The sequence below is a fragment of the Pseudomonas sp. BBP2017 genome (genome assembly GCF_003024385.1).
Taxonomy (GTDB): Bacteria; Pseudomonadota; Gammaproteobacteria; order Pseudomonadales; family Pseudomonadaceae; genus Aquipseudomonas.
In genome coordinates this window covers 572,310-614,083 of sequence record NZ_PVZN01000001.1, presented here as the reverse complement: position 1 = coordinate 614,083, position 41,774 = coordinate 572,310, and the positions used below count along the sequence as shown (strand labels likewise).

36 protein-coding genes and 4 tRNA genes (1 of these 40 only partly in view) are annotated in these 41,774 nt (G+C 61.2%); 32 read left to right on the top strand and 8 right to left on the bottom strand.

The annotated features are described in order from the left end of the window. Positions 1-335 (top strand): integrase core domain-containing protein (locus C6382_RS02765; protein WP_146146885.1); only part of this gene is annotated, 335 nt, incomplete at its 5' end. Between the two features lie 103 nt (positions 336-438). Here C6382_RS02765 and C6382_RS02760 read toward each other — a convergent pair. Together C6382_RS02760 and C6382_RS02755 are read right to left on the bottom strand one after the other, a co-directional pair. Then, positions 439-3,732 (bottom strand): PAS domain S-box protein, encoded by a 3,294-nt coding sequence (locus C6382_RS02760; RefSeq protein WP_107022995.1) that lies wholly within the window; start codon positions 3,730-3,732, stop codon positions 439-441. 53 nt (positions 3,733-3,785) lie between these two features. Then, positions 3,786-4,676, bottom strand: a complete 891-nt coding sequence (locus C6382_RS02755) for a LysR family transcriptional regulator (protein WP_107022994.1) — start codon at positions 4,674-4,676, stop codon at positions 3,786-3,788. A 132-nt stretch (positions 4,677-4,808) separates the two neighbouring features. On the opposite strand from C6382_RS02755, the gene leuC reads away from it, so the two are divergent. From leuC to C6382_RS02650, 21 genes are all read left to right on the top strand, one after another. Next, the gene (gene leuC, locus C6382_RS02750; protein WP_107022993.1) at positions 4,809-6,242 is read left to right on the top strand and encodes a 3-isopropylmalate dehydratase large subunit; all 1,434 of its coding nucleotides are present in this window, start codon (positions 4,809-4,811) and stop codon (positions 6,240-6,242) included. Then, positions 6,239-6,883 carry a 3-isopropylmalate dehydratase small subunit gene (gene leuD / locus C6382_RS02745; RefSeq protein WP_107022992.1) on the top strand — a complete coding sequence of 215 codons (645 nt, stop codon included), beginning with the start codon at positions 6,239-6,241 and terminating at the stop codon, positions 6,881-6,883. The genes leuC and leuD overlap by 4 nt, the downstream gene beginning before the upstream one ends. 82 nt (positions 6,884-6,965) lie before the next feature. Beyond that, positions 6,966-7,730, top strand: coding sequence for a class I SAM-dependent methyltransferase (locus C6382_RS02740; protein ID WP_107022991.1), 765 nt, complete (start codon positions 6,966-6,968; stop codon positions 7,728-7,730). Between the two features lie 56 nt (positions 7,731-7,786). Continuing rightward, positions 7,787-8,869 (top strand): 3-isopropylmalate dehydrogenase, encoded by a 1,083-nt coding sequence (gene leuB, locus C6382_RS02735; RefSeq protein WP_107022990.1) that lies wholly within the window; start codon positions 7,787-7,789, stop codon positions 8,867-8,869. Between the two features lie 68 nt (positions 8,870-8,937). Next, positions 8,938-10,050, top strand: a complete 1,113-nt coding sequence (asd, locus tag C6382_RS02730) for an aspartate-semialdehyde dehydrogenase (protein WP_010223256.1) — start codon at positions 8,938-8,940, stop codon at positions 10,048-10,050. 134 nt (positions 10,051-10,184) lie between these two features. After that, on the top strand, positions 10,185-11,195 hold the full coding sequence (locus C6382_RS02725; protein ID WP_107022989.1) for an aspartate-semialdehyde dehydrogenase: 1,011 nt from the start codon (positions 10,185-10,187) through the stop codon (positions 11,193-11,195). Positions 11,196-11,267: 72 nt separating this feature from the next. Further along, a complete protein-coding gene (locus tag C6382_RS02720) occupies positions 11,268-13,976 on the top strand; it encodes a FimV/HubP family polar landmark protein (protein WP_107022988.1) in 2,709 nt (902 codons plus the stop codon). 90 nt (positions 13,977-14,066) lie between these two features. Further along, positions 14,067-14,942, top strand: a complete 876-nt coding sequence (truA, locus tag C6382_RS02715) for a tRNA pseudouridine(38-40) synthase TruA (RefSeq protein WP_107022987.1) — start codon at positions 14,067-14,069, stop codon at positions 14,940-14,942. Positions 14,943-14,980: 38 nt separating this feature from the next. Further along, entirely contained in the window at positions 14,981-15,601 is a 621-nt protein-coding gene (locus tag C6382_RS02710; protein WP_107022986.1) for a phosphoribosylanthranilate isomerase, read from the top strand. A 281-nt stretch (positions 15,602-15,882) separates the two neighbouring features. Beyond that, the gene (gene accD / locus C6382_RS02705; RefSeq protein WP_107022985.1) at positions 15,883-16,803 is read left to right on the top strand and encodes an acetyl-CoA carboxylase, carboxyltransferase subunit beta; all 921 of its coding nucleotides are present in this window, start codon (positions 15,883-15,885) and stop codon (positions 16,801-16,803) included. Further along, entirely contained in the window at positions 16,800-18,107 is a 1,308-nt protein-coding gene (folC, locus tag C6382_RS02700) for a bifunctional tetrahydrofolate synthase/dihydrofolate synthase (RefSeq protein WP_107022984.1), read from the top strand. The genes accD and folC overlap by 4 nt, the downstream gene beginning before the upstream one ends. Then, on the top strand, positions 18,091-18,768 hold the full coding sequence (locus tag C6382_RS02695) for an SPOR domain-containing protein (RefSeq protein WP_107022983.1): 678 nt from the start codon (positions 18,091-18,093) through the stop codon (positions 18,766-18,768). Before folC ends, C6382_RS02695 begins: the two co-directional genes overlap by 17 nt. A 99-nt stretch (positions 18,769-18,867) precedes the next feature. Then, positions 18,868-19,422: a CvpA family protein gene (locus C6382_RS02690; protein ID WP_107022982.1), complete on the top strand. Its 555-nt coding sequence runs from the start codon at positions 18,868-18,870 to the stop codon at positions 19,420-19,422. Positions 19,423-19,463: 41 nt separating this feature from the next. Then, entirely contained in the window at positions 19,464-20,969 is a 1,506-nt protein-coding gene (purF, locus tag C6382_RS02685) for an amidophosphoribosyltransferase (protein WP_107022981.1), read from the top strand. 15 nt (positions 20,970-20,984) lie between these two features. Further along, entirely contained in the window at positions 20,985-22,196 is a 1,212-nt protein-coding gene (locus C6382_RS02680; protein WP_107022980.1) for an O-succinylhomoserine sulfhydrylase, read from the top strand. 11 nt (positions 22,197-22,207) lie between these two features. Further along, positions 22,208-22,966 (top strand): SDR family oxidoreductase, encoded by a 759-nt coding sequence (locus C6382_RS02675; protein ID WP_178082735.1) that lies wholly within the window; start codon positions 22,208-22,210, stop codon positions 22,964-22,966. A 94-nt stretch (positions 22,967-23,060) separates the two neighbouring features. Then, positions 23,061-23,136, top strand: a tRNA-Val gene (locus tag C6382_RS02670). A gap of 76 nt (positions 23,137-23,212) precedes the next feature. Then, a tRNA-Asp gene (locus C6382_RS02665) sits at positions 23,213-23,289 on the top strand. Between the two features lie 99 nt (positions 23,290-23,388). Continuing rightward, positions 23,389-23,465 (top strand) — tRNA-Asp (locus tag C6382_RS02660). A 112-nt stretch (positions 23,466-23,577) separates the two neighbouring features. Continuing rightward, positions 23,578-23,654, top strand: a tRNA-Asp gene (locus C6382_RS02655). Between the two features lie 157 nt (positions 23,655-23,811). Beyond that, positions 23,812-24,690 (top strand): DUF2242 domain-containing protein, encoded by an 879-nt coding sequence (locus C6382_RS02650; protein WP_107022978.1) that lies wholly within the window; start codon positions 23,812-23,814, stop codon positions 24,688-24,690. Positions 24,691-24,904: 214 nt separating this feature from the next. On the opposite strand, the gene C6382_RS02645 is transcribed toward C6382_RS02650, so the two are convergent. From C6382_RS02645 to C6382_RS02630, 4 genes are all read right to left on the bottom strand, one after another. Beyond that, positions 24,905-25,945: an AraC family transcriptional regulator gene (locus tag C6382_RS02645; protein ID WP_107022977.1), complete on the bottom strand. Its 1,041-nt coding sequence runs from the start codon at positions 25,943-25,945 to the stop codon at positions 24,905-24,907. A gap of 7 nt (positions 25,946-25,952) precedes the next feature. Next, entirely contained in the window at positions 25,953-27,074 is a 1,122-nt protein-coding gene (locus tag C6382_RS02640) for a nitrilase-related carbon-nitrogen hydrolase (RefSeq protein WP_107022976.1), read from the bottom strand. A 323-nt stretch (positions 27,075-27,397) separates the two neighbouring features. Beyond that, positions 27,398-28,432 carry an SDR family oxidoreductase gene (locus tag C6382_RS02635; RefSeq protein WP_107022975.1) on the bottom strand — a complete coding sequence of 345 codons (1,035 nt, stop codon included), beginning with the start codon at positions 28,430-28,432 and terminating at the stop codon, positions 27,398-27,400. 3 nt (positions 28,433-28,435) lie between these two features. Next, on the bottom strand, positions 28,436-28,855 hold the full coding sequence (locus C6382_RS02630) for an ester cyclase (RefSeq protein ID WP_107023025.1): 420 nt from the start codon (positions 28,853-28,855) through the stop codon (positions 28,436-28,438). Positions 28,856-28,972: 117 nt separating this feature from the next. On the opposite strand from C6382_RS02630, the gene C6382_RS02625 reads away from it, so the two are divergent. The 3 genes from C6382_RS02625 (at position 28,973) to C6382_RS02615 (ending at position 33,058) form a co-directional block, all read left to right on the top strand. Then, positions 28,973-29,902, top strand: coding sequence for a LysR family transcriptional regulator (locus C6382_RS02625; RefSeq protein WP_107022974.1), 930 nt, complete (start codon positions 28,973-28,975; stop codon positions 29,900-29,902). Between the two features lie 150 nt (positions 29,903-30,052). Continuing rightward, the gene (locus C6382_RS02620) at positions 30,053-32,089 is read left to right on the top strand and encodes an NADPH-dependent 2,4-dienoyl-CoA reductase (protein WP_107022973.1); all 2,037 of its coding nucleotides are present in this window, start codon (positions 30,053-30,055) and stop codon (positions 32,087-32,089) included. Positions 32,090-32,161: 72 nt separating this feature from the next. Beyond that, positions 32,162-33,058, top strand: a complete 897-nt coding sequence (locus tag C6382_RS02615; RefSeq protein ID WP_107022972.1) for a 1-aminocyclopropane-1-carboxylate deaminase/D-cysteine desulfhydrase — start codon at positions 32,162-32,164, stop codon at positions 33,056-33,058. On the opposite strand, the gene C6382_RS02610 is transcribed toward C6382_RS02615, so the two are convergent. Together C6382_RS02610 and C6382_RS02605 are read right to left on the bottom strand one after the other, a co-directional pair. Further along, positions 33,055-33,603, bottom strand: a complete 549-nt coding sequence (locus C6382_RS02610; protein ID WP_107023024.1) for a cytochrome b — start codon at positions 33,601-33,603, stop codon at positions 33,055-33,057. The two genes, C6382_RS02615 and C6382_RS02610, sit on opposite strands and share 4 nt — an antisense overlap. A 154-nt stretch (positions 33,604-33,757) precedes the next feature. Next, complete coding sequence (locus C6382_RS02605; protein ID WP_107022971.1) at positions 33,758-34,705, bottom strand: DUF1853 family protein; 948 nt, start codon at positions 34,703-34,705, stop codon at positions 33,758-33,760. Between the two features lie 135 nt (positions 34,706-34,840). Between C6382_RS02605 and C6382_RS02600 the strand changes: the two genes are divergently transcribed. The 7 genes from C6382_RS02600 to C6382_RS02570 all read left to right on the top strand — a co-directional run. Continuing rightward, the gene (locus C6382_RS02600; RefSeq protein WP_107022970.1) at positions 34,841-35,731 is read left to right on the top strand and encodes an NAD(+) kinase; all 891 of its coding nucleotides are present in this window, start codon (positions 34,841-34,843) and stop codon (positions 35,729-35,731) included. Continuing rightward, positions 35,728-36,702, top strand: a complete 975-nt coding sequence (locus C6382_RS02595) for a metallophosphoesterase (RefSeq protein WP_178082732.1) — start codon at positions 35,728-35,730, stop codon at positions 36,700-36,702. The genes C6382_RS02600 and C6382_RS02595 overlap by 4 nt, the downstream gene beginning before the upstream one ends. Beyond that, positions 36,699-37,571: a rhomboid family intramembrane serine protease gene (locus tag C6382_RS02590; RefSeq protein ID WP_107022968.1), complete on the top strand. Its 873-nt coding sequence runs from the start codon at positions 36,699-36,701 to the stop codon at positions 37,569-37,571. The genes C6382_RS02595 and C6382_RS02590 overlap by 4 nt, the downstream gene beginning before the upstream one ends. Before the next feature lie 13 nt (positions 37,572-37,584). Further along, positions 37,585-37,845, top strand: a complete 261-nt coding sequence (locus C6382_RS02585) for a YeaC family protein (protein WP_107022967.1) — start codon at positions 37,585-37,587, stop codon at positions 37,843-37,845. Continuing rightward, entirely contained in the window at positions 37,842-38,672 is an 831-nt protein-coding gene (locus C6382_RS02580; protein WP_107022966.1) for a DUF2797 domain-containing protein, read from the top strand. Before C6382_RS02585 ends, C6382_RS02580 begins: the two co-directional genes overlap by 4 nt. 13 nt (positions 38,673-38,685) lie before the next feature. Then, positions 38,686-41,343, top strand: coding sequence for an aminopeptidase N (gene pepN, locus C6382_RS02575; RefSeq protein ID WP_107022965.1), 2,658 nt, complete (start codon positions 38,686-38,688; stop codon positions 41,341-41,343). Between the two features lie 234 nt (positions 41,344-41,577). After that, positions 41,578-41,774 carry the 5' portion of a YCF48-related protein gene (locus tag C6382_RS02570; protein WP_107022964.1) on the top strand. 850 nt of this gene lie beyond the right edge of the window, so only the first 197 of its 1,047 coding nucleotides appear in the window; its start codon is at positions 41,578-41,580; the stop codon falls past the right edge of the window.

Here is a 41,774-nt window from a genome sequence, read left to right as displayed (position 1 = left end):
CACAAGCCTTCAAGCAGGCATTACGAAAGCGATGTCGTCGCCAGCCACTAGTCCATCATTCGGATAGAGGCATCCAATACTGCTCGGCGCTGTACCAGTCCCTTCATCACCGGCACGGAGTTCAGTGCTCAATGACTGATGGATATGACTGCTACCAGAACGCACTAGCCGAGCGAATCAACGGAATCCTCAAGATGGAGCTGCTGTTGAGCAGCCCTGGAGACCTGGAGCAGGCGAGGCAGATGGTTGACGAGGCAGTGCAAATCTACAATACGGAGCGGCCACACATGGCCCTGAAAAACAAAACGCCCGATGCGGTGCATCGGGCGTTCTGAGGCCTAACGGCCTACCTGAAAAGGTGTAAACCTATTTCAGGACTAGACAGCGTTCTGGATATGTCCACAAACCGAGGGGCCTCATCGCGGGGCAAGCGCACTCCTACAACGCCGGCGTTTCCAGCAACAACTGCCGAAACTCCCCCAACGGCAACGGCCGGCTGTGCAAATACCCCTGATACAAATAACACCCCAGCCGCTCGAGAAACTCCAGCTGCTCAGACAGCTCCACCCCTTCGGCAATCACCGCCAGATCCAGGCTCCGGGCCATGGCCACAATGGCCCGGACAATCTCCGCATCGTTGGGATCCTCTGGCGCATCACGCACGAACGACTGGTCGATCTTCAGCGCATCCACCGGCAGCCGCTTGAGGTAGGTCAGCGATGAATAGCCGGTACCGAAATCATCCATGGCAAAGCTCACCCCATAACGCTTGAGCTCACGCATTTTGCTGATGGTGTCTTCCAGATTCTGGATGACAATGCCTTCAGTGATCTCCAGCTTGAGCATCTTGTACGGCAGGCCGAAGTCATCAAGGCTGCGCAATACCCGCTCGACAAAGTCGTTCTGGCGGAACTGTCGCGGGCTGATGTTTACACACAGGCTGAACGCATCGGCGTCGATCAAATGGTCACGCAACATGCCGGCACAGGCGTCGCAGGCTTCGTCGAGTATCCAGCTGCCGACTTCGAGGATCAGGCCACTTTCTTCCAGCACCTGGATGAACTGCGCAGGCGGCTGCTGGCCCAGTTGCGGGTGGTGCCAGCGCAACAGCACTTCGGCGCCGATAATGCGATTGTCACGGGCATCGACCTGGGGCTGGAAGTGCAGGGCCAGTTCGCCACGGGCCAGGGCCAGGCGCAGGTCGCTTTCCATACGCAAGCGTTCGCTGGCGGCTTTTTGCATGGTGGTGTGGAACAGTTGAGTGGTATTGCGTCCGGAGTCTTTGGCGCGATACAGGGCAATGTCGGCGCGTTTGAGCAGGTCGGCGGGGGTCGAGCCATGATCGGGAATCAGTGCCACGCCGATGCTGGGCGTGACCTGCAGGCGCTGGCCGTCCAGGGACATCGGTTCGGCCAGTAATTCGCGCAGGGTATCGGCCAGTTCGCGGACTTTTTCCGTGACTTCGTCGCGGCTGCCTTCCAGGCCACTGATCAATACCACGAACTCGTCCCCCCCCAGGCGCGCCACGGTGTCCTCCAGGCGCACGCTGGCTTCAAGGCGTGCGGTGATGATTTTCAACACTGTGTCGCCGACCGGATGGCCGAGGGAATCATTGATGTGTTTGAAGTGGTCAAGGTCGAGAAATAGCAGGGCGCCGCGCAAATTGTGGCGCTTGAGCAAAGCGATCTGCTGGCTCAAACGGTCCATCAACAGGGCGCGATTGGGCAAGTTGGTCAGCGGGTCGTGATAGGCCAGGTGGCGGATCTGCGCCTGGGCGTTCTTCAGCTGACTGACATCACGGGCGGTGAGCAGCAGGCATTGCGATTCGTTGAGGACAATCGGTTCGATTGACACCTCGACAGTGAGGATTTCCCCGCGTTTGTTGCGCCCTAGCATTTCCCGGTGGTGTACCCGACCCTTTTCCTGGAGTTCCGAGACCAGGATCGCACGCTGCTTGTCGTCGGCCCAGATGCCGATTTCGTTCGCGGTGCGGCCGATCACTTCGCTGGCGCTGTAGCCGGTCAACCGGCAGAAACCATCGTTGACCTCCAGGTAGCGACCGCTGTCGAGTTCGGTAATGGTGATGGCGTCGGGACTGGAGTGGAACGCTTTGGCGAACTTCTCCTCGCTGGATTTGAGCGCGGCTTCGGCCCGCTGTTGTTGGGTGATGTCGCGCAGGGTGGTGACGCTGCAAGGCTGGTCGTCGACGGTGATCAGGCGGCTGGAGATCACACAGGTCAGGGGCTGGCCGTCTTTGTGGTTGATCACCACGGCGACATTGTTCAGGGCTTCATCACGAATCACCTGTTCGATGCGCCGGGCGCGTTCGGCAGATTCGGCCCACAAGCCGATTTCCTCGGCAGTACGACCGATGACGTGCTGTGCGTCCCAGCCGAAGGTCTGGGTGAATGCCGGGTTGATCTCGATGAACTGGCCGCTGTCCTGGCGCGTGACGCAGATAGGGTCGGGGCTGGCCTGGAACAGGCTGGCGAACTTTTCTTCCGAGCTGGTCAGGCGTTGCTCGCGTTCAACCTGGTCGGTGATGTCAAGCAGGGTGCCGACCATGCGCAGCGGCTTGCCCTGGTCGTCGCGGTACAGCCGGGCACGGCTTTCAATGTAGCGTGAGGTGCCGTTTTCCAGCTGGATCTGGTAGGTGATCTGGTAGTTGCCGGCCGGACCTTCGCGCAAGCTGCGATAGGTCTTGTGCATGTTTTTGCGTTCGTGCTCCGGTACACCCTCGAAAAATGTCTCGAACGACTCATGGAAAGGCACCGGCTCCAGGCCGTGCAGTTCGGCGGCGCGTGCCGATCCATAGAGCATGCCGCTGGGGATATGCCAGTCCCAGGTGCCCATCTGGGCGGAATCCAGAGCCAGGTCCAGGCGTTCCTGACTGTCTTTGAGGGCCTGCTCTGCGCGTTTGCGTTCGCTGGTGTCGACGAAGGTGCTGAGCAGGTAGACAGTGCCTTCGAGCTCAATGTTCTGGGTGCTGAGGATGCCGTCATGGACCTTGCCGTTGCTGGCGCAAAACTGCACTTCCAGGGTGACCGGGCCGCTGTTGCCACGCGTGGCTTCAAGTACCAGGTTGCGTTGTTGCGGATTGGCCCACAGGCCAAGCTCGATGGTGGTTTTGTTGATCACCTGGTGGCCGGGCCAGCCGAGCGTCTGTTCGAAGTGCTGATTGACCTCATGGATCAGACCATCGGAGCGGCGGGTCAGCAGCACCACATTGGGACTCAGATGAAACAGCGTGGCAAAGCGCTTTTCCGAATTGATCAGCGCGGTTTCCCGCTCCCGCTGGCGGGTGATTTCGCGGATTACCCCGATCATCTGCGGGCGGCCGTGCTTGTCTTTGGCCAGGCTGCCATTGATTTCCAGCCAATGCAGGCTGCCGTCGGGCCAGCGGATACGGTGGCGCAAGGCCTGTTCCACCGGTTCGCCGTTGATCACCGCATTAAAGGCCTGCAAGGTGCGGGCGCGGTCTTCGGCTGGCAGCAGATCTAGGTAATCCAGGTCGTTGGGTAGCGGTTGCTCGGGGTCAAAGCCGAACAGCGCCTGGGTACCCCTGGACCAGCTGATCTGGCCGGTCTCGACATTCCAGAACCAGGCGCCCAGGCGCGCGCCATTCAACGCCGCCAGCAGTTGCGGTGCGTTTTCCCAGGTCTGCTCCAATGCCTGGGGGTCTGCCGCATGGATGCGCGGCAGACGCGGAAAGCGATTTGCTGATTTGGGCATCGATACCAGACCTTTGGCAGGTGACGCGTCCTTGAGAGTTGTTCTGGCCGGGGTTACCTCAATAGCTCGTGGCCACCTGCTTGGCTGTCGAGCAGTGCCATGAAGGCTTTGGCCGCATTCGATAGCGTCCGTTCGGTGTGCAGAATGTAGCCTAGCTGGCGCGACAGCTGTATGCCCGGCAAAGTGATAGGCGCAACTTGCTCATCGAGCATAGTGCGCGGCAGCACACTCCAGGCCAGGCCAATGGAGACCATCATCTTGATGGTTTCCAGGTAGTTGGTGCTCATGGCGATGTTCGGCGTCAGCCCTTGGGCTTCGAACAGGTGCTGGACAATATGGTGTGTAAATGTGTTGCCGCCGGGAAAAACCGCGGGGTGATGGGCAATGTCGGCCAGGTTGACGGTGTTGTTTCGGGCCAGCGGGTGTTCGGGGGCGGCGACGAAATCCAGTGGATCGTCCCAGACGGGCACAGCGCGGACCAAATGGTGCGGCTCCGGGGCCAGGGTAATCACGGCAATTTCGGCGCGGCCATGGAGGATTTCGTCGTAGGCAGCTTCCGAATCCAGAAACTGAATATCTAATGCCACTGCCGGGTACTGGCGGGTAAAGGCCCGTAAAACCGGAGGCAAGCGGTGCAAGCCGATATGGTGGCTGGTGGCAAGGGTCAGGCGACCGGTCACTTCACCGGTGAGATTGCTCAGGGCGCGACGGGTATCATCCAGTACGTTGACGATCTGATAGGCGCGCGGCAACAGGGCACGGCCCGCCTCGGTGAGATTGATGTCGCGACCCAGGCGATCGAACAGGCGTACATCCAGTTGCTGTTCAAGTCCGGCAATGCGTTTGCTGATGGCGGGCTGAGTGAGATGCAAGCGCTCGCCTGCCCCGGAAAAACTGCCGGTTTCAGCCACGGCGATAAAGGCATTAAGGTTGGCGAAGTCCACTGCTTATCTATTCCTTTGGGTTATCCAAAGCATAAAAATTATGAATTTGAGTTATTCAATCTACCGTCATAGCATCGTCCGTACAAGCCAAGTGGTTATTGGCATAGAAAGACGCTGATGAGGAACAGTCTGATGGCCGGCAAAACGCTCTACGACAAGCTCTGGGATTCGCATTTGGTCAAGCAGCGCGACGATGGTTCGGCGCTGATCTATATCGACCGTCACATCATTCACGAAGTGACGTCACCGCAAGCCTTCGAAGGCCTGCGCCTGGCCAACCGCAAACCCTGGCGCATCGATGCCAACATCGCCACGCCTGACCACAACGTGCCGACCACCCCGGAACGCAAGGGCGGTATCGACGCCATTGTCGACCAGGTGTCGCGTTTGCAGGTGCAGACCCTCGATGAAAACTGCGATGAGTATGGCATCACCGAATTCAAGATGAATGATGTGCGTCAGGGCATCGTTCACGTCATTGGCCCGGAGCAGGGCGCGACTTTGCCGGGCATGACCGTGGTCTGCGGCGATTCGCACACCTCCACCCACGGTGCCTTTGGCGCCCTGGCCCATGGCATCGGTACTTCGGAGGTCGAGCATGTGCTCGCCACCCAGTGCCTGGTGGCCAAAAAAATGAAAAACATGCTGGTGCGCGTGGAAGGTCAGTTGCCGTTCGGCGTCACGGCCAAGGACATCGTCCTGGCGGTGATTGGCAAGATTGGCACCGCGGGTGGCAACGGTCACGCAATGGAGTTCGCCGGTAGCGCGATTCGCGAGCTGTCCGTCGAAGGCCGCATGACCATCTGCAACATGTCCATCGAAGCCGGTGCTCGCGTGGGCCTGGTGGCGACCGATGAGAAGACCATCGAGTACGTCAAGGGTCGCCCGTATGCGCCGAAGGGCGAGCAGTGGCAGCAAGCGGTAGAGGCCTGGCAAGACCTGGTATCCGACGCCGATGCAGTGTTCGACACGGTGATCGAGCTGGACGCTGCGCAAATCAAGCCGCAGGTCAGCTGGGGCACTTCGCCGGAAATGGTCCTGGCGGTTGATCAGCGCGTGCCTGACCCGGCTGCCGAAGCCGATCTGGTCAAGCGCGGTTCCATTGAGCGTGCCTTGAAGTACATGGGCTTGAGCGCCAATCAGGCGATCACCGATATCCAGCTCGATCGGGTCTTCATCGGTTCGTGCACCAACTCGCGGATCGAAGACTTGCGCGCTGCTGCCGAGATCGCCAAGGGGCGCAAGGTGGCTTCGACCATCAAGCAGGCCATCGTCGTGCCAGGCTCGGGCCTGGTTAAAGCCCAGGCCGAGAAAGAGGGGCTGGACAAGATTTTCCTCGAAGCCGGTTTTGAATGGCGTGAGCCGGGCTGCTCGATGTGCCTGGCGATGAATCCGGACCGCCTGGAGAGTGGTGAGCATTGCGCTTCGACGTCCAACCGCAACTTCGAAGGCCGTCAGGGGGCTGGCGGTCGTACCCATCTGGTGAGCCCGGCCATGGCCGCCGCCGCCGCTGTAACCGGTCGTTTTGTCGACGTACGTGAGTTGATCCAAGGGAGCGCAGCATGAAAGCCTTTACCCAGCACACTGGCCTGGTCGCACCTTTGGATCGTGCCAACGTCGACACCGATCAGATCATTCCCAAGCAGTTCCTCAAGTCGATCAAACGCACCGGTTTTGGCCCCAATCTGTTCGATGAATGGCGTTACCTGGATGTCGGCCAGCCGTACCAGGACAACAGCAAGCGGCCGAAGAACCCGGACTTCGTCTTGAACCACGACCGTTATCAGGGCGCCAGCGTGTTGCTCGCCCGCGAGAACTTCGGTTGCGGTTCGAGCCGTGAGCATGCGCCATGGGCTCTTGAAGAGTACGGTTTCCGCAGCATCATCGCCCCGAGCTACGCCGACATCTTCTTCAACAACAGCTTCAAGAACGGTTTGCTGCCGATCATTCTCAGCGATGAAGAAGTCGATGAACTGTTCAAGCAGGTCGAAACCGATCCAGGCTATCAGTTGACCATCGACTTGCAGGCGCAGACAGTGACCCGTCCTGATGGCAAAGTGTTGAGTTTCGAGATCGATGCGTTTCGCAAACACTGCCTGCTCAACGGTCTGGACGATATCGGTCTGACCTTGCAGGACAGCGACGCGATCGCCACGTTCGAAGCCAAGCATCGGGCTAGTCAGCCTTGGTTGTTTCGTGATGTTTGATTGAAAACATCGCGGGGCAAGCCCGCTCCCACCGACACTGTGGGAGCAGGCTTGCCCCGCGATAAAACCCCAGGAGATCCAGATGACCAGCACCACCCATAAGGATGTCGTTCAGCGCCAGTTCGGCGAGCAAGCCAACGCCTACCTGAGCAGTGCCGTGCACGCCCAGGGCAGCGAATTCGCTTTGCTGCAGGCCGAACTGGCCGGGCAGGGGCGCGCGCGGGTGTTGGACCTGGGCTGCGGTGCCGGGCATGTGAGTTTTCATGTGGCGCCGTTGGTGCGCGAAGTGGTGGCCTACGACCTGTCGCAGCAGATGCTCGACGTGGTAGCGGCTACCGCCGCCGAACGGCACTTCGACAATATCGTCACCGAACGCGGTGCCGCCGAGCACTTGCCGTTCGCCGACGCGAGCTTCGATTATGTCTTCAGCCGCTACTCGGCACACCACTGGAGCGACCTCGGCCTGGCCCTGCGTGAAGTGCGCCGGGTGCTCAAACCGGGTGGCGTAGCGGCATTCATCGACGTTATGTCGCCGGGCAGCGCATTGCTCGATACCTACCTGCAAAGCGTCGAAGTGCTGCGCGATACCAGTCATGTGCGTGACTATTCGGCAGCGCAGTGGTTGCAGCAGGTCAGTGAAGCCGGCTTGTTCACCCGCAGCCACACGCGTCAGCGTCTGCGCCTTGAATACAGTTCCTGGGTCGAGCGCATGCGTACGCCAGAGGTGATGCGTGGTGCCATACGCCATTTGCAGCAGGCGATGGGCGAAGAAGTACGGCAGTATTACCAGATTGAAGCCGATGGCTCGTTCAGCACCGATGTTCTGGTGCTCTGGGCCGAACGCTGATTATTTTTTCCGGCAGGCCGCTGCGGCGTGTCGCTTGATTCGAACAAGAGGAACCCATGAGCAAGCAGATTCTGATTCTCCCAGGCGATGGCATTGGTCCGGAAATCATGGCCGAGGCGGTCAAGGTGCTGGAGCTGGCCAACGACAAGTTCCAGCTCGGATTCAGCCTGTCCCATGATGTGATCGGTGGCGCAGCCATCGACAAGCACGGTGTACCGCTGGCTGATGAGACTCTGGAGCGTGCACGCAAGGCCGACGCCGTATTGCTGGGTGCCGTGGGAGGCCCCAAGTGGGACAAACTCGAGCGTGACATCCGCCCTGAGCGCGGCCTGCTGAAGATCCGTTCGCAACTGGGCCTGTTCGCCAACCTGCGTCCGGCCATCCTCTATCCGCAACTGGCCGATGCTTCCTCGCTCAAGCCTGAAATCGTTTCCGGTCTGGACATCCTCATCGTTCGCGAGCTGACCGGTGGCATCTACTTCGGCGCCCCACGTGGTACCCGCGAGCTGGAAGGTGGCGAGCGTCAGTCCTACGACACCCTGCCGTACAGCGAGAGCGAAATCCGCCGTATCGCCCGTGTCGGTTTCGACATGGCCCGGGTTCGCGGCAAGAAGCTCTGCTCGGTGGACAAGGCCAACGTCCTGGCCTCCAGCCAGCTGTGGCGCGAGATTGTCGAAGAAGTGGCCAAGGACTACCCGGATGTGGAACTCAGCCACATGTACGTCGACAACGCCGCCATGCAACTGGTCCGTGCGCCCAAGCAGTTCGATGTGATGGTCACCGATAACATGTTTGGTGACATCTTGTCGGATGAAGCTTCCATGCTCACCGGCTCCATTGGCATGCTGCCTTCAGCGTCCCTGGATGCCAACAACAAGGGCATGTACGAACCGTGCCACGGCTCGGCGCCAGACATCGCCGGGCAGGGCATTGCCAACCCGCTGGCAACCATTTTGTCGGTGTCGATGATGTTGCGTTACAGCTTCAATCAGCAGGCGGCAGCCGAAGCTATTGAAAACGCCGTCAGCCTGGTGCTGGATCAGGGGCTGCGCACGGGGGACATCTGGTCGGCCGGTTGCAGCAAGGTAGGTACGCAGGAAATGGGCGACGCAGTAGTCGCAGCGCTGCGGAATCTGTAATCTCTCGGGCCCGCTGCTGTTTTTCCTTGTGAAGCAGCGGCCCACTTTTTAGCAAAGGTGTAGTTGCGATGAAACGTGTAGGTCTGATCGGTTGGCGCGGTATGGTCGGTTCCGTGCTCATGCAGCGGATGCTGGAAGAGCAGGATTTCGATCTCATCGAGCCGGTGTTCTTCACCACTTCCAACGTAGGTGGCCAGGGTCCGGCAGTGGGCAAGGATATTGCTCCGCTCAAGGACGCGTACAGCATTGAAGAACTCAAGACCCTCGATGTGATCCTGACCTGTCAGGGTGGCGACTACACCAACGAAGTTTTCCCCAAGCTGCGTGAAGCCGGCTGGCAGGGCTACTGGATCGATGCCGCCTCCAGCCTGCGTATGCAGGATGATGCGGTCATCGTTCTGGATCCGGTCAACCGCAAGGTGATCGACCAGCAGCTCGATGCGGGCACCAAGAATTACATCGGTGGCAACTGCACTGTCAGCCTGATGCTGATGGGCCTGGGCGGCCTGTTCGAGGCTGGCCTGGTCGAGTGGATGAGCGCCATGACCTATCAGGCGGCTTCCGGTGCCGGCGCGCAGAATATGCGCGAGCTGATCCGCCAGATGGGCGCGACCCACGCCGCCGTGGCTGACGACCTGGCCAACCCGGCCAGCGCCATCCTCGACATTGACCGCAAGGTGGCCGAGGCCATGCGCAGCGAAGCCTACCCGACCGAAAACTTCGGTGTACCGCTGGCTGGCAGCCTGATCCCGTGGATCGACAAGGAACTGCCTAACGGCCAGAGCCGTGAAGAGTGGAAGGCCCAGGCCGAGACCAACAAGATCCTCGGTCGCTTCAAGAGCCCGATCCCGGTTGACGGCATCTGCGTGCGCATCGGTGCGATGCGTTGCCACAGCCAGGCGCTGACCATCAAGCTGAACAAAGATGTGCCGATCGCTGATATCGAAGGCATGATCAGCCAGCACAATCCATGGGTGAAGCTGGTACCGAACCAGCGCGAAATCAGCATGCAGGAACTGAGCCCGACCAATGTCACCGGTACCTTGAACATTCCGGTGGGGCGTCTGCGCAAGCTGAACATGGGTTCGCAATACCTGGGCGCTTTCACCGTTGGCGACCAGCTGCTGTGGGGCGCGGCCGAACCGCTGCGGCGCATGCTGCGGATTCTGCTGGAGCGTTGACCTGACGCCGACAGGACCCGAAGCCCGTACTGGAGACAGTATGGGCTTTTTTTTTCTTTGCCTGGTAGGCGCGGGCTTGCCCCGCGATTGTGGTGTAAAGTGCCGCTCCCGCCGTTCCAGCAGAGGATTTCCCCATGAGCCAGCCTATTGATATTGCCGTGATCGGTGCCACCGGTACTGTCGGTGAAACCCTCGTGCAGATTCTCGAAGAGCAGGATTTTCCAGTGGGTACCCTGCACCTGCTGGCCAGCAATGAGTCAGCTGGCAGCGGTGTGATGTTCCGCAGCAAGAGTCTGCGTGTTCGTGAGGTCGACAGCTTCGATTTCAGCAAGGTCAAACTGGCTTTTTTCGCTGCCGGCCCAGCCGTCACCCGCAGTTTTGCCCCGCGGGCCCAGGCGGCCGGTTGCGCGGTGATCGATCTGTCTGGCGGCTTGCCTGTCGAGCAGGCGCCAGCCGTGGTCCCTGAGGCCAACGCCATACGGCTCGAAAACCTGCCCAAGCCACTGCAAGTGAGCAGTCCAAGTGCCGGCGCAGTGGCATTGGCCGTCGCCCTGGCCCCGCTCAAAGGCCTGCTCGACATCGAGCGGATCAATGTCACTGCCTGCCTGGCGGTCTCGGCCCAAGGCCGCGAGGCGGTCAATGAGCTGGCGCGCCAGACTGCCGAGCTGCTCAATGCACGGCCTCTGGAGCCGCGCTTCTTTGACCGGCAAATGGCCTTCAACCTGCTGGCTCAGGTAGGCGCCAGCGATGCCGAGGGGCATGGTGTGCTTGAGCGTCGCTTGCTCAGCGAGCTGCGCGAAGTGCTGGACTTGCCGGCGCTGAAGATTTCCGTCAGCTGTATTCAAGTCCCGGTGTTTTTCGGCGATAGCTACAGTGTATCGGTGCAAAGTCGTGAACCGATCGACCTGGCGGCAGTCAATGCTGCGCTGGAGTCTGCGGACAGTATCGAGCTGGTCGAGGACGGGGATTATCCAACCCCGGTCGGTGACGCAGTCGGTCAGGACGTGGTCTATGTTGGACGGGTGCGCGGTGGAATCGACGAAACCGAGCAGCTCAACCTCTGGCTGACCACCGACAACGTGCGCAAAGGCGCGGCCTTGAACGCCGTGCAGTTGGCGCAATTGTTGATAAAACATGTTGTGTAAAAGATACTTGCAGCTAATTTTTACCGAGATTTTGCTCGGTCGCCGGGGACGGTTCTTTCAAAGGAAGAGGTCATGCTTCGAATTCGCAAACTGGTCTTAGCAATAGCCGCGGCGTCGGCGCTGTCGTCCGGTATGGCGCATGCCCTCGGCTTGGGCGAACTGACCCTCAAGTCGGCGCAGAACCAGCCGCTGGATGCCGAAATCGAACTGCTCGATGTACGCGATCTGACCGCCGCTGAGATGGCTCCGAGCCTGGCGCCACCCGAAGAGTTCGCCAAGGCCGGGATCGAGCGCCCGTCCTACCTCAACGACTTGACCTTCACGCCGGTGATCAATCCCAACGGCAAGAGCGTGTTGCGGGTGACCTCCAGCCAGGCGCTGCCGGCACCGATGGTCAAGTTCCTGGTCCAGGTGATGTGGCCGAGCGGGCGCCTGTTGCGCGACTACAGCGTGCTGGTCAACCAGGCAGCGTTGCCGGGGGCGAAGCCTGAGTCGGCGATCAGTCCGGCGCTCAGCGCGCCGGCCAACTACACCACGGTGCGGCGTGACACGCTGTGGGAAATTGCCTCGAAAGCGCGTCAGGGCGGCTCGGTGCAGCAGGCCATGCTGGCCATTCAGGCGTTGAACCCCGATGCCTTTATCAACGGCAATATCAACCTGCTGAAAACCGGCCAGGTCCTACGCATGCCCGATCAGCAGCAGGTCATGAGTATTCCTCAGGGCCAGGCTGTGGCTGAGGTTGCCGAGCAGTACGCCGCCTGGCGTGAAGGTCGGCGCCTGGGTCCGCGTGCCCGGCAGCTGGACGCCACTCGCCGCACCGGCATCGAGGCGGCTCCGGCGCGGATTGCCAATCAAGACAACCTGCGCCTGGTAGCGCCTGGCAGCAAAACGGCTGCCGGAGATAGCAAGGCCGTCAGCGATAAACTCGCCGTTGCTGAGGAGCGCCTCGATACCACGCGGCGTGACAACGCCGAATTGAAGAGTCGCATGAGCGATCTGCAGAGCCAACTGGACAAGATGGAGCGCCTGATCGCCCTGAAAAGCGATCAATTGGCCAGGCTCGAAGCCCAGGGGGCTGCCGGTCAGGAGTCTGCGCCTGAAGTGGCTCAGCAGCCGGCCATTTCCGCCGAATTGCAGCCAGCGCCAAGCGAGCCGGTCGTTACTCCGGCACCTGCAGCGGTCGATACCGCACCGCTCGACAGCTCGGCACCTGCAGCCGAAGAGGCAAATGCTGGCAGTTCCAGCAAGATGCTCGACGACCTGCTCGGCAATCCTGTGTTGCTGGCGCTGATCGGTGCTTCCGCGTTGTTGGTGCTGCTCCTGTTGCTGTTGCTGCTGGCGCGCAAGCGCAAAGCCGATCAGGAAGCGGAAAAACACCTGCGCATGGCCCGGGCGCTGGCTGAAGAGGGTGAGCGCGGTCCAGATCTGGATCTGCCGCCAAGCAGCTTCGAAGGCCTGGAAGTGCCAGCACCAAGCGTGACGCTGGCGCCGGCCGTGGTGGCCGCCTCGGCTGCGGCGGCCAGTGCTGCTGAAGCGCCTGCCGTGGAAGCCAGGAAGGTTGAGGTCAAACCGCTTGAGCAAGCGCCTGCCCAGCCGCAACCAATGGCTGCGCCGTTGGTTGCTCCGGCCGCCGATGCAGCGCCAGCGCCAAGTGGTGATGCGCTGCTCGACGAAGTGGAAGCGAGCATTGCCCGTGGTCGCCTGAACCATGCTGCTGATCTGCTGGAGCCTGCAGTCGCTGCGGCGCCAGGGCGTAGTGACCTGCGCTTGAAGTTGATGGAAGTCTATGCGCGTCAGGGTGACCGTGACGCCTTTGTCGGTCATGAACGCCAGTTGATCGCTACTGGTCAGAACCATGCCGATGTCGAAGCCCTCAAGAGCCGTTTCCCGGCGATGGTGGCATTGGCTGCAGCCGGCGGCCTTGGTGCGGCTGCCCTGGCCGCCGAGCTGGACGCCCAGTACGTCCAGGCGTTGTTGCAGGACGAGCCGCAGGCACAGCCTGAAGTGCAGCTAGAGCCAGAACCAGAACCTGCTCCGGTCGCCGAATTGGAGCCTGAGCTGGAGTCGGCGCTGGAACCGCTGGCCGAGGATGATCTGGACAGCGCCTTCGACCTGAGTCTGGACGATGACCTGCAGGGTCTGGAGCTGAACGAGCCGCTGCAGCTTGGCGAGTCTGCGCCAGAAATTGAGGTGGCGGACTTTGCGCCCGAGTCTGTGCTCGAAGCGTCGGTTGCCGAGCCGGAACTTGAAGTGCCGGCCGAGCAGGCCCCTGTCACGCTCGACGACTTGTCTGATTTCGATCTCGATGTTACGGGCGATCACGCTGCCGTGCCGGCACTTGATGAACCCGTCGATATCGCTGCCGAACTGGCTGCCTTCGACGAGACAATGCCGGAATTCGACCCATTGAGCGAGCTGGAGCTGCCGGAGGATTTCGACCTGTCGCTGTCGCTGGATGACGAGTCCGATGCCGCCAAGAGCTTTGCTTCCGAACTCGATGACGTCAACGCCGAGCTCGACAAGTTGTCGCAAAGCCTGGAACAACCGTCGATCGAGCCGCACTTCACCGCGCAAGACGCCTTGAACGACGATCTCGGTGATGACCTGGAGTTCGACTACCTGGGCGGCGCCGATGAGGCTGCAACCAAGCTCGACCTGGCGCGCGCCTACATCGACATGGGCGACCATGACGGTGCCCGCGACATTCTCGACGAAGTGTGCAAAGAGGGTAGCGATGCCCAGAAGCAGGAAGCCGAAGAGATGCTTTCGCGTCTGGTCTGAGTCCTGCCCTTGTACGTCCGACGGCAGCCCTGGTGGCTGCCGTTGTCGTTATAATTCCCGCCATCTGCTTAATCGACAGGCTGTATCTTCTTGGAAATCATTGATAACACGGTTGCCGAATCGGCGGCCGAAGGCTTCTTCCGCATCGCCCTGGGCGTCGAATACAAAGGCTCGCGCTACCGCGGATGGCAGCGTCAGGCCGATGGCGTGCCGAGCGTCCAGCAGACCCTTGAAGAGGCTTTGTCCAAAGTGGCCGATTCGCCGGTGTCGCTGCTCTGCGCCGGGCGTACCGATGCCGGTGTGCATGCCTGCGGTCAGGTGGTGCATTTCGATACCCAGGTGGTGCGCAGCATGAAAGCCTGGACCATGGGCGCCAACATCAACCTGCCGCACGACATCAGCGTGGCCTGGGCCAAGGAAATGCCGGCGCATTTTCATGCCCGCTTCAAAGCCATCGCCCGGCGTTACCGCTATGTGATCTACAACGATCAGATCCGCCCGGCGCACATGGGTCAGGAAGTCACCTGGAACCACCGGCCGCTGGATGTCGAGCGCATGGCCCTGGCCGCCGAGTATCTGCTGGGCACCCATGATTTCAGTGCCTTTCGCGCGGGCCAGTGCCAGGCCAAGTCACCGATCAAGAACATCCATCACCTGCGCGTGACCCGCCACGGCAAGATGATTGTCCTGGATATCCGCGCCAGCGCCTTCCTGCACCATATGGTGCGTAACATTGCCGGTGTATTGATGACCATCGGTGCCGGCGAGCGTCCGGTGGAATGGGCCCGGGAAGTGCTGGAGAGTCGTGAGCGGCGCACGGGTGGCGTCACCGCGCATCCGTTCGGCTTGTATCTGGTGCAGGTGGAGTACCACGACGAGTTCGCCTTGCCCGAGCGTTACATCGGTCCACACTTTCTCACCGGTTACGAGTCACTGACGGCTGACGACCCACACGCCATTTGCTAACATCCGGGACTTTCAAGATCAGCCGAGGTTCACAGCTCATGAGCGCCGTTCGCAGCAAAATCTGTGGGATTACCCGCATTGAGGACGCGTTGGCTGCGGCTGAGGCGGGCGCTGATGCCATTGGTCTGGTGTTCTATGCCAAGAGCCCGCGGGCGGTCGATGTGCAGCAGGCGCGGGCGATCATCGCCGCGTTGCCGCCGTTCGTGACCACCGTGGGGCTGTTCGTCAATGCCAGCCGTTGCGAGCTGGGCGAGATCCTCGACGCGGTACCGCTGGATCTGCTGCAGTTCCACGGGGATGAAACCCCGGCGGACTGTGCTGGTCATAACAGACCATGGATCAAGGCCTTGCGAGTGCGCCCGGGGGATGACCTAGAGGCGGCGTGCAGGCTGTACAGCGAGGCCAGCGGAATTCTTCTCGATACCTATGTTGCCGGCGTGCCGGGAGGCACGGGTGAGGCATTCGACTGGTCGCTGGTGCCGGAGAAACTGAGCAAGCCGATCATCCTGGCCGGTGGTCTGTCGCCGGACAACGTTGCCAGTGCCATCGCCCAGGTGCGGCCTTATGCCGTGGATGTCAGCGGTGGTGTCGAGCAAGCCAAGGGTATCAAGGATGCCGCGCGGATCGAGGCCTTTATCAAGGCGGTCAAGCAGGCGTGATGACGTCTGTTGTTGTGGATGTGACGGCTGGCCGCGCGCCATCGTCCATAGCTTTCGCAGCCCATTGCTGCCGGATCGCGCCGCAGGGCCGGTCGAAATTAGCGGGCGACGCCACGGGCGTCGCCCATACAGGTTGACGATGGAAGGGTATCGGGGCGCCTCGCTGTACGCGGGGCGTCGGAGCCCGGCCATCATCGCGTCATACATGAATTGAGCTCAAGGGCATACGCGCGAACCTGGCAGCCAAAGCCTGCCGGTCGTCGTTACTGGAGAAAGAAAGCATGAGCAACTGGTTAGTAGACAAACTGATCCCTTCGATCATGCGTTCCGAGGTGAAGAAGAGTTCGGTGCCTGAAGGGCTGTGGCACAAGTGCCCGTCTTGCGAAGCCGTGCTGTATCGTCCGGAGCTGGAAAAGACCCTGGATGTCTGCCCCAAGTGCAACCATCACATGCGCATTGGTGCACGTGCGCGCATTGACATCTTCCTGGATGCCGAAGGCCGCGTCGAACTGGGTGCCGATCTGGAGCCGGTCGACCGCCTGAAGTTTCGTGATGGCAAGAAGTACAAGGACCGTCTGACTGCCGCACAGAAGCAGACCGGCGAAAAAGATGCGCTGATTTCCATGAGCGGTACTCTGCTGGGTATGCCGATCGTGGTCAGCGCCTTCGAATTCTCGTTCATGGGTGGCTCGATGGGTGCCATCGTCGGCGAGCGCTTCGTTCGTGCTGCCAATTACGCCCTGGAAAACCGCTGCCCGATGGTCTGCTTCTCGGCCTCCGGTGGTGCCCGCATGCAGGAAGCGCTGATCTCGCTGATGCAGATGGCCAAGACCTCGGCAGTGCTGGCGCGTTTGCGCGAAGAAGGCATTCCGTTTATCTCGGTGCTGACCGACCCGGTCTACGGCGGTGTCTCCGCGAGCCTGGCAATGCTCGGCGACGTAATCGTCGGTGAGCCAAAAGCGCTGATCGGCTTTGCAGGTCCGCGGGTGATCGAGCAAACCGTGCGTGAGAAGCTGCCAGAAGGCTTCCAGCGCAGCGAGTTCCTCCTGGAGCACGGTGCAATCGACATGATCATCCCGCGTCAGGAGCTGCGTCATCGCCTGGGCAACCTGCTGGCGCAGATGATGGGCCTGCCGACGCCGAAGTTCGTCGAGCCGGTACTTGAGCCGATCGTCGTACCGCCTGCGCCTGCCACCGTATGACCCAACGTACCCTTGGCGACTGGCTCGCCTATCTCGAGCGGTTGCATCCCTCGGCCATCGACATGGGCCTGGCGCGTTCGCAACAGGTTGCGGCCAGGCTCGGGCTGGGCAAGCCGGCGCCACGGGTGATTACCGTGACCGGCACCAATGGCAAGGGCTCGACCTGCGCCTTTGTGGCCGCCTTGTTGCGTGCCCAGGGGCTCAAGGTCGGGGTCTACAGTTCGCCGCACCTGCTGCGTTACAACGAGCGCGTGCAGATCGACGGCAAGGAAGCCGCCGATCAGCAGCTGTGCGAGGCGTTTGCCGCCGTTGAAGCCGCTCGCGGTGAAATTTCCCTGACCTACTTCGAGGCCGGTACCCTGGCGGCGTTCTGGCTGTTCAAGCAGTCGGCGCTGGATGCCGTGGTGCTTGAGGTCGGCCTGGGCGGGCGTCTGGATACGGTCAATATCGTAGATGCCGATATGGCGCTGGTCACCAGCGTCGGCGTTGACCATGCCGATTACCTGGGCGATACCCGTGAATCGGTGGCCTTTGAAAAAGCCGGCATCTTCCGTCAGGGCAAACCTGCGCTGTGCGGCGACCTGAATCCACCGCAACCGCTGCTGGACAAGGCTCGCGAGCTGAACTGTCCGTTCTTTCTGCGTGGGCGTGACTTCGATCTCGCCAGCACTGATCAGTATTGGCAGTGGCGCGGTGTGGACAGTCGCGGCCAGGTAGTCGAGCTGCACGATCTGCCGTTGCTCGACCTGCCGATGGAAAACGCTGCCCTCGCGGTGCAAGCCTATCTGTTGCTGGACCTGCCGTGGGACGCCGGGCAGATCGCCGCGGCCTTGCATTCGACGCGGATGGTCGGTCGTCTGGATCGTCGCAGGTTTCGCTGGCAGGGCAAGGCATTGACTATCCTCATGGATGTCGGCCACAACCCGCACGCTGCCGAGTACCTGGCTCAGCGTCTGGCTGCACGGCCGGTATCGGGCCAGCGCCTGGCGGTGTTCGGCCTGTTGGCCGACAAAGACCTGGCCGGGGTGGTACAACCCTTGTTGGGAGCGGTTCAGGGGTGGGCAGTGGCGCCCCTGGATACTGCGCGCAGTCGTCCGGCGAGCGAGCTTGAAGCGACGCTGGCGAACCTCGGCGCTGATGTGAAGTCTTATTCCAGCGTGGCTGCAGCCCTTGACGGGCAGTGCGCGCTGGCAACGGCGGATGATGAAATCCTGCTGTTCGGATCGTTTTTCTGTGTCGGCGAAGCCTTGCAGTGGCTGGATCGGCAGGCCACGGAGGATGGGGCAAATGGCATTGCTGGATAAAGTGGTCAAGCAGCGGATGGTGGGCGCCCTGGTGCTGGTGGCACTGGCGGTGATCTTCCTGCCGATGTTGTTTTCCCGGGAAGACGAGATGCGTCAGGTGCGCGTCGAAGCGCCTGAGGCTCCGGCAGCGCCGAGCATGCCGGCCGTGCAGGTCGAGCCTGTGCCAGTGCCTGAGCCTCAGGTATTGCCAGAAGAAAACCCGGTGGTCGTCGATGAGTCTAGCGTGCCAGCCCAGGCACCCAGTACTCCGATCACTCCAGCGCCCGCTGCGGTGCCAGTACCTGTCCCGGCTCCAGTTCCGGCGCCAACCGTTGCGGCCAAACCTGTAACGCCGCCGCCAGCGGTCAAGCCGGAAGTCAAACCTGCTCCTGCCGTCGCCAGCGCTACCAAGCCCGTAGCAGGCAAGATCGACGCCAATGGTCTGCCGGTCAGCTGGTCGGTGCAATTGGCCAGCCTGTCCAATCGGGCCGGTGCCGAGAACCTGCAGAAAACCCTGCGCAGCCAGGGTTACAACGCCTATATCCGTTCGGCCGGCGGCATGAATCGGGTATATGTCGGGCCGTTGATCGAGCGCGCCGAGGCTGAGCGTCTGCGTGATGTGATCAGTCGCCAGCAGAAGCTCAATGGCATCGTCGTACGCTTCCAGCCTGAGCGCAGTTGATTGATCGTCGCCCGGTCAGTGCCGGGCGACAAATCACTGCTTACCGACAGCCCGCTGCTCTGGTAAAATGCGCCGCCTTATCCGTTTGCAGGCAACACTGTGGCATTTACCTGGGTCGACTGGGCGATTTTCGCGATCATCGCCATTTCTTCGCTGATCAGTCTCAAGCGCGGCTTTGTCAAAGAAGCCTTGTCGCTGCTTACCTGGATCATTGCCGGCGCTGTGGCCTGGATGTTCGGTGGCTCGCTGTCGCAGTACCTGGAGTCTTACATCCAGACGCCTTCGGCCCGGGTCATCGCCGGATGTGCCATTCTTTTCGTCGCCACCCTGCTGGTGGGGGCCATGATCAATTTTCTCATTGGCGAGCTGATTCGCGTCACCGGGCTTTCCGGGACCGACCGCTTCCTGGGCATGGCCTTCGGTGCCGCCCGTGGAGCCTTGCTGGTGGTGGTGGCTGTCGGGCTGTTGAGCCTGGGGCCGGTACAACAGGATCAGTGGTGGCAGGAATCTCGCCTGATACCACAATTTCTATTGGTGGCTGACTGGTCGAAAAACCTTATTCTGGGGTTCACCAGTCAGTGGCTAGCCAGCGGGATCAGCGCACCGGCTGATCTCCCGTTCAAGGAACAGCTTCTGGGGCCCAAAACGCCTTGAGAGCTGTTCAGTCCAGTTTCATTAAGTAGGGGTTGCGTCGCATGTGTGGCATCGTCGGTATCGTCGGTAAGTCGAACGTCAATCAGGCGCTGTATGACGCGCTAACCGTCCTCCAGCACCGCGGCCAGGACGCTGCCGGTATTGTGACCAGCCATGATGGCCGGTTATTCCTGCGCAAGGACAACGGTCTGGTTCGTGATGTGTTCCAGCAGCGCCATATGCAGCGCCTGGTCGGACACATGGGTATCGGCCATGTGCGTTACCCGACTGCGGGCAGTTCGACTTCGGCCGAGGCTCAGCCGTTCTACGTCAACTCGCCGTACGGCATCACCCTGGCGCACAACGGCAACCTGACCAACGTTGAGCAGTTGGCCAAAGAGATCTACGAGTCCGATCTGCGCCACGTCAACACCAGTTCCGACTCCGAAGTCCTGCTCAACGTCTTCGCCCACGAATTGGCGGTGCGCGGCAAGCTGCAGCCAACCGAAGAAGACGTATTTGCGGCGGTCACTGACGTGCACAACCGCTGTGTAGGCGGTTATGCGGTGGTGGCGATGATCACCGGCTACGGCATCGTTGGCTTCCGTGACCCTAATGGCATTCGCCCGATCGTCTTCGGTCAGCGCCACACCGACGAAGGTGTGGAGTACATGATCGCCTCCGAAAGTGTGTCGCTGGACGTCCTCGGCTTCACCCTGATCCGCGATCTGGCGCCGGGCGAAGCGGTGTACATCACCGAAGAAGGCAAGCTGCACACCCGTCAGTGCGCGACCAACCCGCAGCTGTCGCCGTGCATCTTCGAACACGTCTATCTGGCACGTCCTGACTCGATCATCGACGGTGTTTCGGTCTACAAGGCGCGTCTGCGCATGGGCGAGAAGCTGGCCGAGAAAATCCAGCGCGAGCGTCCGAATCATGACATCGACGTGGTTATCCCGATTCCTGACACCAGCCGTACCGCCGCGCTGGAACTGGCCAACCACTTGGGCGTCAAGTTCCGTGAAGGTTTCGTCAAGAACCGCTACATCGGCCGTACCTTCATCATGCCCGGCCAGGCCGCGCGCAAGAAGTCGGTGCGCCAGAAGCTCAACGCCATCGAGCTGGAATTCCGTGGCAAGAACGTGATGCTGGTGGATGACTCCATCGTCCGTGGCACCACCTGCAAGCAGATCATCCAGATGGCCCGCGAGGCCGGGGCGAAGAACGTCTACTTCTGCTCGGCAGCGCCGGCTGTGCGTTACCCTAACGTCTACGGCATCGATATGCCGAGCGCTCATGAACTGATCGCCCACAACCGCAGCACCGAAGATGTCGCCGAGCTGATCGGCGCCGACTGGCTGGTCTACCAGGACCTGCCGGACCTGATCGAAGCGGTTGGCGGTGGCAAGGTCAAGATCGAGCATTTCGACTGCGCGGTGTTCGACGGCAAGTACGTTACCGGCGACATCGACGAGGCCTACCTGGACAAGATCGAGCAGGCGCGTAACGACGCCTCCAAGGTCAAGAACCAGGCGGTCAGCGCAATCATCGACCTCTACAACAACTGAGTTAGGAGCAGCGGCATGACACAGGAATGGGATGCCGGGCGCCTGGACAGCGACCTCGAAGGGGTCGCTTTCGATACGCTGGCGGTACGCGCCGGCCAGCATCGCACGCCGGAAGGTGAGCACAGCGACCCGCTGTTCTTCACCTCCAGCTACGTGTTCCGGACAGCGGCCGATGCCGCTGCACGGTTCGCCGGCGAGGTTCCAGGCAACGTCTATTCACGCTACACCAACCCGACCGTACGCGCGTTCGAAGAGCGCATTGCCGCCCTGGAAGGCGCCGAGCAGGCGGTGGCTACCTCCACCGGTATGTCGGCGATCCTCTCCACGGTAATGGCCCTGTGCAGCGCTGGCGACCACGTGCTGGTCTCCCAGAGCGTATTCGGCTCGACCATCAGCCTGTTCGAGAAGTACTTCAAGCGTTTTGGTGTGCAGGTCGACTACGTACCGCTGGTGGACCTCGCTGGCTGGGACGCGGCGATCAAGGCCAACACCAAGCTGCTGTTCGTCGAATCGCCGTCCAATCCGCTGGCTGAGCTGGTGGATATCGCCGCACTGGCCGAGATTGCTCATGCCAAGGGTGCACAGCTGGTGGTCGACAACTGTTTCAGCACCCCGGCCTTGCAGCAGCCGCTGAAGCTGGGCGCCGACATTGTCGTGCACTCGGCGACCAAGTTCATCGACGGCCAGGGTCGTTGCATGGGGGGGGTGGTTGCCGGGCGTAGCGAGCAGATGAAGGAAGTGGTGGGCTTTCTGCGCACTGCAGGGCCGTCGCTGAGTCCGTTCAACGCCTGGATCTTCCTCAAGGGCCTGGAAACCCTCAACCTGCGTATGCGTGCCCACTGTGCCAACGCGCAAGCCCTGGCTGAGTGGCTGGAGCAGCAGGACGGCATCGAAAAGGTTCACTACGCCGGCCTGCAGAGCCATCCGCAGCATGAGCTGGCCAAGCAGCAGATGAGCGGCTTCGGAGCCGTGGTGAGCTTTGAGGTCAAGGGCGGTAAAGAAGGCGCCTGGCGCTTCATCGATGCCACGCGACTGATTTCGATCACCGCCAATCTGGGTGACAGCAAGACCACCATCACCCATCCGGGTACCACTTCCCACGGCCGTCTGTCGCCGCAGGAACGTGAGGCTGCAGGGATTCGCGACAGCCTGATCCGGGTTGCCGTAGGCCTGGAAGATGTTGCTGACCTCAAGGCCGATCTGGCCCGCGGTCTGGCGGCGCTGTGATCGACTGGTCGGTGGGCGACAGCAGCCATAATGGCCGCGTCGCCCTGGTGACCGGTGCGGCGCGGGGGATCGGCCTGGGCATTGCTGCCTGGCTGATCGCCGAGGGCTGGCAGGTGGTACTCACCGACCTCGATCGGGTGCGCGGGGCCAAGGCGGCCAAGGTGCTGGGAGACAATGCCTGGTTCATCGGCATGGATGTTGCCGATGAAGCCCAGGTCAAGACCGGGGTGGCTGAAGTGCTTGGCCAGTTCGGTCGACTCGACGCGCTGGTGTGCAATGCAGCCATTGCCGATCCGCACAACACCACCCTGGAGACCCTCAGCCTGGCTTACTGGAATCGCGTGCTGGCGGTCAATCTGGGCGGGCCGATGCTGCTGGCCAAGCACTGTGCGCCTTATCTGCGCGCTCACGGCGGTGCCATCGTCAACCTGGCATCAACCCGCGCCGCTCAATCCGAACCCGATACAGAAGCCTATGCGGCAAGCAAGGGCGGCCTGCTGGCGCTCACCCATGCCTTGGCTGTAAGTCTGGGGCCGGAAATCCGCGTCAATGCCGTGAGCCCGGGCTGGATCGATGCCCGGGATCCGTCCCAGCGTCGCGCCGAGCCGCTGAGCGAAACCGATCATGCCCAGCATCCGGCGGGCAGGGTAGGGACAGTGGAGGACGTGGCGGCCATGGTTGCCTGGTTGCTGTCGCGCAATGCCGGCTTTGTCACCGGCCAGGAGTTCGTGGTCGACGGCGGCATGACCAAGAAGATGATCTACACGTAACACTGCTTTTTTGCCCTTTTTGAAAAAAACTTCAATGGGGGTATTGACTTAGGTTCGATACCTGCGTAAATTTCGCCACCTCAGCGAAGCACACGGGTGATTAGCTCAGCCGGGAGAGCATCTGCCTTACAAGCAGAGGGTCGGCGGTTCGATCCCGTCATCACCCACCACTTCCTGAGATGTTCCTGGCCCGACACTTTCGCAAGAAGGTGTTACCAGAGAGGAACAGGACGCAAGTCCATATGCGCAGCGGTAGTTCAGTCGGTTAGAATACCGGCCTGTCACGCCGGGGGTCGCGGGTTCGAGTCCCGTCCGCTGCGCCACTTTTCTCCAGATCGGTTTAACCGCCGGTTTGAGGTCAGAAGGCACCGAAGCCTTCAGGCCAGATCCCAGTTTCAAACAGGCGAAAGCTTGTGTGATACGCAGCGGTAGTTCAGTCGGTTAGAATACCGGCCTGTCACGCCGGGGGTCGCGGGTTCGAGTCCCGTCCGCTGCGCCATATTTGCTTTGAGGCCCTTGAACTCCTCAAAGCTACAAAGAGAGCGACCCAAGGTTCGCTTTTTTTGTGCCTGAGATCAGCGGCATTTGCGCAATCCAGGTTTGCACGACACGCAGCGGTAGTTCAGTCGGTTAGAATACCGGCCTGTCACGCCGGGGGTCGCGGGTTCGAGTCCCGTCCGCTGCGCCATATTGAAATCACAAAGAAAGCGACCCAAGGGTCGCTTTTTTTGTGCCTGTCATTTGCTCCCACCGATGAATTTTCTGTGGTGATTGCCCGGCTACGGTTTCAGTGATCCGCCGTTGTGTTGCACAATAGGCACCGATCGTTTTACTCAGGATTTGCAATGTCAAAGTCAACCGTCTTCAGTGCGCTCGGGCTGGCCCTGGTGCTGGCGGGTGTTTCCGGCTGTTCTTCGAAGAAAGCTGCCATCTACGAACACGAGAATTTCGACGACTCGGGTACCTATTCGCGCAGCTTCCCGGTCAGCGAAGCCAGCACTTGCGAAGCGGCCCGGCGTGCCTTGCTCAGCCAGGGTTACATCATCACCAGCAGCGATGCCGGGCAGGTCAATGGCAACAAGAGCTTTCAGCAGACCGGCGAATCGCACCTGCAGATCAGCTTCAACGTGGTCTGTGCCCGCGACAGCGGCGACGAGCAGCGCTCGACCATGTTTGCCAACGCCTTGCAGGATCGTTACGCGCTGAAAAAATCCAATACCTCGGCCAGTGTCGGGGTAGGCGTGCTGGGCTCGTTATCGATGCCGATTGGCTCCACCGACGATTCGATGGTCAAGGTGGCCAGCGAGACCGTGACCTCGGCCAAGTTCTACGAGCGTTACTTTGCCCTGGTCGAAAGCTTCCTGCCCAAGGAGCAGAAGAAAAAGGCCTCGCTGGAAAAGCCGGTAGAGACGCCTGCGCCAGCCTTGGGCATCCCTGAGAGTGTCCCTGTGCCGGCACCTGTTGCCGTGGTCCCGGCCGAAGCAGCGGCTCCTGTGCCAGCACCTGCGGCGATTGAGCCGGCTGCGGCGCCAGCCCAGCAGGTGCCGGTCGTCGAGGCCGCGTCGGCGCCTGTAGTCGATGACAGCAAGGGTTCGATGCCGGTGGCTCCACCGCTCGAGGCGACGCCGATCAATGCTGAGCAGCCTGCGCCTGCAGCAGCTGAACCGGTATCGAGTGTGGCGCCGGCAGCGCCTGTCAGCAGCCCTGAACAGGCGCCGCAGTAGGGGCGGATAATTTTTCCATCTGCTGCTACGTTGTTTGATAAGCGTCATTGTCATTTTTCTTTCATCGCGGCACTTTAGGCTCGATGACAAATCAATGAAATGAATGAGAAACGACGGAGCAGACGATGGACGACTATCAAGAAGAACTACTCGAATACCGCGCCTTTGAGCTTGATCCACCCGAGCCTGCCGACGACGCCACCGAGCTGTAGTTTCAGCCGGTACGCCGCTGGCTGCGGCGAAACTCGCCCGGGGTCATGCCGTTCCAGCGTTTGAATGCGCGCTGAAAGGCTTCGGCCGAAGCAAATCCGAGCAGATAGGCGATCTCGCCAAAGGCCAGCTCCGTGTCACGGATGTAGGCCATGGCCAGGTCGCGGCGGGTATCGTTGAGGATGGCGCGAAACTGCGTGCCTTCCTCGGCCAGCTTGCGCCGCAAGGTCCATGTCGGCAGTTGCAGGTGCTGCGCCACTTCCTCCAGATCCGGTTCCCGGCCGCCATTGAGCAGCGGTCCGAGCAAATGTGCGATGCGTTCGCCCAGGCTGCGGATTCGCGTGCGTTGCTCAAGTTCCGCTTCACATAACTTCAACAGATGCTGCCAGGTGCTGGGGCAATGCGCCGGATTACGTAGTGCAAGGCTTGCCTGGCTCAGGCGTAATTGGTTGGTCTGCGCGCCAAATTGCACAGGGGTGCTGCACAGCGCCTGATAGTGGGCGGCGTAGGCGGGTGCCTCGAACTCGATCTCTATCCGTTCGGCCACCAGGTTTACGCCGGCCAGGCTCGACAACTGTGCGAGCCAGCCGGACAGCAGCGAATCCACCACAAAGCGGTTATAGGCGTTGTAAGGGCTGATGGAGTAGAAGCGCAGCCAGGCACCGCCGCTGTCGGCGTGGAAACTCGAATGGCCGCGGTAGTTGGCGGCGTACAACGGCTCGAAGCGCAGCAAGGTGCGCGCTGCTTCGCCGACAGTGGGGGCCTGGGCCGCAGTGACCCCGGCCAGGCCTGCCTGGCTGAGGCGACTGATGCGGCCCATGTGCAGGCCCAGGGCCGGATCACCGGTCAGTTCGATGGCTGCATGGCCCAGGTGCATGTAACGCGGGATGGACAAGCGCGCACCCGCTTCGGCCAGGCGTGCAGTGCCCAGACCGTAGCGCTGTAGCAGCGCTGTGGGCTCGATACCGCGTTGCTGCAGGGTTTCACTCAGGGGCTGGATAAAACCAACCGACAGGTCACCCAAGCGCATCCGTGGGCGGTTCATGGCCGACCTACAGCCACAGGTTCAGCAGGCGCGCACCTGAGGTGCGGTTGCCGTTCAGGTTGAGACCGGCGCGGTTGGCAAAACCCTGACCATCGGCGACCACATCCCAGAAACGCCCACGCTGGAATACACTCATGCTGCTCATGTCGCTGGGGTTGGCCTTCAGGGTCAGCTGTTGCCAAGCCTGGGCTTCGCTGAGTTCGCCGGGTTTGAACGGCAGTGAAGCCGCCAGCGGTTGATGGCGGTTGCCGCGCCAGGGCGCATTCCAGCTGTCTTTACCACCCAGGAACGCGGGATTGGCGATGAACTGCGCCGACTGATTGGCCAGTTGTTGCTGATTGCTCGGGTACCAGCTGTCGCTGCCGATCAGCACGCCCAGGCGTCCGGCCGGGGTTTGCAGAACTTGCAGTGGCTGGTCGATACCGCTGTCGATGTAGCGGCGTACTTCACTGTCCGGGTGTTGTTGACGCTGGGGCTGGCCGAGTACCGAGCCATCGCCGGCGAACACCAGGCTGCTGTTGTACAAGGCGCCTGAGCCGACTTTGAGGGTGCCGCGCTCGACATAAGGGGAGGGCAGGACAATCGAACCCGCCACCAGGGTCACGCCGAATTCCCTGGCCAGGCCGCCGAACAGCTGCTGGTAGTCGTTGGCCATCTGCTGCGCCTTCATGCGCAGGTGAGCATCGGCGCGCCGGTCATCACCTTCGGCGCCGAGCAGGGCCAGGCCGTAGCTGATCGGGTTGCTCAGCTCCAGCCATTGCCAGGCTTCACGGCGTTGGCTGACCTGATAGAGCTCGTTCTTTTCGCCCCGGGCCCAGAGCCAGGTGCCGATGTGTTCGGGCAGGATGACGATGGTTCGGGCATTGATCAGGCCCTGGTCGCGAGCCTGCTGCAGATAGGCAGCCAACTTGCGGTGCAGGCGCTGCAGGTTCTGGTAGTCACTGGGATACAGCTGCGGCTCGACCCCAAGCAGGTTGCCGTGGTCGGCGGGAATGCCTTCACTCAGGGCCAGTTCGATGCGCAAGTCCGACAGGTAATGCCCGCTCGGTCGTTGCCCGGTCCAGAACCCGTAGCCGCAGAGCGCAGCAATGACAACCAGCGCCAGGGCGCTCAACAGAAGTTTTCGCATGAACTTCGATTTTCATTAAAAAATGAGCTTGCATTAAAGCAAAATCAGTAAGCTAACACAGCGGATTCACTGAAAAATTGCCATCGCTTATGGAAAAGAAGACCTTTCCTGAGATGTGATCAGAATGATCTCTTGGTAGAGGGCTTGGTTTATTTGAATCTATGATGCTCTAGCAGCGTCCCTGGGGCTAAGCCAGACGCTTTTGCAAACGTGGATGACGTCATCAGTTGTTCGGGCTCAGCAGAAGATCCCGGCAGACTAGCAGGCATGCCGACAATGTGGGCAGGCTGGAAACTAGACAACCGGGAGCGGGATGATTGCAGTCAACTGTTCATATGTTTGTCCAGTTTGTCCCCTCCATGTTTACGGTACCAGGCGATGGTATCGCTGAGGGTTTGCTCTATCCCGCGAAAACTCAGGCCAAGCTCCTCTTCACTCTTGCGAGGGTTGAAACAGGTACGGTTTTTTTCTCGTGTCAACAGTCGCACTGTCGCCATGCTCAGCAAAATCGGTTTACTGGTAAGCCGCGCATAAATCTCCTGCACTGCCGCCAACAGGTATAAAGCCGGCAGTGGAATTTGCCGAACCGGGGTCTTCACGCCGGCTATACGCCCAATGAGGGGGACCAGTTCACGCAGCGTCATGTTTCGGCCGGCTGCAAGGTAACGTTCACCCCTGCGTCCTTTGTCAGCGGCGGCTATCTGCGCCAACGCCACGTCACGGGCATCGACAACGGAGAAAGTGCCAGGGATCAACCCGGGCAATTTTCTGTTCACCACATCGTCGATCAATTGCCCCGAGGAGGTTGGTCCCAGGTCACCCGGCCCCCACATCCAGCCCGGTAGAACCAGGCACGCATGCATCTCGGGATGGGTTTGCAAAAACGCCAGGACGACTCGATCTGCGAGTATCTTGCTACGGTAATAGTCATCTGCGTCGGCCTCGGCCCGCAGGCATGTTTCATCGATATCAGTATCAGGTCCCCCATGCAGAACCGCGATCGAGGACGTGTGGATGAACCGTCGTACACCGGCACGGTAAGCGTGGGTGAGCAGATCGAGGGTTGCGGCGACATTGATCTTTTCCAGAGTGCTCTGGTGGTTGCCGCCCTTGTAGTTATCGCGAAAGAATGCCGCGGTATGGAACACCGTATCACTGCCTTGCAGCGATGCTGCGAAAGCCCCGACGTCGGCCATATCCCCAACGACCAACTCGACAGTCGGCAGGTCGATGAACTGCATTTCCCCCTTGGCTCTCGAGCGGACCAAGGCTTTGACTGCGTAGCCTTGTGCGACCAATTCACGAACGAGGTTGTTGCCTAGCAGGCCGGTGGCGCCAGTAACGAATGCTCTACGCATGGCTCAAGCCTCTTCCTGATCCAGTGGCAGTAACAGCGCCGCGCTGTCAAAGAAAGCCTCCTCTCGGATGGCCAGTCGCCCTTTGAAAGTGAAATGTGCTGCGTAGTGCAGGCTGATCTGTCGGCCATGGGGCGCTATTACCCGCCCCGGCAGCACCAGTGGGGCAGAAAAAGTGCCTGACAGCAGACCCGTCAGCGCCAAGCGATCCTCGGTGATAACAAAAGGCGTCAGGATCACTTGCGCATCAGGAAAGGCCTCAACAAGCGCAAGCTCACGTCTGCGCATGGCCTCCCGACCGCTTTGTATTCCCATGCCATCAAGGTAGACAAAGTCTTCGTGAACCAGTGCCAGCAGCGCGTCTACATCACGGCGGTTAAAAGCACTAGCGGCCAGGTCCGAGTATTGGCAAGACGCCATGTTCATTTTTTTCGGCTCCATCTGCTCATTGGGGATGCAGATATACCCTCAAGGCCTCTGTTGAAAAACGCCGACTGTTGCATAATGGCTTTGCGTTTATGCAAACCACGGAAGGAGAGGCCGATGTCGATGCAAGCGAACTGGGATGATCTTCGTCTGCTATTGGCCGTTTCACGGCGCGGCAGCTTTCTTCAAGCGGGCCAGTTGCTGGGACTGGCGGCGTCTACCGTGTCACGCCGATTGACCCAGCTTGAAGTCGCACTTGGTGAGCCACTGGTCGAAAGGGGCGTCGAAGGATGCTGGCTGACTTCGAGAGGGCAATCCCTTGTAGAGGTTGCCGTGGCTGCCGAAGCTGGTTTGCGGGGGCAAGTGGTCACTGCGTCTGGATCGCACTCTTCGTTGTCCGGGCGAATTCTTGTAAGCGCAGGCGAAGGATTCGCTTCTTGCATGCTTGAAGCAGCAAGTCGCTTTACAACTTTGCACCCTGGGTGCTCGGTGGAATTGCAGGTCACCGCCGATTTTCACAAGATCTCTCGCGGCGTGGCTGACATTGCATTGCGAACAGCCCATCTGGGCGAACCGTCGCTGATTTATCGATCTGTGGGGACACTCGCTTACGGGGTCTTCGCCGACGCAAGTTATCTGCAACGTTTTCCAGCAGTGACACCGGCCACTGCCAACATTATCGCGTTACTTCCTCCGCTGGATATGTTGCCGCAGATGCGTGCCGCCAAGGCCGCGAACCTGGGCTGCGCGCAGATCAGTGTCAGCACCTTTGCAGCGCAGCTCGAAGCGGTGCGGCGGGGCGTAGGAACCGCAGTTCTGCCTCGTATTTTGGCCACCGACTTGATCGAGTTGTTTCCCGAACTGCAAATTCCCGGTATGGACGTCTACTTGGTGACCCGGCCGCAGGCCCTGAAGCAGGTCCATATCAAAACTTTCTATAGCGTCCTGGAGCAGGTAGTGCGACAAACCATGGGCCTGTCCCCTGGCAGCGGATGCCAAACCGTTTTTACACACCTGCGCCAGCAAGGGATTCAGCGCCTGGGGTAGACCTCGAGTGCAGTAGGATCAATAACTTGTCACTTTCGGTCATTGAGCCATCGCAGCTTGCTCTTTAATGTCGGCCACAGACAACCGACGGGCCCCGCCACTCGTGCGAGGCGCCCGCATCCCGTGATTACGCCTGTTGTGGAGTTCACTATGGCTGCTGCTCGTTACCCGCACCTGCTTGCCCCGCTGGACCTGGGTTTCACCACCCTGCGCAACCGCACCCTGATGGGTTCGATGCACACCGGCCTTGAAGAAAAACCAGGTGGTTTCGAGCGCATGGCTGCCTATTTTGCCGAGCGCGCCCGTGGTGGTGTCGGCCTGATGGTCACCGGCGGTATTGGCCCGAACGTGGAGGGCGGAGTGTATTCCGGCGCCGCCAAACTGAGCACCCCGGAAGAAGCGGAAAAACACCGTATCGTCACCCAGGCCGTGCATGCGGCCGGTGGCAAGATCTGCATGCAGATTCTGCATGCCGGTCGTTATGCCTACAGCCCCAAGTCGGTGGCGCCAAGCGCCATCCAGGCGCCAATCAACCCGTTCAAGCCGCATGAGCTGGACGAAGAGGGCATCGAGAAGCAGATCCAGGACTTCGTCAATTGTTCGCTGCTGGCACAAAGCGCCGAGTACGACGGTGTCGAAATCATGGGCTCGGAAGGATACTTCATCAACCAGTTCCTCGCCGCCCACACCAACCAGCGTACCGACCGCTGGGGTGGCAGCTACGAAAACCGCATGCGCCTGGCGGTGGATATCGTTACCCGCGTGCGTGAGGCCGTCGGCCCGAATTTCATCATCATCTTCCGTCTGTCGATGCTTGACCTGATCGAAGGCGGCAGCAACTGGGAAGAGATCGTGCAATTGGCCCAGGCGATCGAAAAGGCCGGCGCAACGATTATCAACACTGGTATCGGCTGGCACGAGGCGCGGATCCCGACCATCGCCACCAAGGTGCCACGGGCGGCGTTCAGCAAGGTCACGGCCAAGCTACGCGGCGCGGTGCAGATCCCGCTGATTACCACCAACCGCATCAATACGCCGGAAGTCGCCGAGCAGATCCTCGCCGAGGGGGATGCCGACATGGTCTCGATGGCGCGTCCGTTCCTTGCCGACCCTGAGTTCGTCAACAAGGCGGCTGCCGGGCGTGGCGACGAGATCAACACCTGCATCGGCTGCAACCAGGCCTGCCTGGATCACACCTTCGGCGGCAAGCTGACCAGCTGCCTGGTCAACCCGCGGGCCTGTCATGAAACCGAGCTCAATTACCTGCCGGTCACCCAGGTCAAGCAGATCGCCGTGGTCGGTGCCGGTCCTGCCGGGCTCGCCGCTGCCACCGTGGCCGCTGAGCGCGGTCATCAGGTGACGTTGTTCGACTCGGCCAGCGAGATCGGTGGTCAGTTCAACGTGGCCAAGCGCGTGCCTGGCAAAGAAGAGTTCTACGAAACCCTGCGCTACTTCAAACGCAAGCTGCAGACCACCGGCGTCGAGCTGTGCCTGAACACGCGCGTCGATGTCGAGCAACTGGTGGCAGGCGGGTATGACGAGATTATCCTGGCCACCGGCATCGCTCCGCGTCTGCCGGCGATCCCGGGGATCGAGCACGGCAAGGTGCTGAGCTACCTGGATGTGCTGCTTGAGCGCAAGCCGGTGGGTCAGAAAGTCGCGGTGATCGGTGCGGGCGGTATTGGTTTTGACGTCTCCGAATACTTGGTGCACCAGGGCAAGGCCACCAGCCAGGATCGCGAAGCGTTCTGGAAGGAGTGGGGTATCGATACCGCACTAGAGGCTCGCGGAGGCGTGGCCGGAATCAAGCCAGAACCTCATGCCCCGGCGCGTCAGGTATTCCTCCTGCAGCGCAAGAAGTCCAAGGTCGGTGACGGTCTGGGCAAGACCACTGGCTGGATTCACCGTACGGGGCTGAAGAACAAGCAGGTGCAGATGCTCAACAGCGTCGAGTACCTGAATATCGACGACGCTGGCCTGCATATTCGTATCGCCGAGGGCGAGCCGCAGGTATTGCCCGTCGATAACGTGGTGATCTGTGCCGGCCAGGACCCGCTGCGCGAGCTGCAGGATGGTCTGTTGGCCGCAGGCCAGTCAGTGCACCTGATCGGTGGCGCCGACGTGGCCGCCGAGCTCGACGCCAAGCGGGCGATCAATCAGGGGTCGCGCCTGGCTGCCGAGCTCTGAGTGCTGTGCGCGGCGGGGTGTCTATCCCGCCGCGCTGTTAAACTGCTGCTTTCTTGTGGCAGTGATGCGTACATGAGCGGTTTTGACGCGCTTCCCAATGCACCTTTGCAGCGCCTGGACCTGAACTGGCTACGCCCGTTCGGCGTCGAGCTGGCGGTGCTGCGCCTGGACCTGATCGACCCGCTGATCAGCGGTAACAAGTGGTTCAAGCTTCTCGAACACTTGCGTCTGGCCGAGCACACCGGTGCGCCGGGCGTCATCAGCCTGGGCGGGGCCCACTCCAATCACCTGCACGCGTTGGCGGCTGCCGGCAAACGCTTCGGCTTTGCCACGGCAGGGCTATTGCGCGGTCATTTTCACGACACCGCTACCGTTCGCGACCTGCAAGCCTTCGGCATGCAGTTGCATTGGCTGGGTTACGCCGGCTATCGGGCGCGTCATCAACCGGATTTCTGGCTGCCCTGGCAGGCGCAGTACCCGGGCTGGCACTGCGTGCCTGAAGGTGGTGGCGGTCCTCTAGGCGTCAAAGGCTGCGCCTTGATTGTTGAACAAGCGAAGGCGCAGTTGGCGAATCTGGGCTGGCTGGACTATGACGGGTGGTGGCTGGCGGCGGGAACCGGTACGACCTTGGCGGGGCTGGTGCTGGCCGAAGGCGGGGCACATCGGGTCCACGGCGCGTTGGCTGTACCGCTGGACCATGGCGTGCCGGCTCAGGTGCAGGACTTGGCTGGGAACAGCGGATACTATCTGTACGAAGCCAGTCGCGGTGGCTTTGCCAAGGTCGATGAAGCTTTGCTGGCGTTTATCAATGCCTGTGAGGCAGAGTCCGGTGTGCCGCTGGAGCCGTTGTACACCGGCAAGGCGCTGCTGGCGCTACGCGAACAACTTGAGGCCGGTGCGTTTGCCCCCGGCACGCGCTTGATTTTCCTGCACAGCGGCGGCCTGCAGGGCCGCCGCGGTTTTGCCTAGTTGTTACGCGGCAGCATGCGCACCAGGGTGTTATCACGCTGCACATAGTGATGGTAGAGCCCGGCCAGAGCGTGCAGGCCGATCAGCCAGTAGCCCCAGTTGCCGATGCGCTCGTGCCAGCCCTTGATGAACTTGGCCATATCCGGGTCTGGCGCGATCAGTGCTGGCAGTTCGAAGCCATAGAACGGAATCGGTTTGTTGGCCGCGCTGAGAATCAACCAGCCGGCAATCGGCAGGCCGATCATCAGCAGGTACAGAGCCAGGTGCATCAGGTGCGCAAGGCCGGTCTGCCAGGCCGCAGGGGCCGGGATGATCGGTGGCGTCGGGCGGCCCAGGCGCAGGGCCAGGCGCAACCAGACCAGCACGAACACCGTCAGGCCAAGCATAAAGTGCAGGTCTTTCATCAGGTTGCGCTCGACGCTGTCCTTGGGGAACAGTCCGCGCAGCTCGATCAGGGCGTATACCGCAGCCAATAGCACCAGCATCAACCAGTGCAAGGTTATCGACAGGCCGCTGTAACGGGCCTGGGGCATCTTCAGGGTCATGGTCATTCCTCGTGATCAGGTCTGGATCCGCGCTCTTTTGGCGCAGTGACGTCACTGTAATCGCTGGGCAGCCGATTACTCGCTTATTGCAACAGAAAATTTCCAACGCCACATTGATCTGCCGCTAGAATCCGCCGCTTTGCCCCGCGATCAACTACAGTCGCCCTGACAGGTTTGGCCACGCATCGGACACCAGAAACACCCGCTGTGCTTCCTCCCAATCCCTGTCCACACCTTCCACCAAACGCACCAGCAACTGCGCCGGCGCCAGCGGATCCAGCGCTTGCAGCCAGGCACTCAAGCGCGCTTGGCTCCAGCACTCTTCAGCCACACACCGCGCCGGCGCCAGCCAGGCCTGTCGGGGCAACGGTTGCCAGCAGCCATGGCTGTGTTCGACAAAAGCTGGCCAGTCGCGCTGATGCAACCACTGCCCACGCAAATGCTCGGGGTGTGAGCCTTCAGGTGAATCGGCATGGCCGGGCCAGGGATAGAACAGATAACCGGCGAGCCACAGCTGCGCGCTGAACTGCTCGATATCCAGCGCCGCCAGGGCCTCGCGGCTTTCAGCCCGGGCGGAAATCGGCAATTGGTGATCGGCCAGGTGCGCAAGCTTGCGGTCCAGGCGGTCATGGCAGCCCGGGCCCAGCCAGTGCGCCGGGTCCTTGCCATCGCCGCCCGGCGGCCCCAGGTAGAGCTTGATGGCCAGCTCCTGGTGATGCACGCCTTCAGCGTCGCGCAGGAGAATATCCAGCTCGCCAAGGGTGTGGCCGCCGGTACGGATCGGCAAGTTGGCGGCCAGTAATTCGACTCCGGGCACCTGCTGCAAGGCAAACTGCCAGAGACGTTCGTAGTACAGGCCCAGGCGCCGGGTTACAGTCTGCGCCAGCCAGTGATCCAACGCATGGCTGTCCCTGTCCAGGGCGCACAGCCACTGTTGCAGCCGTTCGGGGTACGCAACCCAGTCACTGGCAGCCAGCGGATGACGCTGGGGCCAGGGCGTGTCGCGCAGCATCGGCGGCGCGAGGATGACCCAGGCCAGGTCGCGCACCTGGGGCTGGCGCAACTGGCGGGGCAGGTCGATCAGACCGGGAAAGGGGCTCATCCAGCGAGCATAGCCGCTAAGCTGCGGGCCTTGGCGATTTTCTCCAGTGTTTGCCGCTGCCCGGCGCTTTCGCCCATAATCGACGCTTTGGCGAGTCCCGCCTCTTTACCCGCTGTAGTGCCTAGCAGGAGCCCCATGGAGCAATTTCGCAATATCGGTATCATCGGCCGCCTCGGTAGCTCGCAGGTGCTCGATACTATTCGCCGACTGAAAAAATTCCTGCTGGAACGGCATCTGCACGTCATCCTCGAAGACACCATCGCCGAAGTCCTGCCCGGTCACGGCCTGCAGACCTCTTCGCGCAAGCTGCTGGGTGAAGTCTGCGACCTGGTCATCGTCGTTGGCGGTGATGGCAGCCTGCTCGGCGCCGCCCGTGCCCTGGCCAAGCACAACACCCCGGTGCTGGGCATCAACCGTGGCAGCCTGGGCTTTCTCACCGATATCCGCCCTGACGAGCTGGAAGTAAAGGTCGCCGAAGTGCTCGATGGCCATTACCTGGTGGAAAACCGTTTCCTGCTCCAGGCCGAAGTGCGTCGGCATGCCGAAGCGATCGGCCAGGGTGACGCGCTCAATGACGTGGTGCTGCACCCGGGCAAGTCGACGCGGATGATCGAGTTCGAGATCTACATCGACGGCCAGTTCGTCTGCAGCCAGAAGGCCGACGGTCTGATCGTCGCCACCCCGACCGGCTCGACTGCCTACGCGCTGTCGGCGGGCGGGCCGATCATGCACCCGAAACTTGATGCCATTGTCATTGTGCCGATGTACCCGCATACCCTGTCCGGGCGGCCAATTGTGGTCGACGGCAACAGCGAGCTGAAGATCGTGGTATCCAAGGACCTGCAGATCTACCCGCAGATTTCCTGTGACGGCCAGAACCACTTCACCTGCGCCCCCGGCGACACCATCACAGTGAACAAGAAGCCGCAGAAGCTGCGCCTGATCCACCCACTGGATCACAATTATTACGAGGTCTGCCGGACCAAACTCGGTTGGGGCAGCCGCCTGGGTGGTGGAGGCGAGTGATGCTCGATCCAGCCCGTAGTTACGACCTGATTGGTGACGTGCACGGCTGTGCACACACCCTCGAACGCTTGCTCGATGCCCTCGGCTATAAACGCCAGGGCGGGGTCTGGCGCCACGCTCAGCGCCAGGCGCTGTTCCTTGGCGATATCATCGACCGTGGCCCGCGGATTCGCGAGGCGCTGCATATCGTTCACGACATGGTCGATGCCGGCCAGGCCCGCTGCATCATGGGCAATCATGAGTACAATGCCCTGGGCTGGAACACCCCGGCCTTGCCGGAGAGTGGCAAGCAGTTCGTGCGCGAGCACACCCCGCGCCACGGCCGGTTGATCTACGAAACCCTCACCCAGTTCGAGCAGCATCCGGGCGACTGGCATGATTTTCTCGAATGGTTCTATGAATTACCGCTGTTTCTCGATGCCGGACGTTTCCGCCTGGTCCATGCCTGCTGGGATCCGCGGCTGATTGAACCGCTGCGCCAGCATCACCCGGACGGCTGCATCGATGAACATTTCATCCAGGCGTCTGCAGAGCCTGACAGTTTTGCCGCGATGGTCTGCAACCGCTTGCTGCGCGGCACCGACATGCGCCTGCCGGACGGGCTGACGCTGACCGGTGGTGACGGCCTGACCCGCGCTTTCTTCCGCACCAAGTTCTGGGAAGAAGACCCGCAAACCTACGGCGATATCGTGTTCCAGCCCGACGCCTTGCCCGAGAATGTTGCCAGTACGCCATTGAGCCACAGTCAGAAGAATGCCTTGCTGCGCTACGGCGAAGACGAGCCGATGCTGTTCGTCGGCCATTACTGGCGCAGCGGCAAGCCAGCACCGATTCGCTCCAACCTGGCCTGCCTGGATTACAGTGCGGTGCTCTATGGCAAACTGGTCGCTTACCGTCTCGATGATGAAACCCGAATCGACCCGCGCAAGTTCGTCTGGGTCGATGTCGACCGGCCGGAGGCCAACCAATGACTGCAGTGGTGGTGTTACGCATGCCTTTGAACACCGACCTCAGCGGTTTTGTCGGCTTGCTGCGGCGTTTACAGGTGCCGCACCGGGTCAGCGAGGAGGGCGGTGATCAAGTGCTGTGGGTGGCGGAAAACCTCGCCGAGGACGTGCGCGAACTGTACCAGCGCTTTCCCGAGGGCGATGCCGATTTCCAGCTGCCCGCCGAGAACGCCCTGACACCGCCTGCGCGACCGGGCTTCGCCGAACAGTTGCGAACCAGCAAGGCCACGGCAGTGGTGTTGTTGCTATGCCTGATCGTCGCCGGGCTGACCGGCCTGGGTGACAACTTTGCCACCCTGAGCTGGCTGACCTTTCTCGATTTTCGCGTACAGGGCGACTACTTGTACTTCACCCCGCTGGCCGCGAGCCTGGCCGACGGCCAATGGTGGCGCCTGTTTACGCCGATGCTGGTGCATTTCGGCATCCTCCATCTGGCCATGAACGCGCTGTGGTACTGGGAACTGGGCCGGCGTATCGAGCTGCGCCAGGGGCCTTGGTCGCTGCTCAGCCTGACCCTGCTGTTCAGTCTGGTATCCAATGCCGCGCAATACCTGTTTGGCGGGCCGAGCCTGTTCGGTGGTCTGTCCGGGGTGCTCTACGGCTTGCTTGGGCACGTCTGGCTGTACCAGTGGCTGGCGCCCAATCCGGTCTATCGCATGCCGCGTGGGGTCCTGGTAATGATGCTGGTCTGGCTGCTGCTGTGCCTGTCCGGACTGGTCAGCCTGCTGGGCTTCGGCCAGATCGCCAACGCCGCCCACGTCGGCGGGTTGTTGGTCGGTTGTCTCAGCGGGCTCTTGGGCGGGGCGCTGGCCCGGCGTAAACTGACGGCTTGATTTGGGAGACGCTATGTCCACTTTTGCGCAAATGATCGAAAACATCACCCCGGAAATCTACGAGAGCCTGAAACTGGCCGTGGAACTGGGCAAATGGGCGGACGGGCGCAAGCTCACCACCGAGCAGAAAGAACTGTCGCTGCAGGCGGTGATCGCCTGGGAGATGCAGAACCTGCCGGAAGAGCAACGTACCGGTTACATGGGCCCGCAAGAATGCAGCTCGAAGTCGGCACCGGTGGCCAATATCCTGTTCAAGTCGGATGCGGTCCATTGATCGAACTTGGCCGCGGCTCCATCAGCAAAATGTCGGCGCGTCTCGACGCGCCGGTGGTGCAGTACGCTTTTCGTCTGGGCGAGCAGGAAGTACCGGTCAATCCGTTGATCGGCAAGACCCTGCGCCTGGAATACCTCGGTGCCATCCATTGCAGCCACTGCGGTCGCAAGACCAAGACCAGCTTCAGTCAGGGCTACTGCTACCCGTGCATGACCAAGCTGGCCCAGTGTGATGTGTGCATCATGGCTCCGGAAAAATGCCACTACGACCAGGGCACCTGCCGTGAGCCTTCCTGGGGCGAGCAGTTCTGCATGACCGATCATGTGGTGTACCTGGCCAACTCCTCGGGTATCAAGGTTGGCATCACCCGTGCCAGCCAGCTGCCCACTCGCTGGCTTGACCAGGGTGCCAGCCAGGCTCTACCGATCGTGCGGGTTGCCACTCGCCAGCAGTCGGGGCTGGTTGAAGACCTGTTCCGCAGCCAGGTCGCTGATCGCACCAATTGGCGAGCACTGCTCAAAGGCGATGCCGAAGCGGTTGACCTGCTGGCGGTGCGCGATCAGTTGTTCGACAGTTGCGCCGAGGGCCTGACGGCCTTGCAGGCTCGCTTTGGCCTGCAGGCCATTCAGCCGCTGAGTGACGCCGAAGTCCTGGAGATCCGTTACCCGGTCGAGGCCTATCCAAGCAAGATCGTCAGCTTCAACCTGGACAAGAACCCGGTGGCTGAAGGCACGCTGCTGGGCATCAAGGGCCAGTACCTGATCTTCGATACCGGTGTGATCAATATTCGCAAGTACACGGCGTACCAGCTCGCCGTGCATCAGTAAAAAGGACCGCCACATGCGTACCGAACAGCCGCAAGTGATCTACCTCAAGGACTATCAGGCGCCCGAGTACCTGATCGACGAGACGCACCTGACCTTCGAACTGTTCGAGGACCACAGCCTGGTCCACGCGCAGCTGGTCATGCGCCGCAACCCCGCCCGTGGCGCCGGTCTGCCGCCGCTGGTCCTCGATGGCCAGCAGCTGGAGCTGCTCAGCGTGGCCCTGGACGACCAGGCCCTAAGTGCTGGCGACTACCAGCTCGACGACAGTCACCTGACCGTGCAGCCCAAGGCCGCGACCTTCACCCTCGACACCAGCGTGAAGATCCATCCGCAAAGCAACACCGCGCTGGAAGGCCTGTACAAGTCCGGCAGCATGTTCTGCACTCAGTGCGAAGCCGAGGGCTTCCGCAAGATCACCTACTACCTCGACCGCCCGGATGTGATGAGCAAATTCACCACCACGGTGATCGCCGAACAGCATCGCTATCCGGTGTTGCTGTCCAACGGCAACCCGGTCGGTAGCGGCCCGCAAGAAGACGGCCGGCACTGGGCAACCTGGGAAGACCCGTTCATGAAACCGGCCTACCTGTTTGCCCTGGTGGCCGGTGACCTGTGGTGTGTCGAAGACACGTTCACCCGCCAGTCGGGCCGTGACGTGACCCTGCGCATCTATGTCGAGCCGGAAAACATCGACAAGTGCCAGCACGCCATGACCAGCCTGAAGAAGTCCATGCGCTGGGACGAAGAGGTCTATGGCCGCGAGTACGACCTGGACATCTTCATGATCGTCGCGGTCAACGACTTCAACATGGGCGCCATGGAAAACAAGGGCCTGAACATCTTCAACTCCAGCTGTGTGCTGGCCCGCGCCGAAACCGCCACCGATGCCGCGCATCAGCGGGTCGAGGCGGTGGTGGCCCATGAATACTTCCACAACTGGTCGGGCAACCGCGTGACCTGCCGCGACTGGTTCCAGCTGTCGCTCAAGGAAGGCTTCACGGTATTCCGCGATTCGGAGTTCAGCGCCGACATGAACTCGCGCACGGTCAAGCGTATCGAGGACGTGGCCTACCTGCGTACCCACCAGTTCGCCGAAGATGCCGGCCCCATGGCACACGCTGTGCGCCCGGACAGTTTCATCGAGATCTCCAACTTCTACACCCTGACCGTCTACGAGAAGGGCTCGGAAGTGGTGCGCATGGTGCGTACCTTGCTGGGGGCCGAAGGGTTCCGCAAAGGCAGCGACCTGTACTTCGAACGCCATGACGGCCAGGCCGTGACCTGCGACGACTTCATCAAGGCCATGGAAGATGCCAACGGCGTCGACCTGACCCAGTTCAAGCGCTGGTACAGCCAGGCCGGCACCCCGCGTCTGGCGGTCAGCGAGTGTTACGACAGCGCTGCGCAGACCTACAGCCTGACCTTCCGCCAGAGCTACCCGGCGACCCCGGACAAGGTCGAGAAAAAGCCGTTCGTGATACCGGTCGAACTCGGACTGCTCGATGCCCAGGGCAATGACATCGAGCTGCGCCTGCAAGGTGAAACGGCGGCGGCTGGCACCTCGCGCGTGCTGTCGGTGACCGAAGCCGAGCAAACCTTCACATTCGTCGACGTCGCCAGCAAACCACTGCCGTCGCTGCTGCGCGGCTTCAGTGCGCCGGTGAAGTTGAGTTTCCCTTACGATCGCGATCAACTGATGTTCCTCATGCAGCACGACAGCGACGGTTTCAATCGTTGGGAAGCCGGCCAGCAGCTGTCGGTGCAGGTGCTGCAAGAGTTGATTGCTCAGTATCAGCAGGGCAGTGCCCTGGTGCTCGACCAGCGTCTGGTCACAGCGTTGGGCACGGTACTGGCCAACGAGCAACTAGATCAGGCCATGGTCGCCGAGATGCTCTCGCTGCCAAGTGAAGCCTACCTCACCGAAATCAGCGAAGTGGCGGATGTCGATGCCATTCACGCGGCACGCGAGTTCGCCCGCAAGCAGATCGCCGATCAGTTGTTCGACGCCCTGAATGCACGCTACCAGGCCAATCGCGGTGTCTCGCGAGGCACCGAGTATGTTGCCGAGGCCGAGCATTTCGCCCGTCGCAGCCTGCAGAACATCGTTCTGTCGTACCTGATGCTCAGTGGCAAGCCTGAAGTACTGAGCGCGACCCTGGAGCAGTTCGACGCCTGTGACAACATGACCGAGCGTCTTACCGCGCTGGCCGTGCTGGTCAACTCGCCGTTCGAGGCCGAGCGGGGCAAGGCGCTGGAAGTCTTCGCCGAAAACTTCAAGGACAACCCGCTGGTCATGGACCAATGGTTCAGCGTGCAGGCGGCCAGCACCCTGCCGGGTGGCCTGGCACGGGTCAAGGCGCTGATGCAGCATCCGGCGTTCACGATGAAAAACCCGAACAAGGTGCGTGCCTTGATCGGCGCTTTCGCCGGACAGAACCTGGTCAACTTCCATGCGGCCGATGGCTCTGGCTATCGCTTCCAGGCCGACCTGGTGATCGAGCTTAACGCCCTCAACCCACAGATCGCCTCGCGCCAGCTGGCGCCGCTGACTCGCTGGCGCAAGTACGATAGCGCCCGTCAGGCGCTGATGAAGGCCGAACTGGAGCGCATCCTGACGTCGGGTTCGCTGTCCAGCGATGTGTATGAAGTGGTGAGCAAGAGCCTGGCTTGATGGCCAGTGTGGGAGCCGGCTTTGCCGGCGATGGACCGCGCAGCGGGCCCCTTCGCCAGCAAGGCTGGCTCCTACAGGCGATTGCCCGCTTAACAAAAGATAACGTCCCGTTCGTTGTCAGCCCTTCGCAAACCCCGATAGGATGGCTTTCAGCGTTTGCGGGGCTCTGGAACACGGTTCTGGCAGTACCTGCAAATAGATTGACCCAAATAACAATAATCGGGGGACAGATCTATGACCGAGCCGTACATGGCAGGTCCCGGTTGCGCAGCGCGCGCACGACCAGGGGTATTGGCCGCCAGCGCAGTGCTGGTGATGGCAATGGGGCTGTGGGCCAGCACGGTCGGGGCAGCAGCGTCCGAGACGCAGGTTTACTCCACCGAATCGGCCAAGGCCGAAAAGAGCCTGTTGCTCGACGTGACCCGCGCAGG

Excerpts from the sequence above, each read along its gene's own strand:
- C6382_RS02760 (WP_107022995.1), bottom strand. The coding sequence starts at position 3,732 with ATGCCCAAATCAGCAAATCGCTTTCCGCGTCTGCCGCGCATCCATGCG.
- leuC (WP_107022993.1), top strand. The coding sequence starts at position 4,809 with ATGGCCGGCAAAACGCTCTACGACAAGCTCTGGGATTCGCATTTGGTC.
- leuD (WP_107022992.1), top strand. The coding sequence starts at position 6,239 with ATGAAAGCCTTTACCCAGCACACTGGCCTGGTCGCACCTTTGGATCGT.
- C6382_RS02740 (WP_107022991.1), top strand. The coding sequence starts at position 6,966 with ATGACCAGCACCACCCATAAGGATGTCGTTCAGCGCCAGTTCGGCGAG.
- leuB (WP_107022990.1), top strand. The coding sequence starts at position 7,787 with ATGAGCAAGCAGATTCTGATTCTCCCAGGCGATGGCATTGGTCCGGAA.
- asd (WP_010223256.1), top strand. The coding sequence starts at position 8,938 with ATGAAACGTGTAGGTCTGATCGGTTGGCGCGGTATGGTCGGTTCCGTG.
- C6382_RS02725 (WP_107022989.1), top strand. The coding sequence starts at position 10,185 with ATGAGCCAGCCTATTGATATTGCCGTGATCGGTGCCACCGGTACTGTC.
- C6382_RS02720 (WP_107022988.1), top strand. The coding sequence starts at position 11,268 with ATGCTTCGAATTCGCAAACTGGTCTTAGCAATAGCCGCGGCGTCGGCG.
- C6382_RS02710 (WP_107022986.1), top strand. The coding sequence starts at position 14,981 with ATGAGCGCCGTTCGCAGCAAAATCTGTGGGATTACCCGCATTGAGGAC.
- accD (WP_107022985.1), top strand. The coding sequence starts at position 15,883 with ATGAGCAACTGGTTAGTAGACAAACTGATCCCTTCGATCATGCGTTCC.
- folC (WP_107022984.1), top strand. The coding sequence starts at position 16,800 with ATGACCCAACGTACCCTTGGCGACTGGCTCGCCTATCTCGAGCGGTTG.
- C6382_RS02695 (WP_107022983.1), top strand. The coding sequence starts at position 18,091 with ATGGCATTGCTGGATAAAGTGGTCAAGCAGCGGATGGTGGGCGCCCTG.
- purF (WP_107022981.1), top strand. The coding sequence starts at position 19,464 with ATGTGTGGCATCGTCGGTATCGTCGGTAAGTCGAACGTCAATCAGGCG.
- C6382_RS02680 (WP_107022980.1), top strand. The coding sequence starts at position 20,985 with ATGACACAGGAATGGGATGCCGGGCGCCTGGACAGCGACCTCGAAGGG.
- C6382_RS02650 (WP_107022978.1), top strand. The coding sequence starts at position 23,812 with ATGTCAAAGTCAACCGTCTTCAGTGCGCTCGGGCTGGCCCTGGTGCTG.
- C6382_RS02645 (WP_107022977.1), bottom strand. The coding sequence starts at position 25,945 with ATGAACCGCCCACGGATGCGCTTGGGTGACCTGTCGGTTGGTTTTATC.
- C6382_RS02640 (WP_107022976.1), bottom strand. The coding sequence starts at position 27,074 with ATGCGAAAACTTCTGTTGAGCGCCCTGGCGCTGGTTGTCATTGCTGCG.
- C6382_RS02635 (WP_107022975.1), bottom strand. The coding sequence starts at position 28,432 with ATGCGTAGAGCATTCGTTACTGGCGCCACCGGCCTGCTAGGCAACAAC.
- C6382_RS02630 (WP_107023025.1), bottom strand. The coding sequence starts at position 28,855 with ATGAACATGGCGTCTTGCCAATACTCGGACCTGGCCGCTAGTGCTTTT.
- C6382_RS02625 (WP_107022974.1), top strand. The coding sequence starts at position 28,973 with ATGTCGATGCAAGCGAACTGGGATGATCTTCGTCTGCTATTGGCCGTT.
- C6382_RS02620 (WP_107022973.1), top strand. The coding sequence starts at position 30,053 with ATGGCTGCTGCTCGTTACCCGCACCTGCTTGCCCCGCTGGACCTGGGT.
- C6382_RS02615 (WP_107022972.1), top strand. The coding sequence starts at position 32,162 with ATGAGCGGTTTTGACGCGCTTCCCAATGCACCTTTGCAGCGCCTGGAC.
- C6382_RS02610 (WP_107023024.1), bottom strand. The coding sequence starts at position 33,603 with ATGACCCTGAAGATGCCCCAGGCCCGTTACAGCGGCCTGTCGATAACC.
- C6382_RS02605 (WP_107022971.1), bottom strand. The coding sequence starts at position 34,705 with ATGAGCCCCTTTCCCGGTCTGATCGACCTGCCCCGCCAGTTGCGCCAG.
- C6382_RS02600 (WP_107022970.1), top strand. The coding sequence starts at position 34,841 with ATGGAGCAATTTCGCAATATCGGTATCATCGGCCGCCTCGGTAGCTCG.
- C6382_RS02590 (WP_107022968.1), top strand. The coding sequence starts at position 36,699 with ATGACTGCAGTGGTGGTGTTACGCATGCCTTTGAACACCGACCTCAGC.
- C6382_RS02585 (WP_107022967.1), top strand. The coding sequence starts at position 37,585 with ATGTCCACTTTTGCGCAAATGATCGAAAACATCACCCCGGAAATCTAC.
- pepN (WP_107022965.1), top strand. The coding sequence starts at position 38,686 with ATGCGTACCGAACAGCCGCAAGTGATCTACCTCAAGGACTATCAGGCG.